Annotated in this window: 53 protein-coding genes and 1 riboswitch (1 of these 54 cut by a window edge); of the genes, 14 read left to right on the top strand and 39 right to left on the bottom strand. The window is 59.0% G+C overall.

Annotated elements, in window-relative coordinates:
• Positions 1 to 315, top strand: the 3' portion of a protein-coding gene (locus FGA82_RS08945) for a TetR/AcrR family transcriptional regulator (RefSeq protein ID WP_141126809.1). It extends 228 nt beyond the left edge of the window; 315 of the gene's 543 nt are visible here — the last part of the coding sequence; its start codon lies beyond the left edge, outside the window; its stop codon occupies positions 313 to 315.
• A 259-nt stretch (positions 316 to 574) separates the two neighbouring features.
• Positions 575 to 4,045 (top strand): hybrid sensor histidine kinase/response regulator, encoded by a 3,471-nt coding sequence (locus tag FGA82_RS08940; RefSeq protein WP_141126808.1) that lies wholly within the window; start codon positions 575 to 577, stop codon positions 4,043 to 4,045.
• An 87-nt stretch (positions 4,046 to 4,132) separates the two neighbouring features.
• Here the strand turns inward: FGA82_RS08940 and rmuC are convergent, their stop codons facing one another.
• Entirely contained in the window at positions 4,133 to 5,497 is a 1,365-nt protein-coding gene (gene rmuC, locus FGA82_RS08935) for a DNA recombination protein RmuC (protein WP_171057259.1), read from the bottom strand.
• Positions 5,498 to 5,672: 175 nt separating this feature from the next.
• The gene (locus FGA82_RS08930) at positions 5,673 to 5,996 is read right to left on the bottom strand and encodes a sel1 repeat family protein (RefSeq protein WP_141126806.1); all 324 of its coding nucleotides are present in this window, start codon (positions 5,994 to 5,996) and stop codon (positions 5,673 to 5,675) included.
• Positions 5,997 to 6,958: 962 nt separating this feature from the next.
• Here FGA82_RS08930 and FGA82_RS08920 point away from each other — a divergent pair.
• The 3 genes from FGA82_RS08920 to FGA82_RS08910 all read left to right on the top strand — a co-directional run bounded on the left by FGA82_RS08920 (position 6,959) and on the right by FGA82_RS08910 (position 9,359).
• On the top strand, positions 6,959 to 7,183 hold the full coding sequence (locus tag FGA82_RS08920; protein ID WP_003214941.1) for a hypothetical protein: 225 nt from the start codon (positions 6,959 to 6,961) through the stop codon (positions 7,181 to 7,183).
• Positions 7,184 to 7,458: 275 nt separating this feature from the next.
• Positions 7,459 to 7,941, top strand: coding sequence for a hypothetical protein (locus tag FGA82_RS08915; RefSeq protein WP_141126805.1), 483 nt, complete (start codon positions 7,459 to 7,461; stop codon positions 7,939 to 7,941).
• A gap of 146 nt (positions 7,942 to 8,087) precedes the next feature.
• On the top strand, positions 8,088 to 9,359 hold the full coding sequence (locus tag FGA82_RS08910) for an OmpP1/FadL family transporter (protein WP_141126804.1): 1,272 nt from the start codon (positions 8,088 to 8,090) through the stop codon (positions 9,357 to 9,359).
• A 179-nt stretch (positions 9,360 to 9,538) separates the two neighbouring features.
• Here FGA82_RS08910 and FGA82_RS08905 read toward each other — a convergent pair whose 3' ends face one another.
• The 14 genes from FGA82_RS08905 to cobO form a co-directional block, all read right to left on the bottom strand.
• On the bottom strand, positions 9,539 to 10,099 hold the full coding sequence (locus tag FGA82_RS08905) for a glutathione peroxidase (RefSeq protein WP_141126803.1): 561 nt from the start codon (positions 10,097 to 10,099) through the stop codon (positions 9,539 to 9,541).
• Positions 10,100 to 10,153: 54 nt separating this feature from the next.
• Positions 10,154 to 10,276: a hypothetical protein gene (locus FGA82_RS32685; RefSeq protein WP_016987843.1), complete on the bottom strand. Its 123-nt coding sequence runs from the start codon at positions 10,274 to 10,276 to the stop codon at positions 10,154 to 10,156.
• Complete coding sequence (locus tag FGA82_RS08900; protein ID WP_141126802.1) at positions 10,273 to 11,481, bottom strand: MFS transporter; 1,209 nt, start codon at positions 11,479 to 11,481, stop codon at positions 10,273 to 10,275. The genes FGA82_RS32685 and FGA82_RS08900 overlap by 4 nt, the downstream gene beginning before the upstream one ends.
• Positions 11,482 to 11,535: 54 nt before the next feature.
• Entirely contained in the window at positions 11,536 to 11,940 is a 405-nt protein-coding gene (locus FGA82_RS08895) for a MarR family winged helix-turn-helix transcriptional regulator (protein ID WP_007919794.1), read from the bottom strand.
• Positions 11,941 to 12,115: 175 nt separating this feature from the next.
• Positions 12,116 to 12,847 (bottom strand): adenosylcobinamide-GDP ribazoletransferase, encoded by a 732-nt coding sequence (locus tag FGA82_RS08890; RefSeq protein WP_141126801.1) that lies wholly within the window; start codon positions 12,845 to 12,847, stop codon positions 12,116 to 12,118.
• 1 nt (position 12,848) lies between these two features.
• On the bottom strand, positions 12,849 to 13,424 hold the full coding sequence (cobC, locus tag FGA82_RS08885) for an alpha-ribazole phosphatase family protein (protein WP_141126800.1): 576 nt from the start codon (positions 13,422 to 13,424) through the stop codon (positions 12,849 to 12,851).
• On the bottom strand, positions 13,421 to 14,476 hold the full coding sequence (gene cobT, locus FGA82_RS08880; protein WP_141126798.1) for a nicotinate-nucleotide--dimethylbenzimidazole phosphoribosyltransferase: 1,056 nt from the start codon (positions 14,474 to 14,476) through the stop codon (positions 13,421 to 13,423). The genes cobC and cobT overlap by 4 nt, the downstream gene beginning before the upstream one ends.
• On the bottom strand, positions 14,473 to 14,994 hold the full coding sequence (cobU, locus tag FGA82_RS08875) for a bifunctional adenosylcobinamide kinase/adenosylcobinamide-phosphate guanylyltransferase (protein WP_141126797.1): 522 nt from the start codon (positions 14,992 to 14,994) through the stop codon (positions 14,473 to 14,475). The genes cobT and cobU overlap by 4 nt, the downstream gene beginning before the upstream one ends.
• A 151-nt stretch (positions 14,995 to 15,145) precedes the next feature.
• The gene (locus tag FGA82_RS08870) at positions 15,146 to 16,597 is read right to left on the bottom strand and encodes a cobyric acid synthase (RefSeq protein WP_141126795.1); all 1,452 of its coding nucleotides are present in this window, start codon (positions 16,595 to 16,597) and stop codon (positions 15,146 to 15,148) included.
• On the bottom strand, positions 16,594 to 17,586 hold the full coding sequence (cobD, locus tag FGA82_RS08865) for a threonine-phosphate decarboxylase CobD (RefSeq protein ID WP_141126793.1): 993 nt from the start codon (positions 17,584 to 17,586) through the stop codon (positions 16,594 to 16,596). The genes FGA82_RS08870 and cobD overlap by 4 nt, the downstream gene beginning before the upstream one ends.
• Positions 17,579 to 18,487: an adenosylcobinamide-phosphate synthase CbiB gene (gene cbiB / locus FGA82_RS08860; protein ID WP_141126792.1), complete on the bottom strand. Its 909-nt coding sequence runs from the start codon at positions 18,485 to 18,487 to the stop codon at positions 17,579 to 17,581. The genes cobD and cbiB overlap by 8 nt, the downstream gene beginning before the upstream one ends.
• The gene (bluB, locus tag FGA82_RS08855; RefSeq protein ID WP_141126790.1) at positions 18,484 to 19,134 is read right to left on the bottom strand and encodes a 5,6-dimethylbenzimidazole synthase; all 651 of its coding nucleotides are present in this window, start codon (positions 19,132 to 19,134) and stop codon (positions 18,484 to 18,486) included. Before bluB ends, cbiB begins: the two co-directional genes overlap by 4 nt.
• A 47-nt stretch (positions 19,135 to 19,181) precedes the next feature.
• Positions 19,182 to 20,531 carry a cobyrinate a,c-diamide synthase gene (locus tag FGA82_RS08850; protein ID WP_141126788.1) on the bottom strand — a complete coding sequence of 450 codons (1,350 nt, stop codon included), beginning with the start codon at positions 20,529 to 20,531 and terminating at the stop codon, positions 19,182 to 19,184.
• Positions 20,528 to 21,139 carry a cob(I)yrinic acid a,c-diamide adenosyltransferase gene (gene cobO, locus FGA82_RS08845; RefSeq protein WP_003223053.1) on the bottom strand — a complete coding sequence of 204 codons (612 nt, stop codon included), beginning with the start codon at positions 21,137 to 21,139 and terminating at the stop codon, positions 20,528 to 20,530. Before cobO ends, FGA82_RS08850 begins: the two co-directional genes overlap by 4 nt.
• An 81-nt stretch (positions 21,140 to 21,220) precedes the next feature.
• Positions 21,221 to 21,445, bottom strand: a riboswitch (cobalamin riboswitch).
• A gap of 163 nt (positions 21,446 to 21,608) precedes the next feature.
• On the opposite strand from cobO, the gene FGA82_RS08840 reads away from it, so the two are divergent.
• A complete protein-coding gene (locus FGA82_RS08840) occupies positions 21,609 to 22,193 on the top strand; it encodes a hypothetical protein (protein ID WP_141126786.1) in 585 nt (194 codons plus the stop codon).
• A gap of 66 nt (positions 22,194 to 22,259) precedes the next feature.
• Complete coding sequence (locus FGA82_RS08835) at positions 22,260 to 23,573, top strand: PQQ-dependent sugar dehydrogenase (protein WP_141126784.1); 1,314 nt, start codon at positions 22,260 to 22,262, stop codon at positions 23,571 to 23,573.
• 132 nt (positions 23,574 to 23,705) lie between these two features.
• Here the strand turns inward: FGA82_RS08835 and FGA82_RS08830 are convergent, their stop codons facing one another.
• From FGA82_RS08830 to FGA82_RS08810, 5 genes are all read right to left on the bottom strand, one after another.
• Positions 23,706 to 24,242: a C40 family peptidase gene (locus FGA82_RS08830; protein ID WP_141126782.1), complete on the bottom strand. Its 537-nt coding sequence runs from the start codon at positions 24,240 to 24,242 to the stop codon at positions 23,706 to 23,708.
• Positions 24,243 to 24,462: 220 nt separating this feature from the next.
• Entirely contained in the window at positions 24,463 to 25,080 is a 618-nt protein-coding gene (locus tag FGA82_RS08825) for a C40 family peptidase (RefSeq protein WP_007919826.1), read from the bottom strand.
• Positions 25,081 to 25,294: 214 nt separating this feature from the next.
• Positions 25,295 to 25,999: a DnaA regulatory inactivator Hda gene (gene hda / locus FGA82_RS08820; RefSeq protein ID WP_007919828.1), complete on the bottom strand. Its 705-nt coding sequence runs from the start codon at positions 25,997 to 25,999 to the stop codon at positions 25,295 to 25,297.
• A gap of 206 nt (positions 26,000 to 26,205) precedes the next feature.
• The gene (locus FGA82_RS08815) at positions 26,206 to 27,279 is read right to left on the bottom strand and encodes an AI-2E family transporter (protein ID WP_141126781.1); all 1,074 of its coding nucleotides are present in this window, start codon (positions 27,277 to 27,279) and stop codon (positions 26,206 to 26,208) included.
• A 34-nt stretch (positions 27,280 to 27,313) separates the two neighbouring features.
• Positions 27,314 to 28,372, bottom strand: a complete 1,059-nt coding sequence (locus FGA82_RS08810; RefSeq protein ID WP_141126780.1) for a DUF2066 domain-containing protein — start codon at positions 28,370 to 28,372, stop codon at positions 27,314 to 27,316.
• 373 nt (positions 28,373 to 28,745) lie between these two features.
• On the opposite strand from FGA82_RS08810, the gene purM reads away from it, so the two are divergent.
• Genes purM through FGA82_RS08795 form a run of 3 tightly spaced genes read left to right on the top strand, consistent with a single transcriptional unit; the run spans position 28,746 to position 31,176 of the window.
• Positions 28,746 to 29,804 (top strand): phosphoribosylformylglycinamidine cyclo-ligase, encoded by a 1,059-nt coding sequence (gene purM, locus FGA82_RS08805; RefSeq protein WP_064117351.1) that lies wholly within the window; start codon positions 28,746 to 28,748, stop codon positions 29,802 to 29,804.
• A complete protein-coding gene (gene purN / locus FGA82_RS08800; protein ID WP_141126778.1) occupies positions 29,804 to 30,454 on the top strand; it encodes a phosphoribosylglycinamide formyltransferase in 651 nt (216 codons plus the stop codon). The genes purM and purN overlap by 1 nt, the downstream gene beginning before the upstream one ends.
• An 8-nt stretch (positions 30,455 to 30,462) precedes the next feature.
• Positions 30,463 to 31,176 (top strand): DUF3108 domain-containing protein, encoded by a 714-nt coding sequence (locus FGA82_RS08795; protein ID WP_102900814.1) that lies wholly within the window; start codon positions 30,463 to 30,465, stop codon positions 31,174 to 31,176.
• A gap of 290 nt (positions 31,177 to 31,466) precedes the next feature.
• Here the strand turns inward: FGA82_RS08795 and FGA82_RS08790 are convergent, their stop codons facing one another.
• Together FGA82_RS08790 and FGA82_RS08785 are read right to left on the bottom strand one after the other, a co-directional pair.
• Positions 31,467 to 33,092 carry a methyl-accepting chemotaxis protein gene (locus FGA82_RS08790; protein WP_141126777.1) on the bottom strand — a complete coding sequence of 542 codons (1,626 nt, stop codon included), beginning with the start codon at positions 33,090 to 33,092 and terminating at the stop codon, positions 31,467 to 31,469.
• A 130-nt stretch (positions 33,093 to 33,222) separates the two neighbouring features.
• Positions 33,223 to 34,278, bottom strand: a complete 1,056-nt coding sequence (locus tag FGA82_RS08785) for an amidohydrolase family protein (RefSeq protein WP_141126775.1) — start codon at positions 34,276 to 34,278, stop codon at positions 33,223 to 33,225.
• A 128-nt stretch (positions 34,279 to 34,406) separates the two neighbouring features.
• Between FGA82_RS08785 and FGA82_RS08780 the strand changes: the two genes are divergently transcribed.
• Complete coding sequence (locus FGA82_RS08780) at positions 34,407 to 34,823, top strand: OsmC family protein (protein WP_008082948.1); 417 nt, start codon at positions 34,407 to 34,409, stop codon at positions 34,821 to 34,823.
• A 61-nt stretch (positions 34,824 to 34,884) separates the two neighbouring features.
• A complete protein-coding gene (locus tag FGA82_RS08775) occupies positions 34,885 to 35,757 on the top strand; it encodes a pirin family protein (RefSeq protein ID WP_141126773.1) in 873 nt (290 codons plus the stop codon).
• An 84-nt stretch (positions 35,758 to 35,841) separates the two neighbouring features.
• Here the strand turns inward: FGA82_RS08775 and FGA82_RS08770 are convergent, their stop codons facing one another.
• The 4 genes from FGA82_RS08770 to FGA82_RS08755 all read right to left on the bottom strand — a co-directional run bounded on the left by FGA82_RS08770 (position 35,842) and on the right by FGA82_RS08755 (position 39,551).
• Positions 35,842 to 36,570 (bottom strand): dienelactone hydrolase family protein, encoded by a 729-nt coding sequence (locus tag FGA82_RS08770; protein WP_141126772.1) that lies wholly within the window; start codon positions 36,568 to 36,570, stop codon positions 35,842 to 35,844.
• Between the two features lie 68 nt (positions 36,571 to 36,638).
• Positions 36,639 to 38,543: a molecular chaperone HtpG gene (gene htpG, locus FGA82_RS08765; RefSeq protein ID WP_141126770.1), complete on the bottom strand. Its 1,905-nt coding sequence runs from the start codon at positions 38,541 to 38,543 to the stop codon at positions 36,639 to 36,641.
• A gap of 82 nt (positions 38,544 to 38,625) precedes the next feature.
• Complete coding sequence (locus FGA82_RS08760; protein WP_141126769.1) at positions 38,626 to 39,078, bottom strand: PaaI family thioesterase; 453 nt, start codon at positions 39,076 to 39,078, stop codon at positions 38,626 to 38,628.
• Positions 39,075 to 39,551 carry a PaaI family thioesterase gene (locus FGA82_RS08755; RefSeq protein ID WP_141126768.1) on the bottom strand — a complete coding sequence of 159 codons (477 nt, stop codon included), beginning with the start codon at positions 39,549 to 39,551 and terminating at the stop codon, positions 39,075 to 39,077. The genes FGA82_RS08760 and FGA82_RS08755 overlap by 4 nt, the downstream gene beginning before the upstream one ends.
• Positions 39,552 to 39,709: 158 nt before the next feature.
• On the opposite strand from FGA82_RS08755, the gene FGA82_RS08750 reads away from it, so the two are divergent.
• Positions 39,710 to 39,946, top strand: coding sequence for a hypothetical protein (locus FGA82_RS08750; protein ID WP_007959016.1), 237 nt, complete (start codon positions 39,710 to 39,712; stop codon positions 39,944 to 39,946).
• Between the two features lie 78 nt (positions 39,947 to 40,024).
• On the opposite strand, the gene FGA82_RS08745 is transcribed toward FGA82_RS08750, so the two are convergent.
• The 12 genes from FGA82_RS08745 to sdhC form a co-directional block, all read right to left on the bottom strand.
• On the bottom strand, positions 40,025 to 40,426 hold the full coding sequence (locus FGA82_RS08745) for an MAPEG family protein (RefSeq protein ID WP_141126767.1): 402 nt from the start codon (positions 40,424 to 40,426) through the stop codon (positions 40,025 to 40,027).
• Positions 40,426 to 41,163, bottom strand: a complete 738-nt coding sequence (locus FGA82_RS08740) for a DUF599 domain-containing protein (RefSeq protein WP_095119943.1) — start codon at positions 41,161 to 41,163, stop codon at positions 40,426 to 40,428. Before FGA82_RS08740 ends, FGA82_RS08745 begins: the two co-directional genes overlap by 1 nt.
• A gap of 265 nt (positions 41,164 to 41,428) precedes the next feature.
• Positions 41,429 to 42,742 carry a branched-chain amino acid transport system II carrier protein gene (gene brnQ, locus FGA82_RS08735; RefSeq protein WP_141126766.1) on the bottom strand — a complete coding sequence of 438 codons (1,314 nt, stop codon included), beginning with the start codon at positions 42,740 to 42,742 and terminating at the stop codon, positions 41,429 to 41,431.
• Between the two features lie 319 nt (positions 42,743 to 43,061).
• Entirely contained in the window at positions 43,062 to 43,943 is an 882-nt protein-coding gene (sucD, locus tag FGA82_RS08730; RefSeq protein WP_008082972.1) for a succinate--CoA ligase subunit alpha, read from the bottom strand.
• The gene (gene sucC / locus FGA82_RS08725; protein ID WP_007919879.1) at positions 43,943 to 45,109 is read right to left on the bottom strand and encodes an ADP-forming succinate--CoA ligase subunit beta; all 1,167 of its coding nucleotides are present in this window, start codon (positions 45,107 to 45,109) and stop codon (positions 43,943 to 43,945) included. The genes sucD and sucC overlap by 1 nt, the downstream gene beginning before the upstream one ends.
• Before the next feature lie 182 nt (positions 45,110 to 45,291).
• Complete coding sequence (gene lpdA, locus FGA82_RS08720) at positions 45,292 to 46,728, bottom strand: dihydrolipoyl dehydrogenase (protein ID WP_034156249.1); 1,437 nt, start codon at positions 46,726 to 46,728, stop codon at positions 45,292 to 45,294.
• Positions 46,729 to 46,836: 108 nt separating this feature from the next.
• The gene (odhB, locus tag FGA82_RS08715) at positions 46,837 to 48,060 is read right to left on the bottom strand and encodes a 2-oxoglutarate dehydrogenase complex dihydrolipoyllysine-residue succinyltransferase (RefSeq protein WP_141126765.1); all 1,224 of its coding nucleotides are present in this window, start codon (positions 48,058 to 48,060) and stop codon (positions 46,837 to 46,839) included.
• 42 nt (positions 48,061 to 48,102) lie between these two features.
• Positions 48,103 to 50,934 (bottom strand): 2-oxoglutarate dehydrogenase E1 component, encoded by a 2,832-nt coding sequence (locus FGA82_RS08710; RefSeq protein WP_077571705.1) that lies wholly within the window; start codon positions 50,932 to 50,934, stop codon positions 48,103 to 48,105.
• Positions 50,935 to 51,185: 251 nt separating this feature from the next.
• Positions 51,186 to 51,890, bottom strand: a complete 705-nt coding sequence (locus FGA82_RS08705) for a succinate dehydrogenase iron-sulfur subunit (protein ID WP_038364054.1) — start codon at positions 51,888 to 51,890, stop codon at positions 51,186 to 51,188.
• Between the two features lie 11 nt (positions 51,891 to 51,901).
• Positions 51,902 to 53,674, bottom strand: coding sequence for a succinate dehydrogenase flavoprotein subunit (gene sdhA, locus FGA82_RS08700; protein WP_141126763.1), 1,773 nt, complete (start codon positions 53,672 to 53,674; stop codon positions 51,902 to 51,904).
• Positions 53,675 to 53,677: 3 nt separating this feature from the next.
• Positions 53,678 to 54,046, bottom strand: a complete 369-nt coding sequence (gene sdhD / locus FGA82_RS08695) for a succinate dehydrogenase, hydrophobic membrane anchor protein (protein ID WP_003222999.1) — start codon at positions 54,044 to 54,046, stop codon at positions 53,678 to 53,680.
• Positions 54,040 to 54,414 (bottom strand): succinate dehydrogenase, cytochrome b556 subunit, encoded by a 375-nt coding sequence (sdhC, locus tag FGA82_RS08690; protein ID WP_017127965.1) that lies wholly within the window; start codon positions 54,412 to 54,414, stop codon positions 54,040 to 54,042. Before sdhC ends, sdhD begins: the two co-directional genes overlap by 7 nt.
• A 363-nt stretch (positions 54,415 to 54,777) precedes the next feature.
• Between sdhC and gltA the strand changes: the two genes are divergently transcribed.
• Positions 54,778 to 56,067 (top strand): citrate synthase, encoded by a 1,290-nt coding sequence (gltA, locus tag FGA82_RS08685; protein WP_141126761.1) that lies wholly within the window; start codon positions 54,778 to 54,780, stop codon positions 56,065 to 56,067.
• The last annotated feature ends 730 nt before the right edge of the window (positions 56,068 to 56,797 follow it).

Here is a 56,797-nt window from a genome sequence, read left to right as displayed (position 1 = left end):
CCGGCGCAAACCGGCAGCTTGCGCAGTGATATTCGCGCGTGGGCCGAGCAGTATCTCGATGAGATGAGCTCCGAGCCCGGCCGCAACATGATGCGCGACGTACAGGCCAGCGCTACGCCGGGCTATTGCGTGACGATCATTGGCGCGCAATTGCAGACGATTGTTGAGCGACATCCCGATGAGGCGGCGCCGAGTGTTGATCGGTTGATCAATCTGGTGGTGGCGCCGGTGGTGTTCCGGATCCTGTTTTCGGCGGCAGCGCTGGAGGTGGATGAGCTGCATCGGTTGATTGATATTGCGTTGAACCAGCACTGACGCCGATCCCCATGCAGGAGCTGCGGCACGCTGCGATCTTTTGATCTTGATGGCAAAGATCAAAAGATCGCAGCCTCGTTTCACTCGACAGCTCCTACAGGGTTTTGTGTTCGGTAACGTCACCGCAAAAACCACCCGGTTCTCGCCCTGCGACACCCCGCCACGCCACGACCTTGGTCGACACTGACTAACCGCCCGGCACATGCGAGACTGTCCGCCCGGGCAGGAGTACCGGGGAGTCTTTTGTCGGGAGTGTTGCATGTCGCTGTCCACCGGGCTGATCGCCGCCGTCGCCCTGGCCTATATGGCCATCATGTTCGCCATCGCCTTCTACGGCGACCGACGCAGCGCGCCGTTGCCGCCGCGTATGCGTGCCTGGGTGTACAGCCTGTCGCTGGCGGTTTACTGCACCAGCTGGACGTTCTTCGGCGCCGTTGGCCAGGCGGCGGAACAATTGTGGTCATTCCTGCCGATTTATCTTGGGCCTATCCTGCTGCTCGTGGGCGCGCCGTGGGTTCTGCAGAAAATGGTGATGATCAGCAAGCAGGAGAACATCACCTCCATCGCTGACTTTATCGCTGCACGCTACGGCAAATCGCAATCGCTGGCGGTGGTCGTGGCGCTGATCTGCCTGGTCGGCGTCCTCCCCTACATTGCCCTGCAACTCAAAGGTATCGTCCTCGGCGTGAACCTGTTGATCGGTGCCGGTGCCGACGCCATGGGCACCCGCGCCCAGGACACCGCGCTGATCGTGTCGCTGGTGCTGGCGCTGTTCACCATCGTTTTTGGTACGCGCAACCTCGATGCCACCGAGCACCACCGTGGCATGGTGCTGGCCATTGCTTTCGAATCGCTGGTAAAACTGTTCGCGTTTCTCGCCGTTGGCGCCTTCGTCACCTATGGCCTGTATGACGGTTTCGATGACCTGTTCAACCAGGCCATGCTCGCCCCGCGCCTCGAGGAATACTGGAAAGAAACCATCAACTGGCCGTCGATGGTGGTGCAAACCGGCGTGGCGATGATGGCGATCATCTGCCTGCCCCGGCAGTTCCATGTGACGGTGGTGGAGAACATCGATCCGCAGGATCTGCGTCTGGCCAAATGGGTGTTTCCTGCCTATCTCGCGCTGGCCGCGTTGTTTGTAGTCCCGATCGCGCTGGCCGGTCAGATGCTGCTGCCCAGCGACGTACTTCCCGACTCCTTCGTGATCAGCCTGCCACTGGCGCAGGCGCATCCGGCGCTGGCGATGCTGGCGTTTATCGGTGGCGCATCAGCGGCAACCGGAATGGTGATTGTCGCCAGCGTGGCGTTGTCGACCATGGTCTCCAACGACATGCTGTTGCCGTGGTTGCTGCGCCGCAATAACGCCGAGCGCCCGTTCGAAGTGTTCCGTCAGTGGATGCTCTCGGTTCGCCGCGTGAGCATCGTGGTGATTCTGTTGCTGGCGTACGTCAGCTATCGCTTGCTCGGCTCCACTGCCAGCCTGGCGACCATCGGCCAGATTGCCTTCGCTGCGGTGACCCAACTGGCGCCAGCGATGCTCGGCGCGCTGTACTGGAAACAGGCCAACCGTCGCGGTGTTTTCGCAGGTCTGGCCGCCGGTACTTTCTTGTGGTTCTACACGTTGATCCTGCCGATTGCCGCGCACAGCCTTGGCTGGTCGCTCAGCAGTTTTCCGGGGCTGGCGTGGTTGCACAGTAATCCGCTGAACCTGCCGATTACCCCACTGACCCAAGGTGTGGTGTTGTCGCTGGCCGGTAACTTCACCTTGTTTGCCTGGGTTTCGGTGCTGTCGCGTACGCGAGTATCCGAGCATTGGCAGGCCGGGCGTTTCATCGGTCAGGAAATCAGCGCGCGGCCGAGTGCACGCTCAATGCTGGCGGTGCAGATCGACGACTTGCTGCAACTGGCCGCGCGCTTTGTCGGTGAAGAACGTGCTCGCCAAAGCTTCATCCGCTTCGCCTATCGCCAAGGCAAAGGCTTCAACCCGAACCAGAATGCCGACGGCGAATGGATCGCCCACACCGAGCGCTTGCTGGCCGGTGTGCTTGGCGCTTCTTCGACGCGTGCTGTAGTAAAAGCCGCCATCGAAGGTCGGGAAATGCAACTGGAGGATGTAGTCCGAATCGCCGATGAAGCTTCGGAGGTCCTACAGTTCAACCGCGCCCTGCTGCAAGGTGCGATCGAGAATATTACCCAAGGCATCAGCGTCGTCGACCAGTCGCTGAAACTGGTGGCGTGGAACCGGCGTTATCTGGAACTGTTCAACTACCCGGACGGTTTGATCAGCGTCGGCCGACCGATCGCCGACATTATTCGCTACAACGCCGAGCGCGGTTTGTGCGGCCCCGGTGAAGCGGAAGTGCACGTTGCCCGCCGTTTGCACTGGATGCGTCAGGGCCGCGCGCACACGTCTGAGCGGCTGTTCCCCAACGGCCGAGTGATCGAGTTGATCGGCAACCCGATGCCGGGCGGCGGCTTCGTCATGAGTTTCACCGACATCACCGCGTTCCGCGAAGCCGAACAAGCGCTGACCGAAGCTAACGAAGGGCTGGAGCAAAGAGTCAGCGAACGCACCCAGGAACTGTCGCAACTCAACGTCGCACTGACCGAAGCCAAGGGCACTGCCGAGGCGGCCAACCAGTCGAAAACCCGTTTCCTCGCGGCAGTCAGCCATGACTTGATGCAGCCGCTGAACGCCGCTCGACTGTTCTCCGCCGCCCTCTCCCATCAGGACGACGGCTTGAGCAGCGAGGCGCAGAAACTGGTGCAGCACCTCGACAGCTCGCTGCGCTCGGCCGAGGACTTGATCAGCGATCTGTTGGATATCTCCCGACTGGAAAACGGCAAGATCAACCCCGACCGCAAGCCGTTCGCCGTCAATGAGCTGTTCGACATTCTCGGTGCCGAGTTCAAGGCACTGGCCCAGGAACAAGGTTTGACCTTCCGTGTGCGTGGCAGTCATTTGCGCATCGACAGCGACATCAAATTGCTGCGACGGATTCTGCAGAACTTTCTCACCAACGCATTCCGCTATGCCAAAGGCCCCGTGCTGCTGGGCGTGCGCCGACGCGGCGGCGAGCTGTGCCTGGAAGTATGGGATCGCGGGCCGGGGATCCCGGAAGATAAACAGCAGGTAATTTTCGAGGAGTTCAAACGCCTCGACAGTCATCAGACCCGCGCTGAAAAAGGCCTCGGGCTGGGTTTGGCGATTGCCGATGGTTTGTGCCGCGTTCTCGGGCATACCTTGCGTGTGCGTTCGTGGCCAGGACGCGGCAGTGTGTTCAGCGTCAGCGTGCCGCTGGCTCGCTCACAAGCGGTGCCGGCGAGCGCCGCCGTCGAATTGAACGGCAAGTTGCTGAGCGGCGCGCAGGTGCTGTGCATCGACAACGAAGACAGCATTCTGATCGGCATGAACAGCTTATTGAGCCGCTGGGGTTGTCAGGTGTGGACGGCGCGTAATCGTGAGGAATGCGCGGCGTTGTTGAACGACGGCGTGCGACCGCAAGTGGCGCTGGTCGACTATCACCTCGATCACGGGGATACCGGCACCGAGTTGATGGCGTGGTTGCGCACGCATCTGGGTGAGCCGGTGCCGGGGGTGGTGATCAGTGCTGACGGGCGACCGGAGATGGTGGCGCAGGTGCACGCGGCGGGGCTGGATTACCTGGCCAAACCGGTGAAACCGGCGGCGTTACGGGCGTTGTTGAGTCGGTATTTGCCGCTATAGAAGCAAAAGATCGCAGCCTCCGGCAGCTCCTACAGGATGTACGCCATACCCATGCAGGAGCTGCCGGAGGCTGCGATCTTTTGATCTTTATTCAGGGAGTTCGACGAGACCATCGACGTCGGTCATCGCCCGCTCCAGCAAGTCCGCCGGCAAGCTCTTGCTCGCCCGCGCACCGAGCAATTTGAGTTGTTCACTGCGACTGACCAGATTGCCGCGCCCTTCGGTCAGCTTGTTACGCGCTGAACTGTAGGCTTTATCCAGCTGTTGCAGGCGATTGCCAACCTCGTCCAGATCCTGAATAAACAGCACGAACTTGTCGTACAGCCACCCGGCGCGCTCGGCGATTTCCCGGGCGTTCTGACTCTGGCGCTCCTGCTTCCACAGACTGTCGATCACGCGCAGCGTCGCCAATAATGTGGTCGGGCTGACGATGACGATGTTGCGGTCGAAGGCTTCCTGAAACAGTGATGGCTCAGCCTGCAACGCCGCCGAAAACGCCGCTTCGATCGGCACGAACAGCAAAACGAAATCGAGGCTGTGCAGACCTTCCAAACGCTTGTAGTCCTTGCCGGCCAAGCCTTTGACGTGATTGCGCAACGACAGTACGTGCTGCTTGATCGCGATCTGTCCGAGGGTGTCGTCGTCGGCAGCCACGTATTGCTGATACGCGGTGAGACTCACCTTGGAATCCACCACCACTTGCTTGTCGCCCGGCAGATAGATGATCACGTCAGGCTGGAAGCGCTCGCCATCCGGGCCTTTTAAGTTGACCTGGGTCTGGTACTCGCGGCCCTTCTCCAGACCGGCGTGTTCGAGCACACGTTCGAGAATCAGCTCGCCCCAGTTGCCTTGGGTTTTCTGGCCTTTGAGGGCGCGGGTCAGGTTGGTGGCCTCGTCGCTCAGCCGCAGATTGAGCGCCTGCAAGCGCTCCAGCTCCTTGGCCAGCGAGAAACGCTCGCGGGCCTCGGCCTGATAACTCTCCTCCACACGTTTTTCGAAGGACTGAATGCGTTCCTTGAGCGGATCGAGCAACTGACCGAGCCGTTGCTGACTGGTCTCGGCAAAACGCTGCTCGCGCTCATCGAAGATCTTCCCGGCCAGCTCGGCAAACTGCGCACGCAGTTCATCTCGCGAGCCTTGCAAGTCGTTGAGGCGTTGCTGGTGGCTTTCCTGTTGCTCGCGCAGTTCGGCGTTCAGCGAAGCGGCCTGTGCGTCGAGGCGGCGCAGCTCAGCTTCCTTATTGGCGCGTTCGAGGTTCCAGGCGTGGGAGGCATCGCGGGCGTCGTCACGTTCGATCTGCAACAGTTCGACTTCCCGACGCAAAGCCGCCAGATCAGCCTGCTTGGCGGCATTGGCCTGGCCGAGATCGGCGATTTCATCGCGGCTGGCGTCGAGCTGCGCGTTGAGTCCGTCCTGGGCCAGTTGTGCCATGGCCAGCCGTTCTTCGAGCAAGGCGACCTCGGCTTGGCCATTGCTCGCCCGGCGTTGCAGTTGCCAGGCGAGTGCCAACAACGGCAGCCCTGCCCCTGCGAGACCGAGCAACACGCTGGTCAAGTCCATAGCCATAGCGACTCCTGCCGATTCGATAAAGCCTGAAGGTTAACCAAGGTGTCAGGTCTTGGACAGCTCAGTCTTCGAGCAGACCGAGTTCCCGCTGCGCGCGACGATCGCCGGCACGGGCGGCCTGGCGCAGCAGATCCTGACCGATGCGACGATCCCGTGCGTTACCGCACTCGCGGCACATCAGTTGGCCGAGTCGGCTTTGCGCAGCCACCACGCCATCACGCGCCGGTTGTTTGAGCAGGCGGCCAGCAAGGTGTTTGGCGTTATGACTGTCGCTCAGGCGCGGGCTGTCGAGCAGCCATTCGGCAACGCGAACGGAAAATCGCTTGGGCGAGGTAACAGGAAGAGTTTGTGAGGTAACAGAGTCTGATACTGAGCGAGACTTCATAAAGCACTGTGGGACGAATCGGAAGGCGCGCCACTCTACTCTCTTTTTCTTACAGGTAAAGTCGAAAAACAACCCGGCACGCCCGTCCTAGAGCAAGCGCTCGGGACAATCCACAGAAGCTGTGGATAACTCAGTGGACAACCGTCCTCCAACCCTCGCAAAGCCTTATGGAATGGGGCTCGCAGTCAAACTGACGATTTTTTCACCAACAAAAAAAAGCGATGTTTTTCATTGACTTAAACTTTCGATGCAGGCAGCCATTGGAGTCAGGATTGGTATGACAGCGCTGTTACAGCTTGCGCAACTAATGTGCACAAGTACCTGTTACCTGGTTATATCGATGCGCTTTTTCGGGTCGTTTTAGGGTCAGGCTTGGGGATAAGCCGGTCTATCGCGCGGCATGATGAAGATATCTTCACCGACCGACGGTCGAAAAATGCGCCAATTGCGGGCAATTGAGCAAACACGAAAAGCAGGCTCAATCTCTGGCTGCAATCTTTTTCTACACGAAGTTTGCTTTACCTGTTTCGATCCGTTAGTATCCGCGGCGTTAGTACCAAGCTGAAAGTCAATTCCGGTCGAACACATCCCCACGGTCAGCCTTCTACCAAGAAGCCCTACCGAAAAAGCGGGAACGACCCCTCGATGGTTTCCAGGTAAATCTTGCGACGACACTGCCTTCGAATGATGCGAAGGGTGTTGCGAAGAATACTTACTCTGACCGAACCAACCTGCAAATTGATCAGGATCTTCACCCCGGGCCCAGAACCTTTGCCCTCGTTGTGATGCCTGCCCTCCTAAGTACCTACCTGCCAGCCCAAGCGCGCCAACTTATCAGCGCTTCAAACTGGCTGCTTTGTTCCAGTCGGGTTCTTCGTTCGACCAATGGTGGTCGACGTTACTGGAACGTTTTAACGTTGCACGGTTCTTATCCGTGTCATTTGTAGGAACACCTAATAACTATGTCTACTCAAATCCATACTCAGGATGCCATTCGCACCCTAACCAACGCTTTTGCACCAATGAACTGCCTGATCATGGCCGCTCGCAAAGGCTGCTTCAGCTTCACACTGGTTAACGAACACGGCATCGCCCGCCACAGCGAGCGCCTGTACCCCGATCAGTACTCCAGCGCTGAACCGCTGCAGGCCGTGATCGATCGTACCCGTCAGGCACTGGTTGCCTGAGAGCCGAAAAGGCTGCAAAAGCAAAAGCCTCGCACAAAAATGCGGGGCTTTTTATTGCCTGATGTTTCACTTTTAGCCGCCGGCGCTTAAGCACCAACGGATATAACGGTTATAACTCGAAGCCGGAAATATTTTAAAAACAGGCCTTTACGTCGCGAATATGACACTACACTTCAACTCAAGCGGCGTGATCCGCTTGCGGCGAGCCTGAACCGATCCACAGCTGCCAAGCCCCCCTTCAGGACTCGCCATTAATAACAAGAACCGAGGGTTTTATGGGTATCGCTGCCAGCGAACTGTGCCGCTACGTGATCCGTCCTACGCTGATCTACCTGGGACGTCACAGCGCGACTGCCGAATCTCTGCTGCTGGGCATCGCCGCCAGTCAGTCAGCCCTGGGTTCCGCCCTGCATGACCGCCGCGGCCACGGCCTCTACCGCATCGCCGAGCATCGCCATCAAGCCCTTTGGGATGATTATCTTGCACTCGATCCGGAACGTGCCAGCCTGGTACGCGGACTCGCCAGTCAACATGCGTTCCTGACCGGCCCGCATCTGGAACTGACGGTGAATCTGCGTTACGCCACGGCCATTGCCTGGCTGCTGGTGGAAGAGCACAACCCAACACTCCCCGATTCCAACGATTTGCTGGGAATGGCGCGTATCTGGCGTCAGACCTTTCAACCCCAAGGTCGTCTGCGCGACTTCACTTACGCTTGGCACACCTGTGTTTCAACGGTGAATCAGGTCGCTTGCTGACCGTCCGGTTTCAGAAGATCTACCAACAGGTCGCGAATCTGGTCGGATTGTCCTACAAAACCGCTCTAACTCAAGGCATACGGACTATAGCGCTGGGACGAAAATCTTGGTAATTTTCGCCCCGGTGATCACCAGGAGTTCTAATAATGAAAAAAGTCATGCTCAAAACCACCCTTAGCCTCGCCGTTACCATGGCATCCACCCAGATCTTCGCAGCTGGCTTTGCCATCAACGAACACAGTATCAGCGGGATGGGCACTGGTTACGCTGGGCGATCTTCTTCTGCCGACGACGCAAGCACTGTTTATGGCAACCCTGCCGGCATGTCGCGCCTCAAGCGCGAACAAGTCACTGGCGGCGTTGCATTCCTCGATGCAAAAACCGATATCAGCGATGGCAGCTCCAGCCCTAACGGCGGCAGCAACAAAGGCGACATGGTGCCCTTCACCTCCGTACCTATGGGCTTCTACGTCAAACCGATCGATGATCATTGGGCATTCGGCCTCGGCGTCTACGTGCCGTTCGGCCTGATTACCGACTACGAAAAAGGCTTTGCCGGCCGTTACTTCGGCAGCAAGTCCGAAGTACAAGTGATCACCTTCCAGCCAACCGTCAGTTACGCCTTCAACGACAAGGTGTCGATCGGTTTTGGTCCGACCATCAACCGCATCGACGGCACGCTGGAATCCAACCTGTCGATCACCCAGGCCGCGCCGGATGGCAAGGTCAAGATCAAGGGTGACGACACCGCGCTGGGCTACAACGTCGGTGTGCTGGTACAAGCCACTGATACCACGCGCCTGGGTCTGACTTACCACTCGAAGGTCGACTACAAGCTCGAAGGCAACACCAAGGTCAACTACGGTGTGCTCGGTGCGATCGGTCTGGGCGCCAACCAGAAGTACGACGCTTCGCTGAAGATCACCACGCCTGAATCCATCGACTTCTCGGTTACTCAGGCGATCAACGATCGCTGGAACGTTTACGCCGGTTCGACCTGGACCCGCTGGAGCCAGCTGGAAAAAATCACCGTCAAGAACTCTGGTGTGCAGCCTTTGCTGGCCGGTCAGTTCGGTGAAATCACCGAAGACCAGAACTGGCACGACTCCTGGGCTTACGCCGTGGGTACTTCGTACCAGCTGAACAAGGAATGGGTACTGCGTACCGGCCTGACCTTCGACCAGTCGCCGACCAACAACGTCGACCGTTCGCCACGTATTCCTACCGGCGACCGGACCATCTTCAGCATCGGCGCAGGCTGGAGCCCGACCGAAGACCTGACCATCGACGTTGCCTACTCGTACCTGAAGGAAGAGTCGGTCAAGATCCGCAACGAAAACGATCGTGGCCAGACCTACGATGCCAAGTATGAAAACTCGGCAAACGGTTTCGGTGTCGGCGCGACCTACCGCTTCTGATGCTGCGCGGCGAGGCTAATCCCTCGCCCACAAAAAGCCCCGCTCTCTTTGCAGAGGCGGGGCTTTTTAATGCCTGATGTTTGCGACACGTGTAGGAGCTGTCGAGTGCAACGAGGCTGCGATCTTTTGATCTTGTTTTTTCAAATCAAAAGATCGCAGCGTGCCGCAGCTCCTACAGATCAGGGCTTCAGGGGTTTCGAGGCGATAGCCTTTTCAATCGCAGCGATAAACTCCGGATCATCAGGCTTGGTCAGGCTGGAGAAATTGGCGATGACCTTGCCCTGGCGATCGACCACATATTTGTAGAAATTCCACTTCGGTGCGCTGCTCTGCGCGGCCAGCACCTGGAACATATGCGTCGCGTCATCGCCACGGACTTTCTGCGGCTCGGTCATGGCGAACGTCACGCCGTAATTGGCGTAACAGACCTTGGCGGTTTCGGCGCTGTCCTTGGACTCTTGCTTGAAGTCATTGGAAGGGACACCAAGCATTTGCAGCCCTTGCCCTTCGTAGCGCTTATGCAGCGCCTCAAGGCCTTCGAACTGCGGGGCAAAACCACAGAAACTCGCGGTATTGACCACCACCAACGGTTTGTCGGCGTACTGTCTGCACAGGTCAATGGATTCCTTGGCCCGCAACTTGGGCAGCGAGCCTTGCAGCAATTCGGGACAGTCAGCCGCTTGAGCCAAACCAGTCAGCGCCATCAGCAACGCGGGAACAGCACACCAGCGCATCAGCATGTCGAGCATCCTTGAGCAGTCATCAGACTTCGACGTTACTCGCCACGCCACGTTCTAGCAAATGCTCATGCCCAACTGCATCAGCGCCAGACCGCCCTGATGCCAGCCCCACCACACCAGCGCCAGCAAAGCAGCGCCGAGTGCGCTGATGACGATACGCGGCCAGAGTCGACTCATGCGGCGCTCGCTGCGGCTTGCAGGCGCGCGACCGGCCGTTCGCGCACCGGCCAGTTCAACGCGGCCGCCAAAAGGCTCAGAAGGACTGCCACTTGCCAGATCAAGTCATAACTCCCGGTGCGGTCATACACCACCCCGCCCAGCCAGCCGCCGAGGAACGAACCGAGCTGATGGAACAGGAACACGATGCCGCCGAGCATGGACAGGTTTCGCACGCCGAACAAGGTCGCCACCGTACCGTTGGTCAACGGCACCGTCGACAGCCACAAGAACCCCATGGCCATGCCGAACAGATACGCCGACGTAGTCGTCACCGGCAGCCACAGGAACAGCACGATCACCACTGCGCGCAGCAGATACAGCGCGGTCAGCAGACGCGGCTTGGACATGCGCCCGCCGAGCCAACCGGCGGTGTAGGTGCCGAAGATATTGAACAGCCCGATCAGCGCCAGCACCGTAGTGCCGACACTGGCCGGCAAGTGTTGATCAACCAGATACGCCGGCAGATGCACGCCGATAAACACCACCTGAAAACCGCAGACGAAAAAGCCGAACGCCAGCAACCAGAAGCCGGAATGCGAGCAGGCTTCGCGCAGGGCCTCAGACAGGGTTTGTTCATGGCCGAGTACCGGCAGAGGTTTGTCCTTGAGCATGCTCACCAGCGGCACGATCAACGCCACCAGCAGGCCCAACACCAGCAACGCGGCCGACCAGCCGAGCCAGCCGATCAACCCGAGTGTGCCCGGCAACATGGCGAACTGGCCGAACGAACCGGCGGCGCTGGCAATGCCCATGCCCATGCTGCGCTTCTCCGGCGGCACAGCTCGGCCAACCACGCCGAGAATCACCGAGAACGACGTGCCGGACAGACCGATACCGATCAGCAGACCGGCACTCAGTGACAGCGTCACCGCCGAATCGGACAGGCCCATGCACACCAGACCCGCCGCGTAGAGCACCCCACCGATGAGCACCACTTTTGCCGCGCCAAAGCGGTCAGCCAATGCGCCGGTAAACGGTTGCGCCAGGCCCCAGATCAAATTCTGCAAAGCGATGGCGAAAGCAAACACCTCGCGCCCCCAGCCGAACTGCGCGCTCATCGGCGACAGGAACAGACCGAAACCGTGCCGCACGCCCAATGACAACGCCAGGATCAGCGCACTCCCGACCAACACCCAACCGCACGTACGCCACATCGATGTCATTGTTATTCTCCGCTTGCGGGTATATACCCGCTTGAGTTTGGAAAAAAACCGGCCTCAGGCCAGTTCATCCAGCAATCTGAGCAAGGTTTCACGCTTCTCGGCACCCAGTCGGTCGATCAACCGCTGCTGCGCCGCTTCCCAGGCCGGCAGTGCCGCTGCCAAGCGTTGCACACCGGTTTCGGTGAGTTTGACGATGCGGTTACGCATGTCCTCGCCTTCAGCCAGCGCCACCAGCCCCTCGCCTTCGAGCACGCGCAGATTGCGCCCGAGGGTGCTGCGATCCAGGCCCATGGCTTCGGCCAGTTCGGAAATGCTCGGTTGATCCAGACGCTGCAGGTTGCACAGCAAAGAATACTGGGCAACGTTGATCCCGAAGCCGTCGAGAGCGCCGTCGTAATGCCTGCTGACGCCACGAGCGGCGCGACGCAGGTTGGTGCACAAACACTGAGAAGGAAGCATGATGCGTGTATATACCCGCGACTGTGTTAAATCAAGTTACAGATGAGTTGACCCATAACATTTGTTCTGCCGGTGAGGCCGCCTTCGCGAGCAAGCTCGCTCCCACATTTGCAATGCGATCCCCTGTGGGAGCGAGCCTGCTCACGAAGAGGCCAGCACAGACAATCCAAAACTGTCAGACCAAAACCAATCCAGCCAGCACCACCATCTCCAACAATTCCAGCAACGCCCCCGCCGTATCGCCCGTAGTCCCGCCCAACCGCCGCATCATCACCTGCCGTAGCCAGACAAATACACCGACCGAAATCACCAGCGCGACGACCGCGCTAAATCCGGTAATCAGCAAGCAGGCCAACGCACTGAAGCCCAGCACCCACCACCCGGCCTTGCGCGGCAAATGATCCGCCAACGCCTGCCCCAACCCGCCCGCGCGCACATACGGCGTGGTCAGAAACAACCCCAACAGCGCCGCCCGCCCAAGCAACGGCACGATGATCAACGCGATTCCATGCCCCTGCTCGATCAACGCCAGCAGCGCAGCAAACTTGAGCAACAACACCAACACCAGCGTGACCACCGCAATCGGCCCGCTGCGCGGATCCTTCATGATTGTCAGCGTACGCTCGCGATCACCGAAACCGCCGAGCCAGGCATCGGCGCTGTCGGCCAGACCATCAAGGTGAAGCGCACCGCTGAGCAGCACCCACACCGTCAGTAACAGCGCCGCGTGAAGCAGCAATGGCGCGCCGCTCAAGGCGAGATTCAGCGCCCACAGGATCACGCCGAACAGCAGCCCCACCAACGGATAAAACAGCAGCGAACGGCCAAGCTGTTCGGGCTCGGGCATGCCCGGTAAACGAATCGGCAGGCTGCTGAGAAATTGCAGGGCGATCCACAACGGCAACATGTCAGAGGCCTTCCTTGAGTGAACCGTCGGCCTCGATCGTCAGCGCAAACAGTGCGCCGTGAACAACTTCGACATTGAGCAGTTGTTCGCGCGGCAACCCTCGCGCTTGCGCCAGCAGCAGGCGCATCACACCGCCATGACTGATCAGCAGCACCCGCTGACCCGCGTAGGCGGCGTGCAGGCGCGCAATAGCCGCCAACACCCGAGAGGAAAACTCGCTGACCGGCTCACCCTGCGGAGGGGTAAACGAATAAGGGTCGGCCCAGAACAACCCCAAGGCCTCGGCATCGATCTCCATCAACGCGGCCGCGCTCTGCCCTTCCCACGCACCGAAATGCAGTTCCTGCAGATCCTTGTCCAGATGCACTGACAGGTTCAGTTGCTCACCCAGTTCTGCGGCAAACCGCGCGCAACGTTGCAACGGCGAACTGACGATCCGATCCCACGGCCCGCCCCCGACCACGGCCGCACGCATTTGCGTCCAGCCCTTTTCGGTCAGCGCATCGTCGAGGCTGCCGCGCAAACCACCGCCGAGTTCAGTCTCACCATGACGCAGCAGATCCAGATGCAATGTCATGCCGGACGATCCGCCACCGCTGCTTCGGCGAATGTCGCCATCTGCCCGTGCAGATCACAGGCCAGACGCAACAATGGTACCGCCAGCGCAGCGCCACTGCCCTCGCCCAGACGCAAACCGAGTTCCAGCAACGGCTCGGCCTGCAGAGTTTCCAGCACATGACGATGCCCCGGCTCGGCACCACGGTGACCGAACAACAGCCACTCGCGACAGGCCGGATTCAAACGCACCGCAACCAGCGCCGCGACCGTACAGATAAACCCGTCGACCAGCACCGCAATACCTTCTTGAGCCGCTGCCAGACACGCACCGACCAGCGCGGCGATTTCAAAGCCACCCAGATTGAACAGGGTCTGCAACACATCGCCACGCTGTGCGGCGTGCAATGCCAGCGCGCGCTCGATCACTTGCGCTTTATGACTGACGCCTTCGGCATTCAGCCCGGTGCCGGGGCCGGTCAAATGCACCACCGGGCAATCGAGCAAGGCACAGGCCAAGGCACTCGCCGCCGTGGTGTTGCCAATGCCCATTTCGCCACCGATGAACAGCTGCGCGCCCGCCGCTTTCGCCCGCAACAGACTATCGCGACCGCCCTGCAACGCGAGTTCGCCCTGGGCCTGAGTCATTGCCGCACCCAGCACGAAGTTCGCCGTGCCAGGGCCGATGTTCAAGTGGCGCACACCCGGCAGGTTCAGCGTGGGACTCACCGTGCCCAGATCGACCACTTCCAGCTGCGCGCCAAGCTGACGTGCCAGTACGCTGATTGCCGCGCCGCCGCTGACGAAGTTGAGCAGCATCTGCCCGGTGACTTCCTGCGGGAACGCCGAAACGCCTTCAGCGACTACGCCGTGATCACCGGCAAAAATCGCGATCCAGACCTGTGCAAGCATGGGTTTGACCTGGCCTTGCAGACCGGCCAATTGCACTGCCACCGCCTCCAGACGACCGAGGGAACCGGCCGGTTTGGTCAGTTGCTGCTGGCGTGCCGTCGCTTGTTCAACGACGTCGAGATCGACCGGCTTACACGGGTTCAGCCACCAGGATTGAGTCATAACGCAGGTCCTTTCAGAGTCAGGGGCAGGCCGGCGACGGTCAGGACAACACGCTGACAGCGCTCGGCCAGAGCTTGATGCAGCCAACCGGCTTCATCGACGTAGCGGCGAGTCAATTCGCCCAGCGGCACGACACCCATTCCGGTCTCGTTGCTGACAAAAATGATTTCACCCGACAAGGCTGCCAGGCAGTCGAGCAGGGCTTCGCGCTCGGCAGCGAGGCGTTCGGCGTCATCGAGCATCAGCAAATTGGTCAGCCACAGGGTCAGGCAATCGACCAGCAGGCAACGCTCGGCGCTGGCGCTTTCGCGCAGGACGCGGGCCAGTTCCAAGGGTTCTTCAATGAGTGCCCATTCGACGGGACGGCGGGCGCGGTGATGGGCGACGCGATCGCTCATCTCGCCATCGAGGGGTTGGCTGGTGGCGATGTAAATCACCGAAAGATTACTTTCGCTGGCGAGTTTTTCTGCCAGGCGACTTTTGCCGGAGCGGGCGCCGCCGAGGATCAGTTGGAGCATGGGGGATATCCTGAAAATTATGGGTTGAGCCGACTGGCGCTATCGCGAGCAGGCTCACTCCTACAAGGGATCTCGAGCAACCGTGAATTTTGTGTAAAACACATAACCCTGTAGGAGTGAGCCTGCTCGCGATGAGGCCATTAAATTCACCTCAAATCCCACAGAGCCGACGCAACAGCTCGGTATCCAGATGCTTCTCCACCAGATCCGCCAGCCGTTCGATATCGCGCTCGCGCAAGCCGTGGTAATCCACCTCCTGCACATCGCTCAACCCGGCCCAGCGCAGCAACGCCGCACTCGCCGTCGGCGATTCAAACAGGCCATGCAGATACGTGCCGAACACTTGCCCATCGGCACTCTGTGCACCATCGCAACGGCCGTCATCCAGATGCACCGCAGCGTTTTCCAACGCCGGTCCGCTGGTCACGCCGGCATGAATTTCATAGCCGCTGACCTCAGCATCTTCCAAAGCCAGCCGCCCGCGCACATTGCGCAACTGCTTCTCGGCTTCAAGTGTGGTTTCGAACGCCAGCAAGCCCAAACCGGCACTCGTGCCCGGCGCACCTTCGAGGCCGAGCGGATCATGCACCTGCTCGCCGAGCATCTGCAGACCGCCGCAGATCCCCAGCACTTTGCCGCCGTAACGCAAGTGCCGAGAGATTGCCGTATCCCAGCCATTGGCACGCAAATAGGCCAGATCACTGCGCACACTCTTCGAGCCCGGCAGAATGATCAGGTCGGCAGCAGGAATCGCCTGCCCCGGCCCGACAAATTGCAGATCGACCTGCGGATGCAAACGCAGCGGATCGAAGTCGGTGTGGTTGCTGATGCGCGGTAGCACCGGCACCACCACGCTCAGCACTTGTTCGGCCTTGTCGGTCTGGCGCTGATCGATGCCGTCCTCGGCCTCCAGATGCAGATCCATCACGTACGGCAACACGCCCACCACCGGTTTGCCGGTGCGCTGTTCCAGCCAGTCGAGGCCCGGTTGCAGCAAGGCGATGTCGCCGCGAAAACGGTTGATGATGAAACCCTTGACCCGCGCCTGCTCACTCGGCGACAGCAACTCCAACGTGCCAACCAGATGCGCGAAAACCCCGCCGCGGTTGATGTCGGCAATCAGCAGCACCGGGCAATCCACTGCTTCGGCAAAGCCCATGTTGGCGATGTCGCCGGCGCGCAGATTGATCTCGGCCGGCGAACCCGCGCCTTCGACCATCACCAGCGGATACGCAGCGCTGAGCCGCTGGTGGGACGCGAGCACCGCTTTCATGGCGATGGCCTTGTAGTCGTGATACGCCACGGCATTCATCGACGTTACCGCGCGGCCATGAATGATCACTTGTGCGCCGGTGTCGCTGTTGGGCTTGAGCAGCACCGGGTTCATGTCGGTGTGCGGCTCGAGATTCGCTGCTTGCGCCTGAACCGCTTGCGCACGGCCGATCTCACCGCCGTCGGCAGTCACCGCACTGTTGAGCGCCATGTTCTGCGGCTTGAACGGGACGACCGCGACACCTTGCCGGGTCGCCCAGCGGCACAGTGCCGTCACCAGTGTGCTTTTACCGGCGTCGGAAGTGGTGCCCTGCACCATCAGGGTGGTCATGCGTGATCCTTGGCAAAAGCGCTTAAAGCGTGTTCGAGACGCGCCTCTTCAGCCGCATCGGCAGGCAGGCCAAAGCGCAAACTGCTGTTGTGGGTAAAGATGCGCAGGAGGATGCCGCGACGGGCCATGAATGCGTGCAGCGTTTCGGCATGCTCGGTGATCAGCCACTGGAACAGCGCGCAACCACCCTGCGGCTTGAAACCGTAGCGTTCAAGCAGCGCTGCCAGTCGTTCACTGGCTTCATCGCTGCGAATCCGTTGGCGTGTGTGCCCTTCGGTGTCTTGCAGACACGCTTGCCCGAGCACACGCGTCGGCCCGCTCACGGCCCAAGGCCCGACCTGTTCGGCGAGCAGCTTGAGCAACTTGCGCTCGGCCAGGACAAAGCCCAGACGCACCCCGGCCAGACCGAAAAACTTGCCGAACGAACGCAGCACGATCAGCCCGACTTGATGAGCATGCGGCGCCAGACTCAATTGCGGCGTGTTGTCCATGAAGGCTTCATCGACCACCAGCCAGCCACCACGCCGGGCGAGCCGCGCATGCCAGTCAAGCAGACGTGCCGGGGTCAGACTCAGGCCGGTCGGATTGTTCGGGTTAACCACCACCAGCACGTCGAGGCTGTCGAGAAAGAATTCGACTTCCTGCTCCAGCACTTCGCGCACGATGTAACCGCTACGGCGCCAGGCTTCGGCATGTTCGGCATAACACGGCGACAACACGCCGACTTTGCCGGCGCGGCGTAAACGCGGCAGCAACTGGATGGCCATCTGCGAACCGGCCACTGGCAGCACTTGCGCGGCGCCGTAGTAGTCGCACGCAGCTTGCTCCAGACCGTCGTCGGTTTCCGGCAAACGCGCCCAGGCCCGCAGCGGGATTTCCGGGATCGGGAATGGCCACGGCGCGAGGCCGCTGGACAGGTCGAGCCAGTCAGCCTCGGCAATGCCGTAATCGAGTGCCGCCTTGCGCAGCCGGCCACCGTGCTCAAGCATAGAATTCAGCCCCCACGCAGAGAATCAGCAGCCATAACCATACGCCGCGCTGGACCAATTGCCAGCCACGGTCGATGGAATCGGCGTCAGCCGCTGCGCCCTCGCCAAGTTGAGGACGGTCGTGAAGTTCGCCGTGGTAAATCGCCGGTCCACCCAATTCCACGCCCAGCGCACCGGCGCCGGCCGCCATCACCGGACCGGCGTTGGGGCTGTCCCACTTCGGCGCCTGTGTGCGCCAACATTTCAAGGCGAGGCGGGTTTTGCCGAGCAATGCGTAGGTCAATGCCACCAGACGCGCAGGAATGTAGTTCAACACGTCGTCGATTTTTGCAGCGGCCCAACCGAAACGCTCAAAGCGTTCGTTGCGATAACCCCACATCGCATCGAGCGTGTTGCTCAAACGATAGAGGACCACGCCCGGCGCGCCAGCCACGACAAACCAGAACAGCGCGGCGAACACCGCATCACTGCCGTTTTCCAGCACTGACTCAGTGGCAGCGCGAGCGACGGCAGTGCTGTCGAGTTCATCGGTCTGGCGGCTGACCAGATAGCCAACTCGCTTGCGCGCCTCTTCAAGATCATCCGCGCGTAAGGCAGCAGCCACTGGCGCGACATGTTCACCGAGGCTACGCATGCCGAGTGCGCAATACAGCGCGAGAATTTCGACAACCCAACCCACGTACGGCGCCCAGGAAAGCGCCGTGGCGAGCAAAGTCAGCGGCAGCACCGCGATCACCCACGCGGTCACGCCATGGCTGCGCCAGCCTCGGCCACCGGCGTTGAAACGTTGCTCGATGCGCCCGGCAAAATTGCCGAACGCCACCAGCGGATGCCAGCGTTTCGGTTCACCGAGCAGCGCATCCAGCGCCACAGCGGCGACACTCAACAACGCCACACTCATTGACTCACTCCCCAATAATTTTCGTACAGCAACTCATTGAGCGGCCGCGCCTGCGCCCACCCTTCGAGTACCAGCATCGGCGCCGGATAGAATTCCTTGACCGGGCCAAGGCATAAAACCGCCAGAGGTTTTGCGCCTTCGGGCAACTTCAAAAGATCAGCCAGTGCCTGTGGCTCGAACAGTGAAACCCAGCCCATGCCCAGACCTTCGGCGCGCGCGGCCAGCCACAGGTTCTGGATGGCGCAGGACAGCGAGGCCATGTCCATTTCCGGCAGCGTGCGGCGACCAAAGATGTGTTTTTCGCGATCGTCCATTAACGCGGCGACCAGCACTTCGGCGCAGTCATGGATGCCCTCGACCTTGAGTTTCATGAACTCGTCACTGCGCTCGCCGAGGGCTTCAGCGGTGCGCACGCGCTCTTCTTCAACGAGATTCTGGATCTGCCCGCGTAAAGTTCGGTCGCTGATGCGAATGAAACGCCAGGGCTGCATCAGGCCAACGCTTGGGGCTTGGTGGGCGGCTTCCAGTAGTCGGCGCAGCAATTCCGGTTCGACGCTGCCGCCGATGAAATGGCGCATGTCGCGGCGCTCGGCGATGGCTCGATAAACCGCTTCGCGCTCGGTTTCGGAGAATGCGTTGTCGGTCATGGCCTCTTCGCGAGCAAGCTCGCTCCCACATTGGACGGGGTGCTTGCTCAAGAAACGCGACCCCCTGTGGGAGCGAGCTTGCTCGCGAAGGCGGCCTCACGGTCTGGCGCAAACAACGCGGCAATCGCAGTCGGATTCGACGGGAAATAGAAGTGCACGTAAGAAGCCGTCATCCGCCCTTCCCGATAAACCGCCTCAGCACCACGCCCGCCATTCGGGCTTAACCCTCGGGCAATCGGCGTCAGTTCGGTGGTGGTCAGGGAATGGTGATAAGTATGCCCACGCAACGAACCTTCCGGCAGATCCACCGCTTGCAATGCCAACGCCGCCAGACGCTTCTGCATCACCGCATCGCCCTTGAGCAACCCGACCAGCTCAGCGCGAGTGCCTTCAACGTCCGTCAAAGAGTCGAGCAGATACAACATACCGCCACATTCAGCGAGCAGAGGTTTGCCCGCTGCATGATGCGCACGAATCGCCTCCAGCATCGCGGTGTTCCGCGCCAACGCAACGTGATGCAACTCCGGATACCCACCGGGCAAATACACGCTATCCGCCTCCGGCAATTGCGTATCGCGGATCGGCGAGAAGAAACTCAACTCGGCGCCCATCGCCCGCAACAGATCGAGACTCGCGCCATAGGTGAAAGCAAACGCTTCATCACGGGCGACCGCGATTCGCACATTCTTCAGCAGCGGCTCTACAGCGATGACGTCAGGCGCGGCGAACTCAACCGCCGGCGGCAGCGCTACCTCACAGCTACTGGCGAGAGCGTCGGCAGCCGCGTCGAGACGCACATCGAGGTCATTCAGTTCACTGGCCTGGACCAGGCCAAGATGCCGGCTCGGCAGTTCGATACCCGTTTCGCGGGACAACGCGCCGTACCAGCGCAGACCTTCCGTGAGGCTGCCTTCGAGCAACTGCGCATGACGCAAGGTGCCGACACGATTGGCCAGCACGCCGGCAAACGGCAGGTCCGGCTGATACTTCGCCAGACCCAACGCCAGCGCACCAAAGGTCTGCGCCATCGCCGTCCCATCAATCACGCCAAGCACCGGCACACCGAAGTGACGCGCCAGATCAGCGCTGGAAGGCGTACCGTCGAACAGGCCCATCACGCCTTCGATCAGAATCAGATCGGCCTCGGCGGCGGCTTCCCACAACAGACGACGACTTTCCTGCTCGCCGACCATCCACATGTCCAGTTGATACACCGGCGCACCGCTGGCGCGCTCGAGAATCATCGGATCAAGGAAGTCCGGGCCGCATTTGAACACGCGCACTTTGCGCCCCTGATTGCGATGCAAACGGGCGAGCGCGGCGGTAACGGTGGTCTTGCCCTGACCGGAGGCCGGCGCAGCGATAAGGACCGCCGGGCAGTGACGTGGTTGACTCAAAGTTCGACGCCTTTCTGCGCTTTGATGCCGGCCTGGAAGGCGTGTTTGAGCATGCCCATTTCAGTCACGGTGTCGCCCATTTCGATCATTTCCGGCTTGGCCGCGCGACCGGTAACGATCACGTGCTGCATCGGCGGACGTGCCTGCAAATCGCTGAGCACCTGATCGAGATCGAGGTAACCATGTTTGAGAGCGATGTTGAGTTCGTCGAGCACCACCAGACCGATCGACGGATCACGCAGCAACTCACGGGACACGGCCCACGCGGCTTCGGCAGCGGCGATGTCACGCTGGCGGTCCTGGGTTTCCCAAGTGAAGCCTTCGCCCATGACGTGAAAGCGAACTTGCTCGGGGAAGCGGCGGAAAAACAACTCTTCGCCGGTGCTGTTGCGGCCCTTGATGAACTGCACCACACCGCACTGCATGCCGTGGCCCATGGCGCGGGCGAGCATACCGAACGCCGAGCTGCTTTTGCCTTTGCCATTGCCGGTCAGCACCAGCACCAGGCCGCACTCGTCAGGCGAGTTGGCGATGCGTTCGTCGATCACGGCTTTTTTGCGCTGCATACGCGCCAGATGGCGTTCGTCGCGCTCGGGGGAATCAGTCATGGGGGAGCTCTCCGTTGAGGCTGGATAACGGCGGGCAGGCACAAGAATAGACGGCAAAAAGCCTGGCATCGCCCACCGTGATGCCGCTGGATGGATCAGGCCGGTCTCCGGGCTCATGAGCGGCGTTGGCCTGACTGCGCGCCTTCCCGCTTTGAGCAGTGGCATTCGACGCAGTGTTCACTCATTTACCGTTGCGGGGGCAGCGCCGGGATCGTGGTGGTTCTTCGTGCGAAGACAACCCTCACCGGCTTCCCTGTTTCACTCTGTCGACGCAGGTCACAGAGCACCTGAAACAAGCCGCGAAGGTTAGAGGGTTGGGGGTGGAGCGTCAATTAAAGAGGCGGCCATCGGGCGAATAACTGCCGCCGATCAATTATCCAACGCCAATCTTGTGCCACACTGATACAAATGATATCAAAGAGCCATGCTTTTCCCGAAAAGCCCACCACAACAATAAAGGATGATGACGATGCAAGGCATGATCATCAGCAACCCGCGCCTGGAATTTCTGCGCCCGGTGCTTGAACGCTGGTTTGACTGTATCGACCGCTACAACGCCGTGCGCGGCGACAGTGACACCCCTTACTGGCATGACGAGAAAGCCAATCTCGGATTGCTCTCGGCCGCAGCCTGGATGGCTGAGCTGGTCACTTTGAACGACACCGCCACGCGCAAACAGAATGAAGAAGGCGAGCGCAATGCCCGCGCCGATCTGTTTCTGGCCGGTGCCGAAGACCGCGCCTTTATCCAGGCCACTCAGCGCTGGCCAAAGGTTACCAACCTGAATCTGACTCAAGCCTTGCTGGACATCACCAACGACGCCAAACGCATCAGCTATGCCAGCGACCTCAAGCTTGGCTGCCTGTTTGTCGCGCCGCAAAAAGCCCAGCACAGCGCCAGCCCCGAAGAGTTGCAGGACATGCTCGACGACCTGCAAAAGGAACACACCTGCGCGGTCGCCTGGTATTTCCCCTATGCCTATCGCAAATTGCGCAGCGAAGCCGGCAACTATCACCCAGGCATCGCCGTGCTGTTCAAGGAAGCCCGCGGCTGAGCAGTTGAACCATCGGGCTTGCGCCCTCCTCTATGATTAGGAATGCATTCATAGGGAAGATCAGCAATGCGCAAGCCCCAGCTCGTTTTTGTCATCGCCTTCGCCGGAGGACTCGCCGCCTGCGGTGAAACCTCCAGCCTGCAAGTCTCCGACGGCACCGGCCCGTCACCGAAGCTGCCTGAACCGAACAAGACCCTGATCCCGACGGTGAACATCGCCCCGGCGATCGGCTGGCCCGAGGGCGCTAAACCGACAGCCGCCACCGGCACCCAGGTCGCAGCATTCGCCGACGGCCTCGACCATCCACGCTGGCTCTATGTGTTGCCCAACGGCGACGTGCTGGTGGCGGAAACCAATGCCCCGCCAAAACCCGATGACAGCAGCGGCATTCGTGGCTGGGTGATGAAGAAAGTCATGGGTAAGGCTGGCGCGGGCGTGCCGAGTCCGAACCGCATCACCTTGCTGCGTGACGCCGATCACGATGGCGTCGCAGAAACCCGCACGGTGTTCCTGCAGAACCTCAACTCGCCGCTCGGTATGACGCTGGTCGGCAACGATCTATACGTCGCTGATACCGATCGCTTGCTGCGTTTCAACTACGAACCGGGCGCGACTGAAATCAAGACACAGCCAATCAAGGTTGTCGATCTACCCGGCGGTACGCTGAATCACCACTGGACCAAAAACGTGATTGCCAGCAAAGACGGCAGCAAGCTGTACGTCACGGTCGGCTCGAACAGCAACGTCGGCGAAAATGGTCTGGATAAAGAAGAAGGTCGCGCGGCGATCTGGGAAGTTGATCGGGCGACCGGTAATCACCGCATCTTCGCTTCGGGCATCCGCAACCCCAATGGCTTGGCCTGGGAACCCACCAGTGGCGCACTGTGGACGGCGGTGAATGAGCGCGACGAAATCGGCAGTGATCTGGTGCCGGATTACATCACTTCCGTGAAGGACGGCGGTTTCTATGGCTGGCCGTTCAGTTACTACGGCCAGCATGTCGATGTGCGCGTTACGCCGCAAAACCCGGATCTGGTAGCCAAAGCCATTGCCCCGGATTACGCGGTCGGGCCGCACACCGCCTCGCTGGGCCTGAGCTTTGCCGAGGGCAACACGCTGCCGGCGCAGTTCAAGGAAGGCGCGTTTATTGGCCAGCACGGCTCATGGAACCGCAAACCACACAGTGGCTACAAAGTGATTTTCGTGCCGTTTACCGCAGGCAAGCCGAGCGGCACACCGGTGGATGTGCTGACCGGCTTCCTCGACAAGGATGAGAACGCATTGGGCCGGCCGGTGGGCGTGGTGATCGATCAGCAGGGTGGCTTGCTGGTGGCGGATGATGTTGGCAACAAGGTGTGGCGAGTGTCTTCTGCCAAATAACTTGCCGCCTGACACATAACAAATGTGGGAGCGGGCTTGCTCGCGAAAGCGTCGGGTCAGTCAATATTGAATTGAATGACACACCGCCTTCGCGAGCAAGCTCGCTCCCACATGGGTTTTGCGTTGTCTTTACTACGGGTTATGCGCCAGATGCTCCGGCTGCAACACCCGCTTGGCACTCAGATAAGCCTTCTGCCAATACGCCTTCGACAGGCTGTCCAGTTTCACCGTACCGCCCGTGGCCGGCGCATGCACGAAGCGCCCTTCTCCAACGTAAATCCCCGCGTGACTGACCTGCGAGCCGCCATTGGTGGCGAAGAAAATCAGGTCACCGGTCTGCAAGCCTTCCTTGCCGACATTCGGTGCCTGCATGACGATCAGCTCACGCGTCGAACGCGGCAAAGAGATGCCCGCCGCATCACGGTAGACAAAACCGATCAACCCGCTGCAATCAAAGCCTGAATCCGGCGTGTTGCCGCCCCAGCGATAGGGCGTGCCAACCAGGCCGAGCGCGCGAAACAGCACGTCTTCAGCTGCCGGCGAAAAAGCCTGAGAGGGGCCGAACACGACCGGCGCGCGAACCACCGGCGCAGGTGGCGGCGTGCGACTGGCACAGGCGCTGAGCAGCGCTGCGAAGAGCATCAATGTGAGGCGGGCCGACATCGTCATAAGCAGAACATCCTGATCTGGCTGCGGCTTTTTCTGCCGGTGGACAGAAAACAAAACCGCCTGCGTGAGCACGCAGGCGGTTTGCCATCAATATAGATTCAGGATTCTAGCGGCTACGCGGCAAACTTCAAGTAAGACTTTAACTTCACCTTGTAAAGTATACGTCTACTCCGTTGCCGGAAGCCTGATTGTCGCCGCGAACGCAGCGACAACAGGGGAATTACTTACGAGCGGTGACGACTGTCGGAGCGTTGGCCAGAGCGCGTTTCGCTTCGATGAAAGTCTTGCTCCAGTAGCTGTCACCCAGGCTGTCGATGCGAACACCGCCGCTGCGACGACTGCTGGAGTGGATGAACTGGTTGTCACCCAGGTAGATCCCGGCGTGACTGACACGGCCGCGACGACCGTTGGTGGCGAAGAACAACAGATCGCCCGGCTCAAGGTTGCTGCGCGAGACCAGCGGCGCATCGACGTTGATCATTTCGCGTGTCGAGCGCGGCAGGTTCATGCCGGCTTCTTCGCGGAACAGATAGCCGATGAAACCGCTGCAATCGAAACCGGCTTCAGAGGTACCGCCGAAACGGTAACGGGTACCGATCAGGGACATGCCGCGTTCGAGGATGCTGTCGGCCAGAACAGGAAGCTGATAAGGCTTCTTGCCATTGAATTCGTTGAGTTCTTTTTCGGTGTCCAGCTCTTCCTGGTAAATAACCGAAGACTGGGCCGTGGCAGAATTTTTAACCTGTTGAGGCTGCTCTTGAACTGGAGAATGAGCAGCGCAACCGTACAACAGGGTGACGAGTGCGAGAGGCACGAGGGGTGCGAAGCGCTTTAGCATGGGCACGACCGTGGCTGATAGTTGTAAAGAAGCCGAGACTATGCCCGCTATCAACCTCATTTGCAAATTCAATCGATCTTTTTGTGACTTCCCGGTTTCTCGTTTACATCTAAGCGCTTAAGCCCATTTGAACCGATACGCGGCCTGCACAGCGTGCAGGAAAGCGGATTTTCTGGCGCCTGAAATATGCCGAAACAGGCTGAAAGCCGCGCCGTTACCAGCCCAGCGTTTCTTTCAGGAAGGGAATGGTCAGCTTGCGTTGAGCCTGCAGAGAGGCCTGATCGAGCTGTTCAAGCAAGTCAAACAGCGCACTCATGCTGCGGGTACCGCGAGTCAAAATAAAATGCCCGACCTCATCGGTCAGGTGCAGACCGCGACGCGACGCGCGCAATTGCAAGGCGCGCAATTTGTCTTCATCGGAAAGCGGACGCATCTGGAAAATCAGCGCCAGGGTCAGGCGCGACTTCAAGTCTGCCAGTTTGACCGGCAGTTCACGCGGAGAGGTGGAAGCGGCGATCAGCAGACGCCGCCCGCTGTCACGCAGACGGTTGAACAGGTGAAACATCGCCTCTTCCCAGTCAGCCTTGCCGGCAATCACCTGCAAGTCGTCCAGGCAAACCAGTTCGTACTGTTCGAGGTTGTCGAGTATTTCGACGCCGCGGTCCATCAACTCGGCCAACGGCAAATACACCGCCGGCTCCCCCATTTGCTCGAATCGCAGGCACGCCGCCTGCAACAGATGCGTACGCCCTACGCCGTGTTTGCCCCACAGGTAGATCAGGCTTTCTGTCCAGCCGGCGTCGGCTTCGCATAGACGCTCGACATAGCCGAGTGCAGCGGCATTGGCGCCTGGGTAGTAGTTGATGAAGGTGGCGTCGTCACGCAGACGCACACCTAGGGGCAGCTGAATCGGTTTCATGCTGACTGAACAGTTCTCAAGGAACCGTTAGTGGCCTCTGTGTAAAGTTTGCGAAGTTTATACCCGTGAAGCTGAGCGCACAATGCGACAGAGTCCAAGCAAAATCAAAGGTTTGCGTTAACACGCTGGTTTTATGACAGATTCTTTGGCGCCAGCGCCTGCAGGACGCGGGCCAACCCGGCTATTCGCCGGGCCGCCCTGCCCGGTTACAACTCCGGCTCGTCCATACCACTATAGATGTCAGAGTCCTTGTACAAGTCGTGCACATGGCGGACCAGCACCATGATCACCGCCGCCACCGGCAATGCCAGCAGCACGCCGGTGAAACCGAACAATTCGCCGCCGGCCAGAATCGCGAAAATCACCGCCACCGGATGCAGACCGATACGATCGCCAACCAGCAAAGGCGTCAGCACCATGCCTTCCAGCGCCTGACCGACCATGAACACCGCGACGATACCGACCATCGGGTACAGGTCGCCACCGAACTGGAACAACCCGGCAATCAGCGCCGCGCCAATACCAATCACGAAGCCCATGTACGGCACGATAGCCGCCAGACCCGCGATCAGACCGATCAACAGCCCCAACTCCAGCCCGACGATCATCAGGCCCGCTGCGTAGATCACGCCCAGCGCCACCATCACCAGCAACTGACCGCGAACAAACGCGCCCAGTACCTCATGACATTCACCGGCCAGCGATACGATGGTCTCTTCCCGATCACGCGGCAGCAGGCTGCGGATCTTGGCCATCATCACATCCCAGTCGCGCAGCAGGTAGAAGCTCACCACCGGGATCAGCACCAGATTGGCCAGCCAGCCAATCAGCGCCAGGCTCGACGCAGTGGCCTGACTCAGGACCACACTGACGATGTCGGTGGTCTGCCCCATGTGCTCGCTGATCGCCGCTTTGACCTTGTCGAATTTCCAGAAACCATCCGACAGACCCAGCTTCGCCTGCGCCCACGGCAACGCCGTGTGTTGCAGCCAGTCGAGCATTTGCGGCGCCAGTTCGTACAGACGCAGTAACTGCTTGGCGAGCATCGGCACCAGCACCAGCAACAGCGTGGTGACGATCAAGGTGAACAAGGCAAACACCGCAATCACGCCCCAGGTACGCGACAAACCCAGCCGTTCCAGGCGATCCACCAACGGATCGAACAGATATGCCAGCAGCAGTGCCACCAGGAACGGCGTGAGGATCGGGTGCAGCAACCATACAAACGCGCAAAGCAGGACTACCCCACCGAGCCAGAACCAACGCCGCGTATCGGCCATGTACCACTCCTGTTGCTTCTATATAAGGAAAGACTTACCAGCGAAACCGCAACGACGGTGCTGCCGGGGTCGGGGCTGGCGCCGCGACAGGTGTTGCGCCGCCAGCCACTGGCTGTGGCGCCGCCACCGGGGCGGGCGCTTCGGCCGGCAACTCCTGCAACTTCGCCAGCGACAACTGCGCACGCATCTGATCGGCGCTGCCATTGACCCGATAGACGATGCGATCGCCGTCAACACTTTGCAGACGCACGCCAAACGGTTCGAGTAACCGCAACAGCGCCGCGTAATGCTCCAGATTCATACCTTGCACTTCCAGAGTCTGCTGCCCCGAAGCGCCGGGCTTCGCGACAAAACGTGGCGCCAGACGCTCAGTCACCGCCAGCATCACCGCGTCAGCGACAGCAGCCTGATCGGCGCCCTGCACACTGCCCGCCTCTTTCTGATCGCCCAGCCACAAGTGCCACTTGGCCTGCCACTGCCCGCCTTCTTCGCGCGCATGCACCGCCAGCAGGGCGTCAGCGTTGTAGCGCTCGGAGGCACCGCGCAACGGTGCCGGATCGCTGCCTTCGAGCGCTGGCGCAGTGGCAACCAATTGCTCGCTCAAGTCCGCCAGCGGCAAGCGCAATGGCAAGCCGCGATGTTGCGCGGCCGTACGCAACGGCGCAGCAGCGGCCTGACCATCACCGACCAGACTCGACCCTTCAGCCGAATCGTTCAGCCACCAACTCAGGATCGACGGCCGACTGGCGCCCCACAACGATAACCCGGCACGCCGCAGCGCCTGCTCGGTAGTCGCCGGATCGAAATCGACCTTCAGCACCTCCGGCGGCCCGGCATCGAAACCGAATTGACTGATAATTTGCTGCGGATCCTTGCGAATCGCCGCCAGCCCCGGGCTCTGCGGGGCCTTCGGATCGCCGGTCAAACGCAATACCAGCGTGTCGAGCGCCGCTTGCGTGGCGCGATCACGCTCTTCCGGCGCCTGGCCATTGACCGGCTCACGCACTTGATAAAGGCCTTTGAGATTTTCGGCATGACTCGCCAGGCTGATCAGAGACAAACAACCCACAAACAACAATTTACACAAACGCATGGAGAATTCCCGTCGACAGGAGCGGCTGGAACAGGCCGCGTGAACCGGTTAAGCAAAGCTGTGACAATCTGCCAGCACTAAACATTCACACGACAGCGGTAAAATTTTGCACAGTGATAACGATAGACGGTTAATCGCCACACTTTATACAGGCGTTCATACGGCTCAATTGCAAAAAATTTCCGCTGATATGGCCCTGCCCGTCGGTGCGAGGATGGCCGCTGCCCCTCAAGCCTGATAAAATCGCGCGCCTTCGCAGACCGGCAACAGCCGGGCACCTCGAAACTCGCGTGAGGCCATCGCCCCGTCGATTTCGAAGTTCCCGCTGAACTCGGTCGTTACCCCTGAATCCCCTCCCCTAAAGGCCTGGATCATGAGCAAGCAACCCTCCCTGAGCTACAAGGACGCCGGTGTAGACATCGACGCCGGTGAAGCATTGGTCGAACGCATCAAGAGCGTCGCCAAGCGCACTGCGCGCCCGGAAGTCATGGGCGGCCTGGGCGGTTTCGGCGCCCTCTGCGAAATCCCGGCCGGCTACAAGCAGCCAGTGCTGGTTTCCGGCACCGACGGCGTCGGCACCAAGCTGCGTCTGGCGCTGAACCTGAACAAGCACGACAGCATCGGCATCGACCTGGTCGCCATGTGCGTCAACGACCTGGTCGTTTGCGGCGCTGAGCCGCTGTTCTTCCTCGACTACTACGCCACCGGCAAACTCAATGTCGAGACCGCGACTCAAGTGGTAACCGGCATCGGCGCTGGCTGCGAACTGTCGGGTTGCTCCCTGGTTGGCGGCGAAACCGCTGAAATGCCAGGCATGTACGAAGGCGAAGACTACGACCTGGCCGGCTTCTGCGTCGGCGTCGTGGAAAAGGCTGAAATCATCGACGGCTCGAAAGTCGCCACCGGTGACGCGCTGATCGCGCTGCCATCGTCCGGCCCGCACTCCAACGGCTACTCGCTGATCCGCAAGATCATCGAAGTGTCCGGTGCCGACATCGAAAACATCCAGCTCGACGGCAAACCGCTGACCGACCTGCTGATGGCCCCGACCCGCATCTACGTGAAGCCGCTGCTCAAGCTGATCAAAGACACCGGCGCCGTCAAAGCCATGGCCCACATCACCGGTGGCGGCCTGCTCGACAACATCCCGCGCGTACTGCCAAAAGGCGCACAAGCTGTGGTTGACGTAGCAAGCTGGACTCGCCCTGCCGTGTTCGACTGGCTGCAAGAGAAAGGCAACGTTGACGAAACCGAGATGCACCGCGTGCTGAACTGCGGCGTCGGCATGGTCATCTGCGTGGCTCAGGAACACGTTGAAGTAGCCCTGAAAACCCTGCGTGACGCCGGCGAACAGCCTTGGGTCATCGGTCAGATCGCTGCCGCTGCCGAAGGCGCTGCTCAGGTTGATCTGCAGAACCTTAAGGCTCATTAATGTCCGCAACCTGTGATGTCGTGGTGCTGTTGTCCGGCACCGGCAGTAACTTGCAGGCTCTGATCGACAGCACGCGGGCCGGCGACAACCCGGTCCGCATCGCTGCAGTGATTTCCAATCGCGCCGACGCCTACGGCCTGCAACGCGCCAGTGATGCGGGTATCGCGACCCGCTCGCTGGATCACAAGGCATTCGAAGGTCGCGAGGCCTTCGATGCTGCTCTGATCGATCTGATCGACGAATTCCAACCGAAACTTGTGGTGCTGGCCGGCTTCATGCGCATTCTCAGCGCTGATTTCGTTCGCCACTACCAAGGTCGCCTGCTCAACATCCACCCGTCGCTGCTGCCCAAATACAAAGGGTTACACACTCATCAGCGCGCGCTGGAGGCCGGTGACACCGAGCACGGCTGCTCCGTGCACTTCGTCACCGAGGAACTCGATGGCGGACCACTGGTCGTACAGGCAGTATTACCGGTAGAGTTGCACGACACGCCGCAGAGTCTTGCGCAGCGAGTCCACGTTCAGGAACACCTGGTCTATCCGATGGCAGTGCGCTGGTTTGCCGAAGGCAGACTGGCACTCGGTGAACACGGTGCATTACTGGATGGCCAGTTACTCGCGGCCAGCGGCCACTTGATTCGACACTAGGAGATATTATGCGTCGCGCCCTGCTCTTCGCTTGCGCTCTGCTCGCCCTGCCCTTCGCGCAGGCAGCGGAACTTCAACCGTTCTCCGCCAGCTACACCGCCGACTGGAAGCAGTTGCCCATGAGCGGCACCGCCGAGCGCAGTCTGGTCAAGGAAGCCAACGGCGTCTGGAAGCTCAGCTTCAAGGCTTCGATGATGATCGCCAGCCTGACTGAAGAAAGCACCCTGACCCTGGACAAGGACACCCTGCTGCCGCAGTCCTACCACTTCGAACGTGGTGGTCTGGGCAAAGCGAAAAAGGCTGATCTGGATTTCGACTGGAACAGCAAGATGGTCACCGGCACCGATCGTGGCGATGCGGTGAAGATCCCGCTGAACCGCGGCATGGTCGACAAGTCCACCTATCAACTGGCGCTGCAACATGATGTGGCTGCTGGCAAGAAAACCATGAGCTATCAAGTGGTCGATGACGGCGAAGTCGATACTTATGACTTCCGCGTGCTGGGTTCGGAGAAAGTCGAAACCAAGGCTGGCAAGATTGACGCGATCAAGGTCGAGCGCGTACGCGACCCGACACAAAGCAAGCGCATCACCGTCCTGTGGTTCGCCAAGGACTGGGATTACCTGCTGGTTCGTCTGCAACAGGTTGAAACCGACGGCAAGGAGTACAACATCATGCTCCAGGACGGCACGGTCAACGGCAAAACCGTTAAAGGCAGCTGATCCGCCGCAAGAACAAAGAGCCCCGCGAAATGCGGGGCTTTTTTTGTCTGCTGGATTGGAGACTTGTGCCTGACTCGCCCCTCACCCCAGCCCTCTCCCAAAGGAGAGGGAGCCGACCGAGATGTCTGGCGCTATGCATCGACCTGAAAGATCGAGTCGATTATGGATTCTTCAAAGCAAGATCAGGTCGGTGTAGCTCGCCAATCTCCCACGGTCAGTCCCCTTCCCCTCCGGGCGGTCCGACGTTTCGGGAGGGTTAGGGTGAGGGCAATCTCAGGATCAGCACACACTCAAACCGAAAACTTCGCCACCATGCTGTTCAAATCCACCGCCAACCGCGACAACTCCTGACTCGCCGCACTCGTCTGATTCGCCCCTGCCGAGGTCTGCATTGCCAGATCCCGAATATTCATCAGATTGCGATCCACCTCGCGCGCCACCGCTGCCTGCTCCTCCGAGGCACTGGCGATCACCAGATTGCGCTCGTTGATCAGGGTGAACGCCGAGGCGATCTCCTCAAGTGCAGTCCCGGCAGCCTTGGCCAACTCCAGTGTCGAACGCGCCCGCACATTGCTCTGCTGCATCGAACTGACCGCCGAATCGGTGCCCTGCTGAATGCCGCCAATCATCTGCTCGATCTCTTGCGTCGATTGCTGCGTGCGATGCGCCAGTGCGCGCACTTCATCGGCCACCACCGCAAACCCGCGCCCGGCATCCCCAGCCCGCGCGGCCTCAATCGCAGCATTAAGCGCCAGCAAATTGGTCTGCTCGGCAATCGAACGAATCACATCCAGTACTTTGCTGATGCTGTAGACCTTCTGCGCCAGATCTTCCACCTGACTCGCATTGGCTGTCACATCATCGGCGAGCAATTCGATAGACAACACCGTTTGATGCACCTGTTCGCGACCATGCTGGGCGATGCGGTCAGATTCACGAGAGGCCTCGGAGGTCGCCACGGCATTGCTTGCCACCTCCTCCACCGCTGCCGTCATCTGATTAACCGCTGTAGCCGCTTGCTCGATTTCCAGACTCTGCTGGTGCAAACCGCGCGTAGCGTCTTCCGTAACGCAATTCAGCTCTTCCGACGCCGATGCCAATTGACTGGAGGACTCGGAGATTTGCCGAATCGTGTCGCGCAGGTTGTGTTGCATGCTCTTGAGCGCCTGCAGCAGTCGCGCCGGCTCGTCCTTGCCGCTGATGTTGATATCGCCGGTCAGATCACCACCGGCCACCACTTCGGCGACCCCCAACGATTGGGCCAGCGGCAGCACGATGCTGCGCGTCAGCAAAAGGGCCAGGCCAATGGTGATCAGCGCGGTAACGCCGATCATCACCCCGACCCACACCCGCGAATTGATAAACACCAGCCGCGCTGCTTCAGTGGCGAGATTGGCGTTGTGTTTATTCAGCTCAACCAGTTCGCGCAAAAGCACTGCGATTTCATCGGCCAAGGGACTCATCTGACCGTTGAGAATTGTCGCGGCCTCATCGACCCGATTCTGCGCAGACAACTGCATGACTTGCGCCTGAAACTCCAGATATTGGTGCTCGGCGACTTTGAAGCGATCAAACAGCTTGCGCTCTTCAGGCAGTACGATCAGCACGTCGTAACGCTGCTGAGCCTCACTTAGCACCCCGCGCAGCTCATTGAGTTTGACGACATTCTGCTCCAGCGCCTGCGGATCGCGGTTGAGCAACAGGCGCATGGTCAACGCCCTCAGGCGCAACATGTCCTGGCTCATCTCACCGACCGCCATCACGCTCGGCAGCCAGTTGTTATCGACCTCGTCGGACTGCGCGCGCATGTTCGACATTTGCAGCAAAGCGAACGCCCCGAGGGCAAACACCATCAGCGCCAACAGCCCAAAACCGAGGCCGGCGCGCGGGGCAATATTGAGACTACGGATACTCATTGCTCTGGTTCCTTCCAAAAGCGCTGCATCAACCCTGCAGCTGGTTGCTTAAGAAGGTATCGGCCCGGTGAAAATTTGCGTAAGACCAAAATGTGATATCAAAAGGCCTTAATACTCCGAACCGTCGGCATTAACGATTCAGCGTGGTTTTCCCGGACTTAAGCTCCGTTCGCGGCAAGATCGCCAAGAAGTTATCCCGTGCGACCTTTTGTGCAATGTTCTCCGGCAACGCATCAAGGAACGGTTCAAAACTGTGCATTTCCTCACCGAGCTTGTTGAAACGCCCTACCACGTCGGAACCGAGCATAAAGCGTTCGGGGTATTTCTCGACCAGTGCCAGCCATTCCGGGCGCGGCTTGCCCTGCTCATCCAGCAAATACGGCGTGAGCATGCTCCATGACAGGTCGATAAACAGATTCGGATACGCTTCAAGCATGCGCGTTAGGGTTGGCAGCAAGAACTTCAGCTGCGTTTGATGGCGATGGATTTCAGCGCTGGTGCCGGCGTGGGCCCAGATGAATCGCGTGTGCGGGTGATTACGCAGCGGCTCTTCGATTTCCTTCAGGTACAGCGGATTTTTCTCACGCTTGGAAGTGATGTTGGAATGCAACATCACCGGTAGATCGTTCTCGGCTGCCAAGTGATAGATCCTGGTCATGGCTTCGTTGTTGGCGCGCGGCGTGTCGCCGGACGTCAGCGCCGTGAGGTCATCATGCCGAGTGAACACCTCGCCAATGCCCTGCCAAAGCCCCGGATACAAATCGAGCATGCGCTGGATATGTGCGGCGGAGTTCTTGTCGTTGGGGTTGAAGCCCGAGAGGAAGGGATGAAAGTACGGGCGCTGCTCGGCTGACAGCTTTTGCACCGCATCGGCAACAATCACGTCGGTTGCGCTGTACCAATAGGCATCGGCGTCGTCCCCGGCGTAATAACGCGGACGCTTGGGTTCGTCCTCGTGCCATTTTTTCGCCACGGGAATCCCGGAAATCATTACATGCTCGACGGCCCCGTCCTTCATTGCCGTCAGCAGTTTCGCCATGCCTGCACTTTCCTGAAAAAAATCCACGTAATGCAGGTGCGCATCGCTGTAGGTGTATTCGCGGGCGCTGACGTTGCCGGCAAGCAGCAGAAGGCAGGCGAGACTCAAACGAGACAGGGACACAAGTAATCTCCGAGAAGTTGGCATAGCCTAGACCCCGCCCTGACGACAAGGGTTCATCCCGCAGGAAAGTGGAACGCGTACCGGTGGGAATGCTCTATAACTGCAAGGTCTTGTTTGATCGAACGACTTTTCCTACTGCCTGTGAGGTTCCCATGACTGTTACCGTCAATACCGTCTCCGCTGAAGGTTTTCGTCACACCGTACAGATTGATGACCACGAACTGTTTGCCGACGTACCGAAATCCGCCGGCGGCGAAGGCTCGGCGCCTGAGCCGCACGATTACTTCGACGCCGCGCTCGGTGCCTGCAAGGCCCTGACCCTGAAGATGTACGCAAAGAAGAAAGATATCCCGCTGACCGGCGTCGGTGTCGACGTCAAACGCGACAACAGCGAAGAGCAGAAAGGCAAATACGTCCTGCACGTCACCCTCACCCTGAAAGGTGTACTCACCGATGCTCAGCGTGAGGAACTGCTGCGCGTCGCCGACCGCTGCCCGATCCACAAATTGATGACCACCAGCGAAGTCACCATCGAAACCCACGCCCCGCAAGGCTTTGATAGCCAGTAATCCTCCTCATGCCAGCGGCGGGTTATGCTTCTGGCATTACCCGCTCAGCCTGGAATGCACCATGGACACGCAACCTCTGATCATCCGCCCGCGCGCCGAAGACGTCGAAGGCCAGCCGATTCTGCGCCCGCTGCCGTCAGCCAAATGTCGCAGCGTCGGGCCTTTCGTGTTTTTTGATCACATGCTCGAGACGGTTTATCCGACGGGCAAAGGCATGAACATCCGACAGCACCCGCACATCGGTCTGTCGACGCTCACGTACTTGTTTGAAGGCCAACTTCTCCACAAAGACAGCCTCGGCTCCGATCAAGTGGTCGGCGCCGGTGATGTCAGCTGGATGACCGCCGGCAGCGCCATCGCCCACGTCGAGCGCACACCTGAGCCCTTGTGGGATCAGAGCTTCACGATGCACGGCTTGCAGATCTGGCTGGCCTCGCCCAAGGATCACGAGCAAGGCCCGGGGCATTACAGCCATCACCCGGCGGCGACCTTGCCGGTCAGCGATAACCTTGGCGTACAGATCCGCATGATTGCCGGGTCAGGCTTTTGCCTGGAATCACCGGTGCCGGTGCTTTCTCCTACGCTGTATGCCGAAGTGCAGATGCAAACGGCGACTACCCTGCTGATTCCGACCGAGCACGAAGAGCGGGCGGTGTATGTGTTGAGCGGGGATGCGCAATTGAATGGCGAGGCGATTGAGCCGCATGCACTGGTGGTGTTGCCGGCCGGGGAAGAAATGAGCCTGTTTGCCGAAAGCGATGTGCACGCGGTGGTATTTGGCGGCGCGCCATTGGACGGGCCTCGGCGGATCAACTGGAATTTTGTCGCGAGCGATCCGGCGGCGATCGATGAAGCGCGGCGTAAATGGGCGGCCGGCGATTGGCCGACGGTGCCGGGGGAAATTGAGCGGATTGAATTACCGGCGGGCCGGTAAAGCAAAAGATCGCAGCCTGCGGCAGCTCCTACATTGATCGCGTGTAGGAGCTGCCGCAGGCTGCGATCTTTTGATCTTGAAAAATCAGCCCTTGAACACTTCATCCAGCAAATCATGCATCGACTTGAACGCGCGCTTGGCGGTCTTCGCGTCGTACATCATCTTGCCCGGCACATTCGCATGCGGATCAGTAAACGAGTGCACAGCACCGCCGTAGCTCAGCAACTGCCAATCGACCTTCGCCGCATTCATCTCGTCTTCAAACGCCGGCAACTGATCTTTCGGCACCAAAGGGTCGGCAGCACCGTGCAGCACCAGCACCGAGCCCTTGATGTTCTGCGCATCGGCCGGGTTCGGCGAATCCAGCGTGCCGTGGAACGACACCGCAGCCTTCACCCGCGCCCCCGTGCGAGCCAGATCCAGCGCACAGCAGCCGCCAAAGCAGAAACCGAACACTGCCAGTTTTGACGTATCAACCGTCGCTTCACCCTGCTTCTGCAACTGCTCGAACGCCGCCTGCATACGCTTGCGCAGTAACGCACGGTCATCCTTCAACGGCATCATTGCCGCGCCCGCCTGATCAGCATTCTGCGGACGCACCGCCTGACCGTAAACGTCAGCGATCAACACCACGTAGCCCTTGGCCGCGACCGATTTGGCGATTTCTTCTGCACCGGCGCTGACGCCCATCCAGTTCGGCGCCATCAGCAAACCCGGACGCGCGCCTTTGTGCTCGGCGTCGAACGCCAGGCGACCTTCATAAGGCTGGCCGTCGATCTGATAGACCACGGAACGTACAGTGACTTGGCTCATTTCTGACTCCTGATTTGTTAAACACCAGAATGAAAAAACCCGCCGAAGCGGGTTTTTCTACAACGTGATCAAGCTGACAGTTCAACCAGCAGCTTGTTCAGACGGCGCACGTAGGCGGCCGGGTCTTTCAAGCTGTCACCAGCCGCCAGCGCAGCCTGGTCGAAGAGGATGTGCGACAGGTCGCCAAAACGCTCTTCGCTCTGCTCGCCATCGAGTTTCTCGATCAGCGGGTGGCTTGGGTTGAATTCGAAGATCGGCTTCGAATCCGGCACCTTCTGCCCGCTGGCTTCGAGGATCTGACGCATTTGCAGACCCAGATCCTGCTCGCCGATGGCCAGAATGGCCGGCGAATCGGTCAGACGATGCGATACGCGGACTTCCGCCACAGAATCGCCCAACGCGGTTTTCAGACGCTCAACCAGACCTTCTTTGGACTTGGCGACTTCTTCTGCGGCCTTCTTGTCCTCTTCCGAGTCCAGGTTGCCCAGATCAAGATCACCACGTGCCACGTCGACAAAGGTCTTGCCGTCGAACTCGCTGAGGTAGCTCATCAGCCACTCGTCGATGCGGTCGGTCAGCAGCAGCACTTCGATGCCTTTCTTGCGGAAGACTTCCAGGTGCGGGCTGTTCTTGACCTGCGCGTAGGTTTCGCCGGTGAGGTAGTAGATCTTGTCCTGACCTTCCTTGGCGCGGGCCAGGTAGTCAGCCAGACCGACGATCTGCTCGCCGTCGTCGCCGTTGGTCGATGCGAAACGCAGCAGACCGGCAATTTTTTCTTTGTTGGCGAAGTCTTCAGCCGGGCCTTCTTTCATGACCTGACCGAAATTCTTCCAGAAGCCTTTGTATTGCTCAGGCTCGTTTTTCGCCAGTTTTTCCAGCATGTCGAGCACGCGCTTGGTCAGAGCGGTCTTCATCGAATCGATGATCGGGTCTTTCTGCAGAATCTCACGCGACACGTTCAGCGACAGGTCGTTGGAATCGACCACGCCTTTGATGAAGCGCAGGTACAGCGGCAGGAAGGACTCGGCCTGATCCATGACGAACACGCGTTGCACGTACAGCTTCAGGCCTTTCGGCGCTTCACGTTGGTACAGGTCGAACGGTGCGCGGGCCGGCACGTACAGCAGCGAGCTGTACTCGAGCTTGCCTTCGACTTTGTTGTGGCTCCAGGCCAGCGGGTTTTCAAAGTCGTGGGCGATGTGCTTGTAGAACTCCTGGTATTCCTCGTCCTTCACTTCAGTGCGCGGACGAGTCCACAGGGCGCTGGCGCGGTTGACGGTTTCCCATTCAGCGACCGGCGCCTCTTCACCTTCAGCAGGTGCGACTTCTTTCGGCAGCTCGATCGGCAATGCGATGTGATCGGAATACTTCTTGATGATGTTGCGCAGACGCCAGCCATCAGCGAATTCGTCTTCAGCCGCTTTCAGGTGCAGAACGATACGGGTGCCGCGCTCTGGCTTGTCGATGGTGGCGACTTCGAACTCGCCCTCGCCTTTCGACGACCAGTGCACGCCTTCGCTGGCTGGAGTGCCGGCGCGACGGCTGTACACGTCAACCTGGTCGGCCACGATGAACGCCGAGTAGAAACCTACGCCGAACTGGCCGATCAAGTGCGAATCTTTCTTCTGATCGCCCGAGAGGTTTTTCATGAAATCGGCGGTGCCCGATTTGGCGATGGTACCCAGGTGGGTGATCACATCGTCACGGTTCATGCCGATACCGTTGTCTTCGAGGGTGACGGTCTTGGCGTCTTTGTCGAAGCTCACACGGATTTTCAGGTCAGCGCCACCTTCGAGCAACTCTGGCTTGGCCAGGGCTTCGAAGCGCAGCTTGTCGACAGCGTCAGAGGCGTTCGAGATCAATTCGCGAAGGAAAATTTCCTTGTTGGAATACAGCGAATGGATCATGAGGTGCAGCAGCTGCTTTACCTCGGTCTGGAAGCCCAGGGTTTCCTTTTGAGTTTCCACACTCATGGTCATCAAACTCCAATCAGATGGCAGTGGCCGCGACCCGAAATGGTCGGCGGCGGGTTGTCTTGTGAGTTTGGGGCGCTGTTCAGGATTTCAAGGGCTCATCGATTTTGAAGTGCGCACGCGCGGTGGCAATCGGTTCGCTTTCGGTGCTTTGCCAGGCCGTGATGGCGACGTTGGCGACGCGCCGGCCCTGGCGGCAGACCTGACACTTGGCCCAGGTATCGCGGAACTGCCCGGCGCGCAGGTAATCGAGAGAGAAGTCGATGATTTTCGGTACGCCCGGGGTCTCGGTGAAAATCAACAAATGCAGCGCGGCTGCCAACTCCATGAACCCGGCAATGACACCACCGTGAATTGCCGGCAATAAAGGGTTACCAATGTTGTCCTTGTTCGCCGGCAGCTTGAACAGCAACTCATCCCCAACGCGTGAGCATTCGATGCCGATCAGCCCGGCGTAAGGAATCAACTGCAACAGCGGCGCGTAGTCGCCCTGAGCGTGAGCCTGCTGCAACTGCTGCTTCAGGTCGTCGCTCATTGCCCTTCTCCCTTTATCGCGCCGCCAAAGCCTTTGGTGCCTTTGAGGCCCTTACCCATGCGCATGAACGTTCCGACCACATGGGCGATCGGCTGCTCGGGATCGTCCTGATAGGCGAAACCGCGAGCGAAGATCACGTCGGTAGTCACCCGGTAGCACTGGGCGAAGCCATACACATCTTTATCGGGTTCGGCGGAATGCATGTAGTCGATGCGCAGGTCGAGCGTGGGGCACACCTCGAATTCCGGCAAAACGCACAGTGTGGACATTCCGCAGGCGGTGTCCATCAACGAGGTAATTGCGCCGCCGTGGATCACGCCGCTCTGTGGATTACCGACGATTTTCGTGCTGTACGGAAGGATCACCGTAAGCCCTTCGCTGGACGCGCTGTGCACGCGCAATCCGAGTACCTGACAGTGTCGCAGTGCGGAGAGAAACCGCGTCGCGCGCTCAAAAACGGGGTTTTCGGCCATTTGATAATTACTCTCGTTAGAGCCCTTTGCCAGTAGTAAGGAATACAGCAAAAGTTCCGCTTAAAAACAAACTTATATATCTGAAAGAAATGAGGAACTTAACCCTCAGCGCCAAGCTCTTAAGGCCAGTAGTTATTTTCCATAAGGAGAAACACCCCATGCGTAAGACTTTAGCTATTGCCTTGATGTTGACCGCTTCCCTCGGTCTCGCTGCCTGCGATAAAAAATCCGAGGACAAAGCTCAAGATGCCAACCAACATGCTGAACAAGCTCAGCAAGACATGAACAAAGCTCAGGATAAAGTGAACGACGCTGCGAAAGAAAACGCCGAAGCTGCCAAAGCTCAGGCTGAATCGAACGCCGCCGCGCAAGAAGAAGCTGCCAAGAAGCAATAATTCGCTTTTTGCTGCAGAAAAAAGAAAACCCGCCAAGTGCGGGTTTTCTTTTGCCTGTCATTTAGGGTCACGCCTGAATTAGAGCAAGACAGTTCTAAAAGTCGGACTAATCATCAGCAACAGCGAACACACTAAGCCAACTAGCCAGACCAGACTGCGCAGCTTGGGCATGTCGGCCAGGTAGAACCACAAGTAAAGGAGACGGGCGATGACAAATATGATCGCCAATGTATCGATCAACCAGCCTGCTGTTTGCGTGGTGTGCGCCATCAGCACGCCCACGGCGAACAATATGAACGCTTCGATACTGTTCTGATGTGCCGCCAGCGCCCTCGCGCCATAGCCAGTCAGTTGCGCCTGTTGCTGGCGCGGCAGGTGATTGTTGTAACCGCCCTGCTCTTTCATCGCCTTGCCGACCGGCATGCGCGCGATGTAAATCAACAATGCACTGATAAACACACACCAAAACGGAATACTCATCAAGCAGCCTCTTTGTTCGCCTCAGGGATCGGCGCCTCTGTAGGGGTATAGACCATTACATCGAGAACGTCGGAATGAAACTCGCGGCGGTACAAGACCAGTACCACGCCGGCGCTCATCAGCATGAACAGCCACGGGCTGACGAACCACGCCAGCATGGTCATGCCGAAGTAATAGGAGCGCAAACCGAAGTTGAACTGGTTGGCCGCCATCGAAATCACCCGTGCTGCCCGCGCAGCGAACGCCTTGCGCTCCTGCTCGGAGACATGTCGCTCACCGATCATCGGCGCCGAACCCACCAGCACGGCGGCAAAGTTGTACTGGCGCATGCACCAACTGAAGGTGAAGAAGGCATAAACGAACACCATCGCCAGACACAGCAACTTGATTTCCGACATGCCCTGCGACGCCTGTTGCACCATCGGAATATCGGCCAGCAACGACACTGCCCGCTCCGATGCGCCAAGCACCGTAAGAATACCGGCGAGGATAATCAGCGTGCTGGAGGCGAAGAACGAGGCGTTGCGCTCAAGGTTACCGATCACACTGGCGTCGGCGATGCGGTTGTCACGCAGCAGCATTCGGCGCATCCAGTCTTCGCGGTACAGGTGCAGCACGCTCGCCAGACATGCTGTATCGCGACCCTTCCAGGAGGCATAACGGGTATAACCGCCCCAGCAGATGACAAACCAGACGGCCGCGAGCAGGTGGATCAGGTTGGCTTGGATGAACGACATGCAATTCCTTGTGAGGTGTGTACACGCACTGATTACCTGTGGGAGCGAGCCTGCTCGCGAAAGCGGTGTGTCAGCCGCCATCAATGTTGCGCGATACGCCGCTTTCGCGAGCAGGCTCGCTCCCACATTGAGATTTCGGCAACCCTTCGACGTTAGCTCAGGGAAAAAGACACTGCCTGACGCGCATAAAAAATGCCCCGTATCGATTGATACGGGGCATTTCTGTTTAAGCGTTGAAGACCCGCTTTTGGCGAGTCAGACAACGTCACGCAACTGCTTCGCTGCGCTTGCCCAGCAGGCGATCGCAAACGACTGCGACCACCAGGGTCATCACGCACGGCACCAGCCATGCCAGGCCCTGCTCGCTCAGTGGCAGGTGGGACAACTGCGATGGCATCCAGCCGGCCAGACCGGCGCCTTTCAGCGCGTCGATGGTGCCGAAGATGAACGACACCAGCATCACCGGACCGAGGATACGGCCGTGCTCATGCCAGAAGTCTTTGCAGAAGCTCAGTGCCACCAACACGATGCACGGCGGATAGATCGCGGTCAGCACCGGAATCGAGAAGGCAATCAGCTTGGTCAGGCCCAGGTTGGACACCAGCAGCGAGAACGCCGCCAGAATGATCACCAGGGTCTTGTAGGACAATGGCAGCACACGGCTGAAGTATTCGGCACACGCACAAGTCAGACCGACCGCCGTCACCAGACACGCCAGTGAGATCAGCACCGCGAGGAAACCGCTACCCAGCGAACCGAAGGTGTGTTGCACGTATGCATGCAATACCGCCGCGCCGTTGGTCGCGCCCACGGCCACTTCGTGGCTGCCGGAACCGAGACGGAACAGGCTGATATATACCAGCGCCAGACCTACGCCGGCGATCAGGCCAGCGATGATCGCGTAACGGGTGATCAGCGCCGGCGACTCGACGCCACGGGAGCGAATCGCGTTAACGATGACGATGCCGAACACCAGTGCACCCAAGGTATCCATGGTCAGGTAACCATTGATAAAGCCTTGGGAGAACGGTGCCGCCACGTACTCCGGTGTGCCGTGACCGATGTCGCCGGCCGGCAAGGCGAATGCAGCGATACCGAGCACTGCCAGCGCGATGATCTTCAACGGCGCGAGGAAACGGCCAACAGTGTCCAGCAAACGCCCAGGGTAGAGCGAGATGAAGAACACCAGCAGGAAGTACACCGAGCTATAGAGGAACAGTGCCAACGGGCTTTCGCCGGTCAACGGCGCCAGACCGACTTCAAAGGACACAGTCGCAGTACGCGGGGTGGCGAACAACGGCCCGACCGCCAGATAGCAGGCGGCCGCGAGAATGCCGCCAGCGATCTTGCCGATCGGGCTGCTCAGCGCATCCATTGCCCCACCGACCTTGGCCAGTGCAACGACAGTGATCACCGGCAAACCCACCGCGGTGATCAGGAAGCCCAGCGCGGCCATCCAGACGTGAGGTCCGGCCTGCAAGCCCACGATAGGCGGGAAAATGATGTTGCCAGCCCCAACGAACAGAGCAAACGTCATAAAACCAAGTGCCAGGATGTCCTGACCTTTCAAAACTTTCATTAAGGTAATACCACACTACTGAATCGGAATTTAGAGGGGGATTGCCCTGTGTAATTAGGGAAATGCTGTCGATCCGTATGGGACTGACCCTTAAAGCGCGTTGCATGCCTTGTGGGCGGCAGACGCAAAAATGGCTGCTAGCCTAACGAATTTGACTTGCAAACGCACTGTTAGAGGGCGAACTATCCGATACGCGACGTTTCCGTGTCGCGTTTTTGCATGTAATTGGGCGGAAGCCTATAAATCATCGAACGCCAGAAACGACAAAGGCCACCCGAAGGTGGCCTTTGTTTGGTAAAGCGTCAGCTAAGCGCGAGGCTTACTTGACAGCCCAACCGGTCAGCTCGGCCAGGGCCTTGCCGATGTCTGCCAGCGAACGCACGGTTTTTACACCTGCGTCTTGCAGCGCAGCGAATTTCTCGTCTGCAGTGCCTTTGCCGCCAGAGATGATTGCGCCAGCATGGCCCATGCGCTTGCCCGGAGGAGCAGTCACACCAGCGATGTAGGAAACAACCGGCTTGGTCACGTGTGCCTTGATGTAGGCAGCCGCTTCTTCTTCAGCCGAACCGCCGATCTCGCCGATCATTACGATCGCTTCGGTCTTCGGGTCTTCCTGGAACAGCTTCAGGATGTCGATGAAGTTCGAACCCGGGATCGGATCACCACCGATGCCGACGCAAGTCGACTGACCGAAACCGGCGTCAGTAGTCTGCTTGACAGCTTCGTAGGTCAGGGTGCCGGAACGCGAAACGATACCGACCTTGCCTGGCAAGTGAATGTGACCTGGCATGATGCCGATCTTGCACTCGCCCGGAGTGATAACGCCTGGGCAGTTAGGGCCGATCAGGACTACACCCAGCTCGTCGCACTTAACTTTAGCGTCCAGCATGTCCAGGGTAGGAATGCCTTCGGTGATGCAAACGATCAGCTTGATGCCGCCGAATGCCGCTTCCAGGATCGAATCTTTGCAGAAAGGAGCCGGAACGTAGATCACGGAAGCGGTAGCGCCAGTGGCTTCTACTGCATCTTTAACGGTGTTGAACACTGGCAGACCCAGGTGCTCGGTGCCGCCTTTGCCAGGAGTAACGCCACCAACCATCTTGGTGCCGTATTCGATGGCTTGCTGGGTGTGGAAACTACCTTGCGAACCGGTAATACCCTGGCAGATAACTTTGGTGTCTTTATTGATCAGGACGCTCATTATTTGCCCTCCGCAGCTTTGACAACTTGTTGAGCAGCGTCGGTCAGGCTGGTAGCAGCGATGATGTTCAAACCGCTTTCTGCCAGTACTTTAGCGCCCAGCTCAGCGTTGTTGCCTTCAAGGCGAACAACAACCGGGATTTTCACGCCGACTTCTTTCACAGCGCCGATGATGCCTTCGGCAATCATGTCGCAGCGAACGATGCCGCCGAAGATGTTGACCAGTACTGCAGCGACGTTGGTGTCGGACAGGATGATCTTGAACGCTTCAGTTACGCGTTCCTTGGTAGCGCCACCACCTACGTCGAGGAAGTTGGCTGGCTTGCCGCCATGCAGGTTGACGATGTCCATGGTACCCATGGCCAGGCCAGCACCGTTGACCATGCAGCCGATGTTGCCTTCCAGTGCTACGTAGTTCAGTTCGAACTTGGCAGCGTGCGCTTCGCGCGGATCGTCTTGCGACGGATCGTGGAAAGTCTTCAGCTTAGGCTGACGATACATTGCGTTGGCGTCGATGTTGATCTTGGCGTCCAGGCAGTGCAGATCGCCGTCAGCCTTGATCACCAGCGGGTTCACTTCCAGCAGAGCCAGGTCGTGATCCTTGAACAGTTTGGCCAGACCTACGAAGATCTTGGCGAACTGAGCAACCTGCTTGCCTTCCAGACCCAGCTGGAATGCCAGCTCGCGACCCTGGAATGGCTGAGCGCCAACCAGTGGATCGATAGTGGCCTTGAGAATTTTTTCAGGAGTGTCGTGAGCGATCTTCTCGATGTCCACGCCACCTTCGGTGGAAGCCATGAACACGATGCGACGGCTCGAACGGTCAACGACAGCGCCCAGGTACAGCTCTTTAGCGATATCAGTGCACGATTCAACCAGGATCTTGGTGACTGGCTGGCCATTGGCATCAGTCTGGTAAGTCACCAGACGCTTGCCCAGCCACTGCTGTGCGAAGGCTTTGGCGTCTTCTTTGCTGCGAACCAGCTTGACGCCGCCCGCTTTACCGCGACCACCGGCGTGGACCTGGGCTTTGACAACCCACTCGCTGCCGCCGATTTTGTCGCAAGCTTCTGCTGCTGCTTCCGGGGTGTCTACTGCGTAACCAGTGGAAACTGGCAGGCCGTATTCAGCGAACAGCTGCTTACCCTGATACTCGTGAAGATTCATGCTTTTTACCGTCTTCGTTAGGTACTGCGCATTCGGCGCTGCGCTCGTTTGAGTGCCGCGCCACCTGTGACTGCTGCTTGCGTAGCTGAGCTACGCAAGACTGCGTCCAGCGGACATTCCGCGGTGAGACTTGCTCGCAAGGCTCACGACGGGCCGTTACCGCCGTGGTTTCTTATTGTCTGTTAACGCTTTTTGCGGTTGGCAATGTGGATGGCACCGCCATTCACAGCCAGAGCAGCTTCGTGCAAGGCTTCAGACAGGGTCGGATGGGAGAAAACCATCATGCCCAGGTCTTCAGCGCTGGTGCCGAATTCCATACCGATCGCGCCCTGCTGAACCAGTTCTGCAGCGCTCGGGCCAATCACGTGCACGCCCAATACGCGGTCAGTCTTGGCATCAGCGATGACCTTGACGAAACCACCGGTATCGTTGGCGGCCATGGCACGGCCGGAAGCGGCGAACGGGAAGGTGCCGACGTTAACTTCAACGCCTTCAGCTTTCAAGGCCTGCTCGGTTTTGCCAACCCACGCGATTTCCGGGTGAGTATAAATAACCGAAGGGATCAGGTCATAGTTCATCTGGGCTTTGTGGCCCTTGATGCGCTCGACAACCATGATGCCTTCTTCCGAAGCTTTGTGCGCCAGCATCATGCCGCGAACCACGTCACCAATGGCGAAAACGCCCGGTACGGTGGTCGCGCAGTGATCGTCAACGTGCACGAAACCGCGCTCGTCGAGGGTCACGCCGCTGTCAGAAGCCAGCAGATCAGTGGTCACTGGACGGCGACCAACGGCTACGATCAGCTTGTCGAAAGTGATGGTCTGTTCGCCGTTGGCATCGGTGTAGTTCACAACGACTTCGTCGCCGTTGACTTTCGAGCCGGTTACGCGAGCGCCCAGTTTGATGTCCAGACCTTGTTTGGTCAGGGTTTTCAGCGCTTCCTTGGAAACAGCGGTGTCCGCTGCCATCAGGAAAGTGTCCAGAGCTTCGAGGACAACCACTTCCGAACCCAGACGCGACCATACCGAACCCAGTTCCAGACCGATCACGCCAGCGCCGATCACGCCCAGACGCTTAGGTACGGTCTGGAATTCCAGTGCACCAGTCGAATCAACGATGACTTTCTGATCAACCGGAGCCGGTGGAATGTCGATCGGACGCGAGCCTGGAGCCAGAATCACGTTTTCAGCTTCGATAACTTCAACCGAGCCGTCTGGCTTGGTGACTTCGACTTTCTTGCCAGCCAGCAGTTTGCCGTGGCCCTGGATCGAAGTAACGCCGTTGGCCTTGAACAGGGTGGCAACGCCGCCGGTCAGGTTCTTGACGATGCCAGCCTTGCGGCCAACCATCGCAGCGACGTCCATTTTGACTTCGCCAGTCGAGATACCGTGAACGTTGAAGCTTTCTTTCGCTTCCTTGTATTTCCAGGAGCTGTCGAGCAGCGCCTTGGAAGGAATGCAGCCCACGTTCAGGCAGGTGCCGCCCAGGGCTTGCTTGCCTTCTGCGTCGGTGTACTTCTCGATGCAGGCAGTGGTCAGACCCAGCTGCGCCGCCTTGATGGCAGCCACGTAGCCACCAGGGCCAGCACCGATCACTACTACGTCAAATTTCTGCGACATTCAAAAAATCCTCTTTAGCAATAAAGCTACAAGCCGCAAGCTACAAGCTTCCAGCCACTCCGCTCGCTTTGAACTTGTGGCTTGAAACTTGAAGCTTGCAGCTGTTTTTTAGATATCCAGCAACAGACGAGCCGGATCTTCCAGCAGGTTCTTGATGGTCACCAGGAAGGTCACAGCTTCTTTGCCATCGATCAGACGGTGATCGTAGGACAGTGCCAGGTACATCATCGGACGGATAACGACCTGACCGTTGATGGCCATAGGACGCTGGATGATGTTGTGCATGCCCAGAATCGCTGCCTGCGGCGGGTTGACGATCGGGGTCGACATCATCGAACCGAAGGTACCACCGTTGGTGATGGTGAAGGTACCACCGGTCATCTCGTCCATCGACAATTTGCCGTCACGGGCTTTCTTGCCGAAAGTGGCGATGCCGCCTTCGATTTCAGCCAGGCTCATCAGCTCGGCATTACGCAGAACCGGAACAACCAGGCCACGGTCGCTGGAAACGGCAACGCCGATGTCCGCGTAGCCGTGGTAAACGATGTCGCCGCCGTCGATCGACGCGTTGACAGCCGGGAAGCGTTTCAGCGCTTCGGTCGCTGCTTTAACGAAGAACGACATGAAGCCCAGGCGTACGCCGTTGTGGGACTTCTCGAACAGGTCCTTGTACTTCGAACGCAGGGCCATGACTTCAGTCATGTCGACTTCGTTGAAAGTGGTCAGCATCGCCATGTTCGACTGTGCTTCAACCAGACGCTTGGCCACGGTGGCGCGAACGCGGGTCATCGGTACGCGCTTCTCGATGCGGTCGCCAGCGGCGAACACAGGAGCGGCAGCCGAAGGAGCAGCAGCCTTGGCAGGTGCAGCAGCCGGAGCGGCTTTCTTGGCAGCAACAGCAGCAACCACGTCTTCCTTGGTCACACGACCGCCTTTGCCGGTGCCGGCAACGGAAGCGATGTTGATGCCGTTTTCTTCAGCCAGCTTGCGCGCGGCAGGAGCAGCAACAGGATCGTCTTCGCCTTCGGCAGCAGCCGGTGCAGTGGCAGCAGCGGCCGGAGCAGCAGCGGCGGCTGGAGCAGCGGCAGCAGCGCCGCCCGCTTCGATGGAACCCAGCACTTCGTCGGACAGAACGGTGTCGCCTTCGTTCTTGACGATTGCGCCCAGCACGCCGTCGGCGGTAGCCAGAACTTCCAGTACGACTTTGTCAGTTTCGATGTCGACGATCAGGTCGTCACGCTTGACGGCGTCGCCCGGTTGCTTGTGCCAGGTGGCAACGGTGCCATCGGCAACCGATTCCGGGAAAGTGGGGGCTTTGATCTCGATAGCCATTATCTGTGGTTCCTTAAATTCGGTTTCAGGTGCGCGAAGGCGTTAAATGGTAAACGCGTCTTGCAGGAGTTTTTCCTGCTGCTCGGCGTGCATCGATGCATAACCACAAGCTGGGGCAGCAGAAGCCTCACGGCCCGCGTACTCAAGTACGAGAGACTTGTCGAGGTTCCCGATGCTGCGACGCAAGTGGTGCTGGCTGCAGTACCAGGCGCCCTGGTTCATCGGCTCTTCCTGACACCAAACGGCATTTTTGACGTTGGTGTACGGAGCCAGGACTTCTTTCAAGTCGTCCTCAGGGAATGGGTACAGCTGCTCGATACGCACGATGGCGATATCTTCACGGCCTTCGGCACGGCGTTTTTCCAGCAGGTCGTAGTAGACCTTGCCGCTACACAGAACAACACGCTCGACCTTTTTCGGGTCCAGAGTATCGATTTCCGGGATCACGGTCTGGAACGAACCTTCGGCCAGATCTTCCAAAGTCGAGATGGCCAGCTTGTGGCGCAGCAGCGACTTCGGTGTCAGAACGATCAGCGGCTTGCGCAGCGGACGAATCACCTGACGACGCAGCAAGTGGTAGATCTGTGCTGGCGTGGTCGGTACGGCGACCTGAATGTTGTGCTCGGCGCACAGTTGCAGGTAACGCTCAAGACGTGCCGAGCTGTGCTCAGGGCCCTGACCTTCGTAACCGTGTGGCAGCAACATGGTCAGACCGCAGAGACGGCCCCACTTGTGCTCACCGCTGGTGATGAACTGGTCGATCACAACCTGTGCACCGTTGGCGAAGTCGCCGAACTGGGCTTCCCAGATCACCAGCGCATCCGGCGTGGTGGTCGAGTAACCGTATTCGAACGCCAGTACCGCTTCTTCCGACAGGAACGAGTCGTACAGGTCAAAGCGTGGCTGACCGTCGTACAGGTGCTGCAGCGGAATGTAGGTGCCCGCGTCTTTCTGGTTGTGCAGCACAGCGTGACGGTGCGAGAACGTACCGCGGCCAATGTCCTGACCGGTCATGCGGATCGGGTGACCTTCGAACGCCAGGGTCGCGTACGCCATGGTTTCGGCGTAACCCCAGTTGATCGGCAGGCCGCCGGCTTGCATTTTCTGACGGTCTTCGTAGATCTTCGAGACCTGACGCTGCACCACGAAGCCTTCCGGGATTTCCAGCAGCTTGGCGGACAGTTCTTGCAGGGTTTTCAGATCAAAGCGGGTGTCGTGACGCGCAGTCCAGGCGTGGCCCAGATACGGACGCCAGTCCACGAACAACTCTTTGTTCGGCTCTTTGACCAGCGACTTCACTACGTGCAGACCGTTGTCCAGCGCGTTGCGGTATTCGTCGACTTTCGCCTGAACACGCTCTGCGTCGAGTACACCGCCCTGGGTCAGACGATCAGCGTACAGCTCACGGGTAGTGCGCTGTTTGGTGATCTGCTGATACATCAGAGGCTGGGTGCCGCTTGGCTCGTCGGCCTCGTTGTGGCCGCGACGACGGTAGCAGACCAGGTCGATCACCACGTCACGCTTGAACTGCATGCGGTAGTCGATAGCCAGCTGGGTCACGAACAACACGGCTTCCGGATCATCACCATTCACATGGAGGATCGGCGCCTGGATCATCTTCGCAACGTCGGTGGCGTACTCGGTGGAACGCGAGTCCAGCGGGTTGCTGATGGTGAAACCGACCTGGTTGTTGATCACGATGTGCACGGTTCCGCCGGTCTTGAAACCGCGGGTCTGCGACATCTGGAAGGTTTCCATGACCACGCCCTGACCTGCGAATGCAGCGTCACCGTGGATGGAGATCGGCAGAACCTTCTCACCGGTCGGATCGTTACGACGATCCTGACGGGCGCGAACCGAACCTTCTACCACCGGGGAAACGATTTCCAGGTGGGACGGGTTGAACGCCATGGCCAGGTGAACTTCACCGCCGGCGGTCATCACGTTGGACGAGAAGCCCTGGTGATACTTAACGTCACCGGAACCCAGCTCGACCTTCTTCTTGCCTTCGAACTCGTCGAACAGCTCGCGCGGGTTCTTGCCGAAGGTGTTGACCAGTACGTTCAGACGGCCACGGTGGGCCATGCCGATGACGACTTCCTTGGTGCCGTAGGAACCGGAACGCTGGATCAGTTCGTCGAGCATCGGAATCAGGCTTTCGCCGCCTTCCAGACCGAAACGCTTGGTGCCCGGGTATTTGGTGCCCAGGTATTTTTCCAGGCCTTCACCGGCAGTCACGCGCTCAAGCAGGTGGCTCTTGATGTCGGCGGAGTACGTCGGACGACCACGCACGCTTTCCAGACGCTGCTGGAACCACTGGCGCTGCTCGGAATCGGTGATGTGCGTAAATTCAGCGCCGATGGTGCGGCAATATGTCTGCTGCAACGCTTCGTGAATTTCGCGTAGGCTCGCTTCCTCTTTGCCGATGAACAGGTCGCCGGCACGGAAGGTCGTATCAAGATCGGCATTGGTCAAGCCGTAATGATTGATCGACAGGTCTGCAGGTGCAGGACGCTGCCACAGCCCCAGCGGGTCAAGCTGGGCTGCCTGGTGGCCACGCATACGGTAGGCCTGGATCAATCGCAACACTTCAACTTGCTTCTTCTCGTGCTCACTGCTCACGCTCCCGGCGGAAACCGGTTGAGCGCGGCGCTGGTTCTTTGCCAGCAGCACGAAATGATCGCGAATCGTGGAGTGCGAAACATCAGTGGCAGAGTTGCCGTCGGCAGGCAACTTCTGAAAGTAGGTGCGCCACTCTTCTGGCACAGCGTTAGGGTCGTGCAGGTAGAGCTCATAAAGCTCTTCCACATAGGCAGCGTTTCCACCTGAAAGGTAGGCGCTGTTCCACATGCGCTGCATCACGCTTTCTTGCATGCTTGGTCACCCTCGGTTAGGGGAACACCATCGATGTCGACACCGAGCAAACTTGCAGAAGTCCGAATGCAGCGACTAAAACAAGCCACTTAGGATCACACTGATAGTCCGGGTACCAGCCCGGATGCCCCTGCTTGTCTCATTTCTTCAAAATAAGAGCGGCAGCTTGTGGCTACTGCTCTGGTTATAGCCATGACGCGGGTTGAAGCCCGCGCCATAGCCTCTACGGTACAGCGGTTACAGCAGCTGAATCACACGCCGCTCGAAAGCAGCATGTTACGGATGTGACCGATGGCCTTAGTCGGGTTCAGGCCTTTCGGACATACGTTGACGCAGTTCATGATGCCCCGGCAGCGGAATACGCTGAACGGGTCATCGAGCGAAGCCAGACGCTCGTTGGTCTTGGTGTCACGGCTGTCTGCCAGGAAGCGGTAGGCTTGCAGCAGCGCAGCTGGACCCAGGAACTTGTCCGGATTCCACCAGAAGGACGGGCACGAAGTCGAGCAGCAAGCGCACAGGATGCACTCGTACAGACCGTCGAGCTTTTCACGCTCTTCTGGCGACTGCAGACGCTCGATGGCCGGAGCCGGCGTGTCGTTCTGCAGGTAAGGCTTCACCTTCTCGTATTGCTTGTAGAAGATGCTCATATCGACGACCAGGTCACGGATAACCGGCAAACCTGGCAGTGGACGAACAATCAACTTGTTACCTTTTACAACGGCGGACAGCGGCGTGATGCACGCCAGACCGTTTTTGCCGTTGATGTTCATGCCGTCGGAACCGCAGACGCCTTCACGGCAAGAGCGACGATAGGAGAAACCCTCGTCCTGCTCTTTGATCAGGGCCAGCACGTCCAGCACCATCAGGTCTTTACCACCGGTATCGACCTGGAATTCCTGCATGAACGGCGCAGCGTCCTGATCAGGGTTGTAGCGATAAACACTGACTTGCAACATGGCGGTCACCCTTAATAAGTCCGGACTTTAGGTTCGAAAGTCGGAACAGTCTTCGGCGAGAAGTTCACGGCACGCTTGGTGACGCGCTTGTCACCCGGGAAGTACAGGGTGTGGCACAGCCAGTTTTCGTCGTCACGATCTTCGAAGTCTTCACGGGCGTGAGCACCGCGGGACTCTTTACGCACTTCGGCCGCGATGGCGGTAGCTTCAGCCACTTCCAGCAGGTTTTGCAGTTCCAGCGCTTCGATACGGGCAGTGTTGAACGCCTGCGACTTATCGTTGATCTTCACGTTGGCAATGCGGGCACGCAGGTCGGCGAGCTGAGCGATACCCTTCTGCATGTATTCGCCAGTACGGAATACACCGAAGTAGTTCTGCATGCAGCTTTGCAGCTCGCGACGCAGGGTAGCGACGTCTTCACCATCAGTACGGCTGTTCAGCGAGTTCAGACGCGACAGGGCAGCTTCGATGTCGGCTTCGGTAGCGTCGTCGTATTCGATGCCGTCGGTCAGCGCTTTTTCCAGATGCAGGCCGGCAGCGCGGCCGAATACCACCAGGTCGAGCAGCGAGTTGCCGCCCAGACGGTTGGCACCGTGCACCGATACGCAAGCCACTTCGCCTACTGCGAACAGACCAGGAATGATCTGATCCACGCCGTCGGCGTTCTGGGTGATCGCTTGGCCATGAATGTTGGTGGCAACGCCGCCCATCATATAGTGGCAAGTTGGAACAACCGGAACCGGCGCAACAACCGGGTCAACGTGAGCGAAAGTCTTCGACAGTTCGCAGATGCCTGGCAGACGGCTGTGCAGCACTTCCTCGCCCAGGTGGTCGAGTTTGAGCATTACGTGGTCGCCATTCGGACCGCAACCGTTGCCGGCGATGATTTCTTTAACCATCGAGCGAGCAACCACGTCACGACCAGCCAGGTCTTTGGCGTTCGGAGCATAGCGCTCCATGAAACGCTCGCCGTGCTTGTTGATCAGGTAACCACCTTCACCACGGCAACCTTCTGTAACCAGTACACCGGCGCCGGCGATGCCGGTCGGGTGGAACTGCCACATTTCGATGTCTTGTACCGGCACGCCAGCACGCAGAGCCATGCCGACGCCGTCACCGGTGTTGATCAGGGCATTGGTGGTGGACGCGTAGATACGGCCTGCACCGCCGGTAGCCAATACGGTGGCTTTCGCGCGGATATAGGAAGTTTCGCCAGTTTCGATGCAGATCGCGATCACACCGACGAAGTCGCCTTCCTGGTTTTTCACCAGATCGACAGCGTAGTACTCGTTCAGGAACGTGGTACCGGCTTTCAGGTTGCCCTGATAGAGGGTGTGCAGCAGTGCGTGGCCGGTACGGTCGGAAGCCGCACAAGTACGCGCAGCCTGGCCGCCTTTACCGTAATCCTTGGACTGACCACCGAACGGACGCTGGTAGATACGGCCTTGTTCGGTACGCGAGAACGGCAGACCCATGTGGTCCAGCTCGAAAACGGCAGCCGGGCCTTCCTGACACATGTATTCAATAGCGTCCTGGTCACCGATGTAGTCGGAGCCCTTGACGGTATCGTACATGTGCCAGCGCCAGTCATCGTTCGGGTCAGCGGACGCGATTGCGCACGTGATGCCGCCCTGGGCGGATACAGTGTGCGAACGGGTCGGGAAAACCTTGGTGATCACGGCAGTCTTGTGACCGCCCTGTGCCAGTTGCAGCGCAGCGCGCATGCCGGCACCGCCACCACCAATAATGATGGCGTCGAAAGAAATCGTTGGAATGTTAGCCATGACTCAGATACCCCAGAGAATCTGCACACCCCAGACGAAGTAAGCGAACATCGCAACGCCGCATACTGCCTGGAAAAGGAAACGTATCGCCGTTGCGGACTTGCCGAACGCCATTGGCGTCAGGTAGTCAGTCGCGATGGTCCACATGCCGACCCAGGCGTGAGCGCCGAGAGCAACAAGGGCCAGGAGGCTGAAAATACGCATCCCGTTGTGGGCGAACAGTTCATGCCACTGGGCATACTCGAGGCCAGGGTGGGCCACGACGTATCCGATCAGAAAGATGAAGTAAGCCGCGAGAACGACCGCAGACACACGTTGCGCCATCCAGTCATAGAGGCCCGAACGCGACAGGTTCGTGACGTTAGTTACCATATCCAAACTCCTGCCAGAACGATTACCACCACGGAAACGGCGATAACGATTTTCGAGCCCAGTTTGCCGCCTTCCAGCGTCTCACCGATGCCCATGTCCATGATCAAATGGCGCACACCGGCTACCAGGTGATACAGCAGAGCGGACAGGATGCCCCAAATCACTAGCTTGGCTAGCGGACTGGTCAGACACGCTTTCACCTGACCGAAGCCTTCCTCGGAACTCAGCGACTTGTCCAATGCGTAAAGCATGATGGCCAGGCTGACAAAGAGGATGACACCGGAGATACGGTGAAGAATGGACGTGTAAGCAGTGACTGGGAGTTTGATGGTCCTTAGGTCTAGGTTTACAGGTCGTTGGCTTTTCACGGCTTTTTTTTCACACTGAAGAGCCCCTAACAATCAGGGCAAAGTTGTTGGGGAGTGCACTGGTCAGGTAACCACCACCCAGGGATGCGACCCCCAATGAAAGCAAGCCCAAAAGCCCTTGGCGGTCGGTGGCCGAGTATAGACAGTTAGGCTACTAATGACAACGCAATCACCTACCCCAAATAGCTGATTGCACAAGTCGTATAAAAGGCGTAAATGGCAGTCAATTTCGAGGAAAAAGTGCGCTTAAAGCCTTCTGGAGCAAGACTTTAGGCAAATTGACATTCGAATTTATCTCACTATAGTGGTGCGGGCCCTGCGTGGGGGGTCTGTCTGATGGTTCAAGCATAAATAGGAGGCCACATGGCTGACAAAAAAGCGCAGTTGATCATCGAGGGCGCAGCCCCCGTCGAGCTGCCCATTTTAACCGGCACCGTTGGTCCCGATGTAATCGATGTTCGGGGCCTGACGGCCACGGGCCGCTTCACTTTCGACCCTGGTTTCATGTCGACCGCCTCGTGCGAGTCGAAGATCACCTATATCGACGGCGACAACGGCATTCTGTTGCACCGCGGCTACCCGATCGAACAGCTGGCTGAAAAATCGGACTACCTGGAAACCTGCTACCTGCTGCTCAACGGCGAACTGCCGACCGCAGAACAGAAGGCCCAGTTCGTCAGCACCGTGAAAAACCACACCATGGTTCACGAGCAGCTGAAAACCTTCTTCAACGGCTTCCGTCGCGACGCCCACCCAATGGCCGTCATGTGCGGTGTAGTCGGCGCCCTCTCGGCCTTCTACCACGACTCCCTGGACATCAATAACCCGCAGCATCGCGAAATTTCCGCGATCCGTCTGGTTGCCAAGATGCCGACCCTGGCAGCGATGGTTTACAAGTACTCCATGGGCCAACCCATGATGTACCCGCGCAACGACCTGACGTACGCGGAAAACTTCCTGCACATGATGTTCAACACCCCGTGCGAGATCAAACCGATCAGCCCGGTGCTCGCCAAGGCCATGGACCGGATCTTCATCCTTCATGCCGACCACGAGCAGAACGCGTCGACTTCCACTGTGCGTCTGGCAGGTTCTTCGGGTGCCAACCCGTTCGCCTGTATCGCCGCCGGCATCGCCGCACTGTGGGGCCCTGCCCACGGTGGTGCGAACGAGGCCGTGCTGACCATGCTTGACGAGATTGGCGATGTTTCCAACATCGACAAGTTCATCGCCAAGGCCAAGGACAAGAACGATTCGTTCAAGCTGATGGGCTTCGGTCACCGCGTTTACAAGAACCGCGACCCTCGCGCGACTGTAATGAAACAGACCTGTGACGAAGTGTTGAAGGAACTGGGCATTAATAATGATCCGCAACTCGAACTGGCCATGCGCCTGGAAGAGATCGCGCTGACCGACCCGTACTTCATCGAGCGCTCGCTGTACCCGAACGTCGATTTCTACTCGGGGATTATCCTCAAGGCGATCGGCATTCCAACCAGCATGTTCACGGTGATTTTCGCGCTGGCACGTACTGTCGGCTGGATTTCGCACTGGAAAGAGATGCTCTCCAGCCCGTACAAGATTGGCCGTCCGCGCCAGTTGTACACCGGTTACGAGTCGCGTGACATTTCCAAGCTGGAAGACCGTAAATAAGACCTGTCTTGCGATAACGGCTTAAGTTGTACCGGGAACGGCCTCTATTTATATAGGGGCCGTTTTTGTTTGTGCTTGGTATTTTTTGGGGTTGGGGGCATATCCGTTGCTGCGGGAGTTGCCGGTGGCGGTTTCGCTCTTACAGCGAGTCACCTTTTCCAAACGCCGAAAAGGTAACCCAAAAGGCTTGGCCCCGGCGTACGGCACTTCGCTGAGGCTCAGTGTTCCCTCGCTACGGTGTCCATCCGGGGGCATCGCCTACGGTTTGCTTCGCTGCACCTCCTCTCGATGTATGCGGCTACGCCGCACGGCGCTGCGCGCCTACCCCCCGGATGAACACCTACGCTCGGCCTGCCGATGGGGCAAAAAATCAAAAGCCAAAGCCAAAGCAAGATCAAAAGCCAGATCAAGAGCCCCTCACCCTAGCCCTCTCCCGGAGGGAGAGGGGACTGACCGCGGTGTCTGGCAGAGCTACGCCGACGTGAAATTCCGCGTCGAACCCAGATTCTGAAACAGATCAAAAGCCCCTCACCCTGGCCCTCTCCCGGAGGGAGAGGGGACTGACGATGGTGTTTGGGAGAGTTACGCGGACGTGCGATACCGCGTTGAACTCAGATGTTGAAAAGCACACAAACCGGCTCCCTCTCCCTCGGGAGAGGGCTGGGGTGAGGGGCGATTCCACCACAAAACCAAAGCCGAACACCCGCTCTTCACCACTCAATAGGCCGAG

This window comes from Pseudomonas fluorescens (assembly GCF_005938625.1).
Lineage (GTDB): Bacteria > Pseudomonadota > Gammaproteobacteria > Pseudomonadales > Pseudomonadaceae > Aquipseudomonas > Aquipseudomonas fluorescens_BD.
Note: the sequence above shows the minus strand (reverse complement) of the source record. Positions and strands in the feature narration are given on the sequence as shown.

Excerpts from the sequence above, each read along its gene's own strand:
- FGA82_RS08940 (WP_141126808.1), top strand. The coding sequence starts at position 575 with ATGTCGCTGTCCACCGGGCTGATCGCCGCCGTCGCCCTGGCCTATATG.
- FGA82_RS08930 (WP_141126806.1), bottom strand. The coding sequence starts at position 5,996 with ATGAAGTCTCGCTCAGTATCAGACTCTGTTACCTCACAAACTCTTCCT.
- FGA82_RS08920 (WP_003214941.1), top strand. The coding sequence starts at position 6,959 with ATGTCTACTCAAATCCATACTCAGGATGCCATTCGCACCCTAACCAAC.
- FGA82_RS08915 (WP_141126805.1), top strand. The coding sequence starts at position 7,459 with ATGGGTATCGCTGCCAGCGAACTGTGCCGCTACGTGATCCGTCCTACG.
- FGA82_RS08910 (WP_141126804.1), top strand. The coding sequence starts at position 8,088 with ATGAAAAAAGTCATGCTCAAAACCACCCTTAGCCTCGCCGTTACCATG.
- FGA82_RS08905 (WP_141126803.1), bottom strand. The coding sequence starts at position 10,099 with ATGCTGATGCGCTGGTGTGCTGTTCCCGCGTTGCTGATGGCGCTGACT.
- FGA82_RS32685 (WP_016987843.1), bottom strand. The coding sequence starts at position 10,276 with ATGAGTCGACTCTGGCCGCGTATCGTCATCAGCGCACTCGGCGCTGCT.
- FGA82_RS08900 (WP_141126802.1), bottom strand. The coding sequence starts at position 11,481 with ATGACATCGATGTGGCGTACGTGCGGTTGGGTGTTGGTCGGGAGTGCG.
- FGA82_RS08895 (WP_007919794.1), bottom strand. The coding sequence starts at position 11,940 with ATGCTTCCTTCTCAGTGTTTGTGCACCAACCTGCGTCGCGCCGCTCGT.
- FGA82_RS08890 (WP_141126801.1), bottom strand. The coding sequence starts at position 12,847 with ATGTTGCCGTTGTGGATCGCCCTGCAATTTCTCAGCAGCCTGCCGATT.
- cobC (WP_141126800.1), bottom strand. The coding sequence starts at position 13,424 with ATGACATTGCATCTGGATCTGCTGCGTCATGGTGAGACTGAACTCGGC.
- cobT (WP_141126798.1), bottom strand. The coding sequence starts at position 14,476 with ATGACTCAATCCTGGTGGCTGAACCCGTGTAAGCCGGTCGATCTCGAC.
- cobU (WP_141126797.1), bottom strand. The coding sequence starts at position 14,994 with ATGCTCCAACTGATCCTCGGCGGCGCCCGCTCCGGCAAAAGTCGCCTG.
- FGA82_RS08870 (WP_141126795.1), bottom strand. The coding sequence starts at position 16,597 with ATGACCACCCTGATGGTGCAGGGCACCACTTCCGACGCCGGTAAAAGC.
- cobD (WP_141126793.1), bottom strand. The coding sequence starts at position 17,586 with ATGCTTGAGCACGGTGGCCGGCTGCGCAAGGCGGCACTCGATTACGGC.
- cbiB (WP_141126792.1), bottom strand. The coding sequence starts at position 18,487 with ATGAGTGTGGCGTTGTTGAGTGTCGCCGCTGTGGCGCTGGATGCGCTG.
- bluB (WP_141126790.1), bottom strand. The coding sequence starts at position 19,134 with ATGACCGACAACGCATTCTCCGAAACCGAGCGCGAAGCGGTTTATCGA.
- cobO (WP_003223053.1), bottom strand. The coding sequence starts at position 21,139 with ATGACTGATTCCCCCGAGCGCGACGAACGCCATCTGGCGCGTATGCAG.
- FGA82_RS08840 (WP_141126786.1), top strand. The coding sequence starts at position 21,609 with ATGCAAGGCATGATCATCAGCAACCCGCGCCTGGAATTTCTGCGCCCG.
- FGA82_RS08835 (WP_141126784.1), top strand. The coding sequence starts at position 22,260 with ATGCGCAAGCCCCAGCTCGTTTTTGTCATCGCCTTCGCCGGAGGACTC.
- FGA82_RS08830 (WP_141126782.1), bottom strand. The coding sequence starts at position 24,242 with ATGACGATGTCGGCCCGCCTCACATTGATGCTCTTCGCAGCGCTGCTC.
- FGA82_RS08825 (WP_007919826.1), bottom strand. The coding sequence starts at position 25,080 with ATGCTAAAGCGCTTCGCACCCCTCGTGCCTCTCGCACTCGTCACCCTG.
- hda (WP_007919828.1), bottom strand. The coding sequence starts at position 25,999 with ATGAAACCGATTCAGCTGCCCCTAGGTGTGCGTCTGCGTGACGACGCC.
- FGA82_RS08815 (WP_141126781.1), bottom strand. The coding sequence starts at position 27,279 with ATGGCCGATACGCGGCGTTGGTTCTGGCTCGGTGGGGTAGTCCTGCTT.
- FGA82_RS08810 (WP_141126780.1), bottom strand. The coding sequence starts at position 28,372 with ATGCGTTTGTGTAAATTGTTGTTTGTGGGTTGTTTGTCTCTGATCAGC.
- purM (WP_064117351.1), top strand. The coding sequence starts at position 28,746 with ATGAGCAAGCAACCCTCCCTGAGCTACAAGGACGCCGGTGTAGACATC.
- purN (WP_141126778.1), top strand. The coding sequence starts at position 29,804 with ATGTCCGCAACCTGTGATGTCGTGGTGCTGTTGTCCGGCACCGGCAGT.
- FGA82_RS08795 (WP_102900814.1), top strand. The coding sequence starts at position 30,463 with ATGCGTCGCGCCCTGCTCTTCGCTTGCGCTCTGCTCGCCCTGCCCTTC.
- FGA82_RS08790 (WP_141126777.1), bottom strand. The coding sequence starts at position 33,092 with ATGAGTATCCGTAGTCTCAATATTGCCCCGCGCGCCGGCCTCGGTTTT.
- FGA82_RS08785 (WP_141126775.1), bottom strand. The coding sequence starts at position 34,278 with ATGCCAACTTCTCGGAGATTACTTGTGTCCCTGTCTCGTTTGAGTCTC.
- FGA82_RS08780 (WP_008082948.1), top strand. The coding sequence starts at position 34,407 with ATGACTGTTACCGTCAATACCGTCTCCGCTGAAGGTTTTCGTCACACC.
- FGA82_RS08775 (WP_141126773.1), top strand. The coding sequence starts at position 34,885 with ATGGACACGCAACCTCTGATCATCCGCCCGCGCGCCGAAGACGTCGAA.
- FGA82_RS08770 (WP_141126772.1), bottom strand. The coding sequence starts at position 36,570 with ATGAGCCAAGTCACTGTACGTTCCGTGGTCTATCAGATCGACGGCCAG.
- htpG (WP_141126770.1), bottom strand. The coding sequence starts at position 38,543 with ATGAGTGTGGAAACTCAAAAGGAAACCCTGGGCTTCCAGACCGAGGTA.
- FGA82_RS08760 (WP_141126769.1), bottom strand. The coding sequence starts at position 39,078 with ATGAGCGACGACCTGAAGCAGCAGTTGCAGCAGGCTCACGCTCAGGGC.
- FGA82_RS08755 (WP_141126768.1), bottom strand. The coding sequence starts at position 39,551 with ATGGCCGAAAACCCCGTTTTTGAGCGCGCGACGCGGTTTCTCTCCGCA.
- FGA82_RS08750 (WP_007959016.1), top strand. The coding sequence starts at position 39,710 with ATGCGTAAGACTTTAGCTATTGCCTTGATGTTGACCGCTTCCCTCGGT.
- FGA82_RS08745 (WP_141126767.1), bottom strand. The coding sequence starts at position 40,426 with ATGAGTATTCCGTTTTGGTGTGTGTTTATCAGTGCATTGTTGATTTAC.
- FGA82_RS08740 (WP_095119943.1), bottom strand. The coding sequence starts at position 41,163 with ATGTCGTTCATCCAAGCCAACCTGATCCACCTGCTCGCGGCCGTCTGG.
- brnQ (WP_141126766.1), bottom strand. The coding sequence starts at position 42,742 with ATGAAAGTTTTGAAAGGTCAGGACATCCTGGCACTTGGTTTTATGACG.
- sucD (WP_008082972.1), bottom strand. The coding sequence starts at position 43,943 with ATGAGCGTCCTGATCAATAAAGACACCAAAGTTATCTGCCAGGGTATT.
- sucC (WP_007919879.1), bottom strand. The coding sequence starts at position 45,109 with ATGAATCTTCACGAGTATCAGGGTAAGCAGCTGTTCGCTGAATACGGC.
- lpdA (WP_034156249.1), bottom strand. The coding sequence starts at position 46,728 with ATGTCGCAGAAATTTGACGTAGTAGTGATCGGTGCTGGCCCTGGTGGC.
- odhB (WP_141126765.1), bottom strand. The coding sequence starts at position 48,060 with ATGGCTATCGAGATCAAAGCCCCCACTTTCCCGGAATCGGTTGCCGAT.
- FGA82_RS08710 (WP_077571705.1), bottom strand. The coding sequence starts at position 50,934 with ATGCAAGAAAGCGTGATGCAGCGCATGTGGAACAGCGCCTACCTTTCA.
- FGA82_RS08705 (WP_038364054.1), bottom strand. The coding sequence starts at position 51,890 with ATGTTGCAAGTCAGTGTTTATCGCTACAACCCTGATCAGGACGCTGCG.
- sdhA (WP_141126763.1), bottom strand. The coding sequence starts at position 53,674 with ATGGCTAACATTCCAACGATTTCTTTCGACGCCATCATTATTGGTGGT.
- sdhD (WP_003222999.1), bottom strand. The coding sequence starts at position 54,046 with ATGGTAACTAACGTCACGAACCTGTCGCGTTCGGGCCTCTATGACTGG.
- gltA (WP_141126761.1), top strand. The coding sequence starts at position 54,778 with ATGGCTGACAAAAAAGCGCAGTTGATCATCGAGGGCGCAGCCCCCGTC.